The sequence below is a fragment of the Nostoc sp. genome, from assembly GCF_036917815.1.
Taxonomy (GTDB): domain Bacteria; phylum Cyanobacteriota; class Cyanobacteriia; order Cyanobacteriales; family Nostocaceae; genus Nostoc.
In genome coordinates this window covers 57,475-115,145 of the sequence record NZ_JBALEK010000004.1, presented here as the reverse complement: position 1 = coordinate 115,145, position 57,671 = coordinate 57,475, and the positions used below count along the sequence as shown (strand labels likewise).

At 42.0% G+C, this 57,671-nt stretch carries 50 protein-coding genes (2 of these 50 only partly in view); 30 read left to right on the top strand and 20 right to left on the bottom strand.

The window, feature by feature from the left end:
* The 4 genes from V7K97_RS01375 to V7K97_RS01360 form a co-directional block, all read left to right on the top strand.
* Positions 1-1,192: the 3' portion of a site-2 protease family protein gene (locus V7K97_RS01375; RefSeq protein ID WP_334798909.1), read on the top strand. 203 nt of this gene lie to the left of the window's left edge; the window shows 1,192 of its 1,395 coding nt (coding positions 204-1,395); its start codon lies off the left edge, out of view; its stop codon occupies positions 1,190-1,192.
* A gap of 40 nt (positions 1,193-1,232) precedes the next feature.
* Positions 1,233-1,652, top strand: a complete 420-nt coding sequence (locus tag V7K97_RS01370; RefSeq protein WP_334798908.1) for a hypothetical protein — start codon at positions 1,233-1,235, stop codon at positions 1,650-1,652.
* A gap of 99 nt (positions 1,653-1,751) precedes the next feature.
* On the top strand, positions 1,752-5,492 hold the full coding sequence (locus V7K97_RS01365) for a S8 family serine peptidase (RefSeq protein WP_334798907.1): 3,741 nt from the start codon (positions 1,752-1,754) through the stop codon (positions 5,490-5,492).
* 118 nt (positions 5,493-5,610) lie between these two features.
* On the top strand, positions 5,611-5,805 hold the full coding sequence (locus V7K97_RS01360; RefSeq protein ID WP_334798906.1) for a hypothetical protein: 195 nt from the start codon (positions 5,611-5,613) through the stop codon (positions 5,803-5,805).
* 77 nt (positions 5,806-5,882) lie between these two features.
* Here V7K97_RS01360 and V7K97_RS01355 read toward each other — a convergent pair whose 3' ends face one another.
* The 6 genes from V7K97_RS01355 to queA form a co-directional block, all read right to left on the bottom strand.
* Positions 5,883-7,391 (bottom strand): UbiD family decarboxylase, encoded by a 1,509-nt coding sequence (locus V7K97_RS01355; protein WP_334798905.1) that lies wholly within the window; start codon positions 7,389-7,391, stop codon positions 5,883-5,885.
* An 824-nt stretch (positions 7,392-8,215) separates the two neighbouring features.
* Positions 8,216-8,935 carry a carbonic anhydrase gene (locus tag V7K97_RS01350; protein ID WP_334798904.1) on the bottom strand — a complete coding sequence of 240 codons (720 nt, stop codon included), beginning with the start codon at positions 8,933-8,935 and terminating at the stop codon, positions 8,216-8,218.
* 1,149 nt (positions 8,936-10,084) lie between these two features.
* Positions 10,085-10,927 carry a methyltransferase domain-containing protein gene (locus tag V7K97_RS01345; protein WP_334798903.1) on the bottom strand — a complete coding sequence of 281 codons (843 nt, stop codon included), beginning with the start codon at positions 10,925-10,927 and terminating at the stop codon, positions 10,085-10,087.
* A 112-nt stretch (positions 10,928-11,039) separates the two neighbouring features.
* Complete coding sequence (locus tag V7K97_RS01340) at positions 11,040-12,170, bottom strand: tetratricopeptide repeat protein (protein WP_334798902.1); 1,131 nt, start codon at positions 12,168-12,170, stop codon at positions 11,040-11,042.
* Between the two features lie 200 nt (positions 12,171-12,370).
* Positions 12,371-12,994 carry a serine O-acetyltransferase gene (locus tag V7K97_RS01335; protein ID WP_334798901.1) on the bottom strand — a complete coding sequence of 208 codons (624 nt, stop codon included), beginning with the start codon at positions 12,992-12,994 and terminating at the stop codon, positions 12,371-12,373.
* 397 nt (positions 12,995-13,391) lie between these two features.
* Complete coding sequence (queA, locus tag V7K97_RS01330) at positions 13,392-14,576, bottom strand: tRNA preQ1(34) S-adenosylmethionine ribosyltransferase-isomerase QueA (RefSeq protein ID WP_442938891.1); 1,185 nt, start codon at positions 14,574-14,576, stop codon at positions 13,392-13,394.
* 272 nt (positions 14,577-14,848) lie between these two features.
* On the opposite strand from queA, the gene V7K97_RS01325 reads away from it, so the two are divergent.
* Positions 14,849-15,238: a hypothetical protein gene (locus tag V7K97_RS01325; RefSeq protein WP_334798900.1), complete on the top strand. Its 390-nt coding sequence runs from the start codon at positions 14,849-14,851 to the stop codon at positions 15,236-15,238.
* A gap of 70 nt (positions 15,239-15,308) precedes the next feature.
* Here the strand turns inward: V7K97_RS01325 and V7K97_RS01320 are convergent, their stop codons facing one another.
* Entirely contained in the window at positions 15,309-15,788 is a 480-nt protein-coding gene (locus tag V7K97_RS01320) for a YraN family protein (protein WP_334798927.1), read from the bottom strand.
* Between the two features lie 147 nt (positions 15,789-15,935).
* Here V7K97_RS01320 and V7K97_RS01315 point away from each other — a divergent pair, with 147 nt between their 5' ends.
* Together V7K97_RS01315 and V7K97_RS01310 are read left to right on the top strand one after the other, a co-directional pair.
* Complete coding sequence (locus tag V7K97_RS01315) at positions 15,936-16,445, top strand: pentapeptide repeat-containing protein (protein WP_334798899.1); 510 nt, start codon at positions 15,936-15,938, stop codon at positions 16,443-16,445.
* Between the two features lie 632 nt (positions 16,446-17,077).
* Positions 17,078-18,952: an iron uptake porin gene (locus tag V7K97_RS01310; protein WP_334798898.1), complete on the top strand. Its 1,875-nt coding sequence runs from the start codon at positions 17,078-17,080 to the stop codon at positions 18,950-18,952.
* A gap of 41 nt (positions 18,953-18,993) precedes the next feature.
* Here the strand turns inward: V7K97_RS01310 and V7K97_RS01305 are convergent, their stop codons facing one another.
* Positions 18,994-20,508, bottom strand: coding sequence for a site-2 protease family protein (locus V7K97_RS01305; RefSeq protein ID WP_334798926.1), 1,515 nt, complete (start codon positions 20,506-20,508; stop codon positions 18,994-18,996).
* Positions 20,509-20,818: 310 nt separating this feature from the next.
* On the opposite strand from V7K97_RS01305, the gene V7K97_RS01300 reads away from it, so the two are divergent.
* Positions 20,819-21,550, top strand: a complete 732-nt coding sequence (locus V7K97_RS01300) for an MBL fold metallo-hydrolase (protein ID WP_334798897.1) — start codon at positions 20,819-20,821, stop codon at positions 21,548-21,550.
* A 229-nt stretch (positions 21,551-21,779) separates the two neighbouring features.
* Here the strand turns inward: V7K97_RS01300 and aroQ are convergent, their stop codons facing one another.
* Both aroQ and ctpA read right to left on the bottom strand, forming a co-directional pair.
* Entirely contained in the window at positions 21,780-22,445 is a 666-nt protein-coding gene (gene aroQ, locus V7K97_RS01295; RefSeq protein ID WP_334798896.1) for a gamma subclass chorismate mutase AroQ, read from the bottom strand.
* Positions 22,446-22,641: 196 nt separating this feature from the next.
* Entirely contained in the window at positions 22,642-23,886 is a 1,245-nt protein-coding gene (gene ctpA, locus V7K97_RS01290; RefSeq protein WP_334798895.1) for a carboxyl-terminal processing protease CtpA, read from the bottom strand.
* A gap of 404 nt (positions 23,887-24,290) precedes the next feature.
* Between ctpA and petB the strand changes: the two genes are divergently transcribed.
* The 6 genes from petB (at position 24,291) to V7K97_RS01260 (ending at position 29,714) form a co-directional block, all read left to right on the top strand.
* Positions 24,291-24,938 carry a cytochrome b6 gene (petB, locus tag V7K97_RS01285; protein ID WP_334798894.1) on the top strand — a complete coding sequence of 216 codons (648 nt, stop codon included), beginning with the start codon at positions 24,291-24,293 and terminating at the stop codon, positions 24,936-24,938.
* Positions 24,939-25,293: 355 nt separating this feature from the next.
* Positions 25,294-25,776 carry a cytochrome b6-f complex subunit IV gene (gene petD / locus V7K97_RS01280; RefSeq protein WP_069068452.1) on the top strand — a complete coding sequence of 161 codons (483 nt, stop codon included), beginning with the start codon at positions 25,294-25,296 and terminating at the stop codon, positions 25,774-25,776.
* Positions 25,777-26,088: 312 nt separating this feature from the next.
* Positions 26,089-26,532, top strand: a complete 444-nt coding sequence (locus V7K97_RS01275; protein WP_334798893.1) for an ATP-binding protein — start codon at positions 26,089-26,091, stop codon at positions 26,530-26,532.
* Positions 26,533-27,105: 573 nt separating this feature from the next.
* Complete coding sequence (locus V7K97_RS01270) at positions 27,106-28,095, top strand: GDP-mannose 4,6-dehydratase (RefSeq protein ID WP_334798892.1); 990 nt, start codon at positions 27,106-27,108, stop codon at positions 28,093-28,095.
* 7 nt (positions 28,096-28,102) lie between these two features.
* Positions 28,103-29,284, top strand: a complete 1,182-nt coding sequence (locus tag V7K97_RS01265; protein WP_334798891.1) for a glycosyltransferase family 4 protein — start codon at positions 28,103-28,105, stop codon at positions 29,282-29,284.
* A gap of 58 nt (positions 29,285-29,342) precedes the next feature.
* Positions 29,343-29,714, top strand: a complete 372-nt coding sequence (locus V7K97_RS01260) for a hypothetical protein (protein WP_334798890.1) — start codon at positions 29,343-29,345, stop codon at positions 29,712-29,714.
* Positions 29,715-30,093: 379 nt separating this feature from the next.
* On the opposite strand, the gene V7K97_RS01255 is transcribed toward V7K97_RS01260, so the two are convergent.
* Positions 30,094-30,525, bottom strand: a complete 432-nt coding sequence (locus V7K97_RS01255; protein WP_334798889.1) for a hypothetical protein — start codon at positions 30,523-30,525, stop codon at positions 30,094-30,096.
* Positions 30,526-30,863: 338 nt separating this feature from the next.
* Here V7K97_RS01255 and V7K97_RS01250 point away from each other — a divergent pair, with 338 nt between their 5' ends.
* The 11 genes from V7K97_RS01250 (at position 30,864) to V7K97_RS01200 (ending at position 41,041) form a co-directional block, all read left to right on the top strand.
* Positions 30,864-31,202, top strand: a complete 339-nt coding sequence (locus V7K97_RS01250; RefSeq protein WP_334798888.1) for a hypothetical protein — start codon at positions 30,864-30,866, stop codon at positions 31,200-31,202.
* Between the two features lie 182 nt (positions 31,203-31,384).
* Positions 31,385-33,526, top strand: a complete 2,142-nt coding sequence (locus V7K97_RS01245; RefSeq protein ID WP_334798887.1) for a pentapeptide repeat-containing protein — start codon at positions 31,385-31,387, stop codon at positions 33,524-33,526.
* A gap of 375 nt (positions 33,527-33,901) precedes the next feature.
* Complete coding sequence (locus V7K97_RS01240; RefSeq protein WP_334798925.1) at positions 33,902-34,393, top strand: hypothetical protein; 492 nt, start codon at positions 33,902-33,904, stop codon at positions 34,391-34,393.
* A gap of 238 nt (positions 34,394-34,631) precedes the next feature.
* The gene (locus V7K97_RS01235) at positions 34,632-34,838 is read left to right on the top strand and encodes a hypothetical protein (RefSeq protein ID WP_334798886.1); all 207 of its coding nucleotides are present in this window, start codon (positions 34,632-34,634) and stop codon (positions 34,836-34,838) included.
* A 213-nt stretch (positions 34,839-35,051) separates the two neighbouring features.
* Positions 35,052-36,308, top strand: a complete 1,257-nt coding sequence (locus tag V7K97_RS01230) for a GNAT family N-acetyltransferase (protein WP_334798885.1) — start codon at positions 35,052-35,054, stop codon at positions 36,306-36,308.
* The gene (ruvX, locus tag V7K97_RS01225) at positions 36,289-36,786 is read left to right on the top strand and encodes a Holliday junction resolvase RuvX (protein WP_335151591.1); all 498 of its coding nucleotides are present in this window, start codon (positions 36,289-36,291) and stop codon (positions 36,784-36,786) included. Before V7K97_RS01230 ends, ruvX begins: the two co-directional genes overlap by 20 nt.
* Before the next feature lie 142 nt (positions 36,787-36,928).
* Entirely contained in the window at positions 36,929-37,501 is a 573-nt protein-coding gene (locus V7K97_RS01220; protein ID WP_334798883.1) for a DUF3727 domain-containing protein, read from the top strand.
* Positions 37,502-37,709: 208 nt separating this feature from the next.
* A complete protein-coding gene (locus V7K97_RS01215; RefSeq protein WP_334798882.1) occupies positions 37,710-38,336 on the top strand; it encodes a hypothetical protein in 627 nt (208 codons plus the stop codon).
* 54 nt (positions 38,337-38,390) lie between these two features.
* Positions 38,391-38,930: a YqeG family HAD IIIA-type phosphatase gene (locus tag V7K97_RS01210; RefSeq protein WP_334798881.1), complete on the top strand. Its 540-nt coding sequence runs from the start codon at positions 38,391-38,393 to the stop codon at positions 38,928-38,930.
* Between the two features lie 361 nt (positions 38,931-39,291).
* On the top strand, positions 39,292-40,401 hold the full coding sequence (proB, locus tag V7K97_RS01205) for a glutamate 5-kinase (protein ID WP_334798880.1): 1,110 nt from the start codon (positions 39,292-39,294) through the stop codon (positions 40,399-40,401).
* A gap of 52 nt (positions 40,402-40,453) precedes the next feature.
* Positions 40,454-41,041, top strand: a complete 588-nt coding sequence (locus V7K97_RS01200) for a Uma2 family endonuclease (protein WP_334798879.1) — start codon at positions 40,454-40,456, stop codon at positions 41,039-41,041.
* Between the two features lie 72 nt (positions 41,042-41,113).
* On the opposite strand, the gene V7K97_RS01195 is transcribed toward V7K97_RS01200, so the two are convergent.
* From V7K97_RS01195 to V7K97_RS01175, 5 genes are all read right to left on the bottom strand, one after another.
* A complete protein-coding gene (locus V7K97_RS01195; protein WP_334798878.1) occupies positions 41,114-41,908 on the bottom strand; it encodes a hypothetical protein in 795 nt (264 codons plus the stop codon).
* A 168-nt stretch (positions 41,909-42,076) separates the two neighbouring features.
* On the bottom strand, positions 42,077-43,348 hold the full coding sequence (locus V7K97_RS01190; protein WP_334798877.1) for an MFS transporter: 1,272 nt from the start codon (positions 43,346-43,348) through the stop codon (positions 42,077-42,079).
* A gap of 159 nt (positions 43,349-43,507) precedes the next feature.
* Entirely contained in the window at positions 43,508-44,566 is a 1,059-nt protein-coding gene (locus tag V7K97_RS01185; RefSeq protein WP_334798876.1) for an aliphatic sulfonate ABC transporter substrate-binding protein, read from the bottom strand.
* A gap of 195 nt (positions 44,567-44,761) precedes the next feature.
* Positions 44,762-44,977 (bottom strand): hypothetical protein, encoded by a 216-nt coding sequence (locus V7K97_RS01180; protein WP_334798875.1) that lies wholly within the window; start codon positions 44,975-44,977, stop codon positions 44,762-44,764.
* A gap of 26 nt (positions 44,978-45,003) precedes the next feature.
* Positions 45,004-45,966 carry a TauD/TfdA dioxygenase family protein gene (locus tag V7K97_RS01175; protein WP_334798874.1) on the bottom strand — a complete coding sequence of 321 codons (963 nt, stop codon included), beginning with the start codon at positions 45,964-45,966 and terminating at the stop codon, positions 45,004-45,006.
* Between the two features lie 375 nt (positions 45,967-46,341).
* Between V7K97_RS01175 and V7K97_RS01170 the strand changes: the two genes are divergently transcribed.
* Entirely contained in the window at positions 46,342-46,506 is a 165-nt protein-coding gene (locus V7K97_RS01170) for a hypothetical protein (RefSeq protein ID WP_334798873.1), read from the top strand.
* Here the strand turns inward: V7K97_RS01170 and V7K97_RS01165 are convergent.
* From V7K97_RS01165 to V7K97_RS01155, 3 genes are all read right to left on the bottom strand, one after another.
* Positions 46,503-47,144 (bottom strand): HAD family hydrolase, encoded by a 642-nt coding sequence (locus V7K97_RS01165; RefSeq protein ID WP_334798872.1) that lies wholly within the window; start codon positions 47,142-47,144, stop codon positions 46,503-46,505. The two genes, V7K97_RS01170 and V7K97_RS01165, sit on opposite strands and share 4 nt — an antisense overlap.
* 16 nt (positions 47,145-47,160) lie before the next feature.
* Positions 47,161-48,132 carry an ROK family protein gene (locus V7K97_RS01160; RefSeq protein WP_334798871.1) on the bottom strand — a complete coding sequence of 324 codons (972 nt, stop codon included), beginning with the start codon at positions 48,130-48,132 and terminating at the stop codon, positions 47,161-47,163.
* Positions 48,133-48,397: 265 nt separating this feature from the next.
* A complete protein-coding gene (locus V7K97_RS01155) occupies positions 48,398-49,012 on the bottom strand; it encodes a Uma2 family endonuclease (protein WP_334798870.1) in 615 nt (204 codons plus the stop codon).
* Between the two features lie 1,279 nt (positions 49,013-50,291).
* On the opposite strand from V7K97_RS01155, the gene V7K97_RS01150 reads away from it, so the two are divergent.
* Positions 50,292-51,275, top strand: coding sequence for a sucrase ferredoxin (locus V7K97_RS01150; RefSeq protein ID WP_334798869.1), 984 nt, complete (start codon positions 50,292-50,294; stop codon positions 51,273-51,275).
* Positions 51,276-51,516: 241 nt separating this feature from the next.
* Here V7K97_RS01150 and V7K97_RS01145 read toward each other — a convergent pair whose 3' ends face one another.
* Positions 51,517-53,112, bottom strand: a complete 1,596-nt coding sequence (locus tag V7K97_RS01145) for a helix-turn-helix domain-containing protein (RefSeq protein ID WP_334798868.1) — start codon at positions 53,110-53,112, stop codon at positions 51,517-51,519.
* A gap of 1,018 nt (positions 53,113-54,130) precedes the next feature.
* Here V7K97_RS01145 and fdxB point away from each other — a divergent pair.
* The 3 genes from fdxB to ctaD all read left to right on the top strand — a co-directional run.
* The gene (gene fdxB / locus V7K97_RS01140; protein ID WP_190730863.1) at positions 54,131-54,424 is read left to right on the top strand and encodes a ferredoxin III, nif-specific; all 294 of its coding nucleotides are present in this window, start codon (positions 54,131-54,133) and stop codon (positions 54,422-54,424) included.
* Positions 54,425-54,895: 471 nt separating this feature from the next.
* Positions 54,896-55,873, top strand: a complete 978-nt coding sequence (locus V7K97_RS01135; protein ID WP_334798867.1) for a cytochrome c oxidase subunit II — start codon at positions 54,896-54,898, stop codon at positions 55,871-55,873.
* A gap of 230 nt (positions 55,874-56,103) precedes the next feature.
* On the top strand, positions 56,104-57,671 hold the 5' portion of the coding sequence (ctaD, locus tag V7K97_RS01130) for a cytochrome c oxidase subunit I (RefSeq protein ID WP_334798866.1). The gene runs 118 nt beyond the window's last position; the window shows 1,568 of its 1,686 coding nt (coding positions 1-1,568); the start codon lies at positions 56,104-56,106; the stop codon falls past the right edge of the window.

Sequence of the window (57,671 nt, the reverse complement as noted above, 5' to 3'; positions counted from 1 at the left end):
ACACGTTCAGGAAAAGTGTCAGCAGCAGTTTGGGGACGTTATTTCTCCTAACTTTATGGTGCAGCTATTAGAAAAATTGATTAAATTGGGAATATTTGCAAATCCTAGCCTTGCAAAAACCCAAGGAGAAAACAGCCGTTCACGCCTACTTAAATCTGCTGTGCAGTGGATATGGCATACAGATGGATATTGGTTGTTACGGCTGCAAAACACAGATAATATCGCCTATCTGCAAGTCAGTAACTACGATAAAACTCTGATTTTGCAGTTAAGTCAACTGCCAGTAGAAACTATTGTGACTAAATATAAAATTAGCCCTCAATATCTGCAAGAACTGTTACAGAATCTAGCAATTAAGGGAATGTTGGAAGGAATTGAGCCGCCAAAAACTCCGAGAAAATTTAGTATATCACAACTACTTTTTTTTAAGTTTCGCCTATTTAATCCCGATAGTTGGCTAAACCGTAATATTAATAAATTTAGATTCATTTTTACCACAGAGTTTTGTTTCTTACTCTGTATATTTCTAGGTTTTACGACTGTCATTGCTTTTTCAAAGCAAGAGAGAATTTATCACCTTGGGCAGGAGTTATGGAGTAGTCAAGGTTATAGTTTAATCCTTCCTTTCGCACTCCTGATGATGTTGGTGGTATCTATTCACGAACTAGGTCATGCTTTCACATTAAAACATTACAAAGGTGTTGTTTTAGAAATAGGTATGATGTTTATTTGCTTATTACCAGGAGCATACACTAATACCACTGATGCTTATGGCTTAGTCAAACGTAGACAACGCACTTTAGTAATGGCAGCAGGGGTAATTTGTCAAGTAGTTATTTGGGGAATTGCATTGTGTTTATGGAGCATATCAACACCAGGAAATTGGTTTTATACAGGTACTTATTTATTAATGTTAGCAGCCCAATTTACCTTAGCTCTTAATCTCAACCCACTGAATAAATTTGATGGTTATTATTTGGTAGAAGCTATGACAGGAATTAACCATTTACGTAAAAGATCCTTTGCATATTATGGTCAATTATGGCGAAAAGAACCTAGTCAAGAGCGCAATGAGGATATAGGAATTCTAGCGGTTTATGCTCCTGCTTGTTTACTTTATATCATCTGGCTTTTGGTTAACTTATTTTTCTGGATTTGGCATTTATATACGCCATTTTTTCCAGCAAAATAGTTTAATTTTGAACACCATTATTTAGAGGAAACTGAAAATCATGAGAAAATCTCACATAAAAATTGCTCATAATGTCTTGTTGCCAATTGCATTGGGAGTAATATCACTAATTTTGGTAATAGATGTCAAGCCTTCACAAGGAGCTAGTTCTCTCGATAAATCTTCTACTCCTTGTAATAAATTTGCATCTGTACCAGAGCCTTATCCTTTTGTAGGTATATTAGCTTTTGGGATTTTAGGTGGAGGATATTTATTCAAGCAGCGACTAAGAAAAAAAAGTGATTGTTTGAATAATAATGGTTTACTACCAATTAATGATTTTTCTACATCAAATCATCAACAATATCGACAGCTACAATTTATCAATTCAGAGGAACCAAGCGAAGATAATTTCTATCATTTTTGTCCATCTTTTGAATTACAACTAATTGAACCGATGGAAAATATACCCAGCGATTAGAAATATCACTTGCTTGGCTACATAAATAAAGTCCACCTCCGTGGACTACTAAAAAATCAACTACTTCAATTAATTGGTTATTTTTTTAAGGGTGCATTTATGAATCTGTTTGGATTTGGTGGTAAAAAGGGTCAAAAAGCTAAAAATTCCAAGAAATCAAAGCCGAGAGAAGTATGGAAAGGTAAAAGTTTTCCTCTAGATGATATTATTACCCCTAGCGTTCTTGTCGGTGGTGGCGAAAATTCACCTGAGCCATTTTTAATTGATTTACATACGGTTCCAGGATTAGAAATTGACCCCAGTCAAACTGACTTATTATATGAGCTAAATACAAAAACCTTAGAGTTGCTAAATCAACCACACACTTCATTATTAGATCATCAAATAATGAGTGATTGGCTTGTTGATCCTAGTTCTCAGTCTTTATCATTCTTTGATAATCCAGGAGTATCTACAAATTCATTTACTGAAAATCCATCAATATTGTACAATCCAGATGTTTGTTCAGTAGATTCTCCACCACCAGGATTGGATTCTCATCCTGATTCTTCTGATGGTACATCTGCTTTGCCTACTTTCACCCTTCCAGATGTAGATTCTCCTGGTTATGTATTACCTTTCGATCCACCAGCTACAGATAAACCTCCTAAATTTAATTTTAAAAAATCAGATCAGCCTTTAATTGGAGTGATTGATACAGGATTTAATGCCAATAATCCAGATATTGATTACAGTCGGGTGAAGTTGGGAAGAGATTTAGTTGATAATGACAATAATCCTTTACTGGCAGATGGTGAAGGTAGCGAACATGGTACTCATGTTTTAGGGATTATTGGCGCTACAGAAGGTAACGGCATTGGCATTGATGGTATTAATGACCAAGCACCAATTTGGGTAGGTCGTGCCATTGGTTCGGGTAAATGGGCTGAATCCTTGAAAGAATTTGTTGATGAATTTAAGACATCTGGGCAACCAAATGGCGTAGTTAATCTAAGCTTTGACCTGACTCAAACTAACCCCGATGGTAGCGTAACAACACGCTATGAATTAACCCCACAAGAACGAGCGGTGTTGGAATATGCGCGGCAAAATCATGTTTTGATTGTGGCTGCTGCTGGGAACGATGGTGGTGTAATGTCGGGTTTAGGACAAGCTTCTCAGGAGTTTGACAATATTATTACGGTGGGGGCTGCTGACGGTAAGAGTCGGGCGGCTTATTCGAGTTATGGGCAGAGTTTGGATATTTTGGCATCGGGAGGGACGGCAGAAAAACCAAAATTATCGACGCTAGGTGATGGTGTGGGAACGATGGCAGGAACTTCGGTGGCGACGGCAAATGTGACGGGGGCGGCATCGTTGGTGTGGGCGGCGAATCCTGGGTTGAGTTATCGTCAGGTGATTGAGATTTTGAAATCTACCGCCACGGATTTGGGTGAGCCTGGGTGGGATGAAGAAACGGGCGCGGGGTTACTGAATATTGCTGATGCTGTAGATTTGGCTAAGGTTACACAACCAGAAGTACGTTACGATTTAGCATTTAATAATCTCTCAAATGATGAAATGTCACTCAATCTTGATACCGCTTTTGAAGCTGCTTTACCTGGTTTTGGAAGTATATCAGAACTTGATGACGAGGATCTCAGCAGCTTTACAGCAGAAGAGCGTACAGCTTATGAAGAAGCAGCTCGGGAGATCAGCTCTGAATTAAATGAGTATTTAGCTAGGGCTAGTCAAAAGATTGCCCTTGAGTACACGGCGAATAACTTCGGTATGCAAGTAGAAGCTATGGAGAAGCTTCTAGATGTTTTTGATGAAGAAACTTTAGAAAGCTTGGCACAAGCTCAAGATATTTTACGAAACAGTGGTTTTAGTGCTGATCTTAAACTTGAAACTTTAGCTATTGCATCCAATTACAATAATGAGGAGATAGGAAACGCCAGCTTTATCCCAAGTGAACGCCCAGTTGCTGTTTCCGTCCCAGCATTTAATGCACAAATTCTAAATGCTGGTTATGTTTCACAAGTTGGCTTTTTGCGGATTCGCTCTGCTCCTAGTACAAATTCCGCTGAGGTGGGGCGCAAGTATCCTGGTCAGACTGTAACTTTTGATGCATTTGAAAACAATGGCACTTGGGTTCCTGATCCATATATGCCAGGAGGCGGTAGTAGTCGTTGGTACAAAATTGCTGGCACAAATCAATGGATGTCAGCCTTATACTTTAACAACACACCAGAACAAGCTGCTCAGGAACGTGTACGTCAAGAAGCTATCCGGCGTGCAGAAGAAGAAGCTCGACTTGCAGCAGAAGCAGCTCAACGTGCAGCAGAAGCAGCTCAACGTGCGGCAGAAGCAGCCCAACGTGCGTTAGAAGAAGCTTTACGTCGCGCTCAAGAAGAAGCTTTGCGTCGCGCTCAAGAAGAAGCTTTGCGTCGCATCGCAGAGGTGAAGGCGAACACTGATTATTGGGTAGCACAGACCAGTCTTCTTCCTACTCCACAAAAGCACATTGAGTATGAACTCATTGCTAAGGATTTAGTCTATAACGACTATAAAGAAGGAGAGGATGTTAAAGGCTATAAAGTGGAAAAAGTCTTTAAGCAGGGTGAAGGACTTTATGCTCTCGGACTTACTAAAGATGGTTATCCACCAGTTTTAGTTTTCCGTGGTAGCAAGGAAGAGATTGACTGGGTAGATAATGCTCATCCCGGAGGTGTTGGAGTAGGACAGTATAATGCTGCTTTACAGCAAGGCATTGATAAATGGCTCGAAGAAAAAGCCAACAACGAACCAAAACCAGATGTGATTGGGCATAGCCTTGGTGGTGCACTTGCACAACTCACGGCTGCTGATTTTTCTAAGTGGATAGGTGAAATTGTAACCTTTAATGCTCCAGGGATTAGCCCTGATCGTTTATCTAGGTTTAAAGGAGGGGTACAAGTAACACACTATATTAGTCCAACAGACATTGTTTCGAGGGCTGGTTGGGCTTTTCTACCTGGTACTATTTACGAAATGCGTTTCAAGGGTGATCCTCTCCAACAACACACCAATATCTTCCTCCATGACCCTAATACAATTTGTATTCCAGTTACAAAACAGGAAATTTCTGACCGGAGCTTCGATTGGATGCTTTCTCGCCTTGAATCAGAACTGCTACGGCAAGGCATAGGAAAGCAATTCTCACCCTATTACTTAGCAACTGACGCATTTAACCTAACTGCCTACTATGGCAGCAAAGTTTTAGATGGAATCAGTCAAGGAATTAAAGATGGTGCAGATGCTGTTGGCTCTTTTATTAATGAAGGTATTTTAGCTCTACAAAGGAAAGCCCAAGAAGCTCAAGGAATAGCCAATACTGCTTTTGAAAAGGTCAAGGAAGTCCGTCAACTGGCCCAAGAAAAAGTTCAACAAGCACAAGCTGCATATCAGGATTTCAAACAAGAAACGCAGAAGCGAATTAGCGAAGTTGTTCAATATTCTCAACAAAAAATTCAGCAAGCAGCTCAAAAGGTGGCACAGACAATTAAGAATGTCACTCCCAAAGTTGCTGATGCTATCACAAAGTTTGCAAAAGGAGCTGTAAATGCCACCAAAGCAGTAATCAATACTGGCAAGCAAATTGTCAACAATATAATCAATACTGCCAAGCAAGTTGTCAATAATGTAATAAATATTGCCCAAGAAGTTGCTAGTACAGTAAAAACCGTCATTCATAATACTTATAATGCAGGTGTGAAACTTGTAGCTGAGACTGCAAAAACTGTCCAGAATGCAGTAAGTAATACAGTAAATACTGTGTCCAAAGGCTTTAACATGTTAAAATCAGCCTTTGGTTTCTAGTAACCCAAGTTGCGGGTTATGAAATTTCAGTGCATCAACTTTCTGTTTGTTACCACTACTTAATAAAAACGGCAAAATCTCCATTAGGAAGTTATTGATGATTGGGTATGACAAAATAATGTCACTGCACCAGAACCTAGTAATTAAAGTGCGATCGCTTCTTTCTCACCTTGTCAACAAAAGAGCGATCGCACTTGCTCCCAATTACTCCTGTCCAAGCAAGTTTGATGACCATCATGAGATCGCTTGCTTCTCACCTTGTCAACAAAAGAGCGATCGCTACTGCGCGATCTATTTACCTGAAATTCTGTAATTTTGGATAAGTTTGACTGATAAAAATCAGTTAAGCTGATAGCCAGCAGAGATTTTTACCAGTTTCTATCTAACACGTTACCTCATATCATAGCCAAACAAATTTGGATCTACTTCTCCTAACTGCAACTCTGCTAAACCATACTCCGCCCATCGTCTCTCTACCATCGCCGCCACATCTGGGTCAGATTCCAAAGGCGAACCCCATTCATGGTCTGTTTCCGGCGGAATCTTTGTAGTTGCATCAATTCCCATCCGTCCACCTAAGCCAATTTTCTCACTGGCAAAATCCAAGGTATCAAAAGGTGTATTCGGTAAAATAAAAACATCCCGCACTGGGTCAACTTTAGAACTAATCGCCCACACAACTTGACGCGGATCGCGAATATTTATGTCTTTATCCACAACAATTACAAATTTTGTGTATGTAAATTGTGGCAAAGCACTCCAAAACGCTAAAGCTGCCCGTCGTGCTTGCCCCGGATATGCTTTATCAATGGAAATAATCGCCGCTTTGTAACTCAAAGCTTCCATTGGTAGGAAGAAATCGACAATTTCTGATACTTGTTGCCGCAGTATGGGAGTATATATGCGATTTAGTGCGATCGCCATCATCGCTTCTTCTTTAGGTGGACGACCGCTAAATGTTGTTAAGTAAATTGGATTTTTCCGGTGCGTCATACACTCAAAGCGTACCAACGGCGAATCTTCCACGCCGCCGTAATAACCCATGTGGTCGCCAAAGGGACCATCTGGTAACACTTCCCCTGGTGTAATCGTTCCTTCCAAGACAAATTCCGAATCTGCGGGAACTTCCAAATCGACGGTTTTACACTTTGCTAACTGCACACCCGAACCGCCGTAGAGTCCAGCAAATAGCCATTCTGATAAATCTACAGGGATGGGTGTGGCAGCTGCCATAATAATTAGAGGATCTACACCAAGTGCGATCGCAACTTCTAATTTTTTCCCACGTTCGGCTGCTTTTCGCAAATGCCTTGCTCCACCCCGCACTGATAACCAGTGAACTGTCATCGTATTCTGAGATTGTAGTTGCAAGCGATACACACCTACATTTGGAGTACCCGTTTCACAATCTTTGGTAATTACTAGTCCTAGGGTGATAATCTTGCCAGCATCACCAATATAAGGACGTATCAAAGGTAACTTGTTTAAATCTAAATCATTACCTTGAAGCACAACTTGCTGACAAGCAGGGAAAAAGTCACGTCCTGGTTTCGCCTTCACCACATCAAACAGCACTTTTCCAAAATCTATCGCTTGGGAAATCTTCTTCGGCGGTTTTGGCTGTTGCAGCATACTTAGTTTTTTCCCCAGAGTTTCCAACTCCTCTGGATGCTGCATATTCATCGCCCAGCAAATCCTTTCCACAGTTCCCATCAAATTCACCGCCACCGGAAAGGAAGCGCCTTTGACGTTTTCAAACAACAATCCTGGACCACCTTTTTGCAGCATCCGGTTGGAAATCTCAGCAATTTCTAAATCTGGGTCAACTAAAGCTGAAATTCGCCGTAATTGTCCTCTTTCTTCCAAAATTTTAATGAATCCCCGCAAGTCTCTCGCCATTGTTCTGATAAAGCTGATTATTTAAGAAGTGTGAAGGGCTTTCTTATATTATGGGGCATTGGGCATTGGGAAATACTTTTCCGTGTGTGTCCCCATCTCCTCATTTGGCGAATTGTTGGTTTTAATTAGAAATTAACCTATTTAGTAACTTTTCTTAACTGTGTTTTTCAAAGGATTTAGTTATTGTATCTAGGGATACGCAATTATTTTTTACAAATAAGCGCTAACCTAATCAAACATGGCCAGAATATACTATAGTTTCCTGGCAGGCGGCCTTGTTATATCGCCCCTGCTAGGTTTATTTTTTACAAGCTTGGACTAGGATTGCTATAGGAATCATATTTGATTTCTGAAAAAATCTCGGTAGTCTTGTAGTGGACTCTCTAGGAAAATGTTGCAAAAAAATTGCTTTGTTGGGGAGCCACTGCGTTGCGGTGGTTTCCCGCGTTGGAGGCTTTGCCAAAGCCAACATCCTGATACCCAACATCCTGATATATGTTGGGTTGCGCTCCGCTCCACCCAACCTACGTCTACGTCTAATGCAGTATTTTAGCCTAGAGGGTCAACTACGTGCATTTCAAAAATCAAATACTAGTCCTATATATAGCGTTTCCTAATCACATGAGGTACATCTTAGCCCCCTCTCGAAGAGCGGGGAGGGGGTTGGGGGTGGGGTTCTTGTACCTCACTAAACCGAGAACCGCTATAAGTTGAGCAATGAATTTAATTAATCTTCAAGACTATTAATAAAAAATATTTTATAAGTAAGAATTTTTTATAACATTATTAAACTAAAAATCCTCCGCCTAAAAGGTATGAGATATTCAAGTAATAATGTTGACTTTACCAGTATCAATATCGTAACAAGCACCAACAATTTTTAGTTTACCTTCACGGAGCAATTTAGCTAAAATTGTTGAGTTTTCTTGCAATTTTTCAGTTTGATACTGAATGTTGGCTATAACTGCATCCTGCATATTATCACCCGTTCTGAACTTTATCCTTTCTAGAGATGGTTTGATACCCTCAATAATTAAACCAATTCTGCCAGGAAGTAGTTCGTTTTTGATTGCTTCTGCTACTGCACCGCATCTTCTATGACCCAAAACCACAATCAACTGCGAACCTAATACTGCTGTAGAATATTCGAGACTACCTATAACCGTGTCACTGACGACATTGCCAGCAACTCGCACGACAAATAAATCTCCAAGTCCTTGATCGAAGATGATTTCCGCAGGTACTCTGGAATCTGCACAGCCGAATATGGCGGCAAAGGGATACTGAGCTTTAGCAACTAATCGCAGATGTTCTAATGATTGATCGGGATATTGACGTTTTTGATGGATAAATCTTTGATTACCATCCAGCAACCTTCTGATGGCTTCATTTGGACTGATTGAATTAGGGTTTGGATGAATATCAGCAACAGCAGTTTGCTCTGGATTCCAAAAGCTATCACCAAAAACAGTAGCCGCAATACCTACAATACTGGCGAATTTTAAGAAATCACGTCGCCCGACAAATCCATTAATTCGACTCATTAATCTACCTGACAACAACAAAGCTGTTCCCAAGAAGATATCAGACTCAAGCAAAATGCAAGAGTACCTGATTACACGGTTTAAGAGTCATTTAATCTTCACGTAATTTAGAGTTGTTAGAATCCACTCTGCCTTAGGCTTATCGCTCTATTACCAATGGTGTTTGCTTCCTAATTCCGGGTGGCACAAACCTCTGTTATTACGTTCATTTTCAAAAGTAAGATTTGTGGCTGACTGAAATTGGCTCTCTAACTAATGATGTGCTTTTTCTAGTGAAATTTAAACTACTTCTGTTAATTTCTGAACTCAGGTTAGGCATCTCTTGCCAGCAGTGGCGGCAGAACCAGTAGGTTTCTTGTAAACGAATGTGACGAAGCATTTGGTTGGAACAGCAAGGGCAGTTTGTCATAGAATTGTTGTTTTATTAAAAAAGTTAAACACAAACAAGTAGTTCGCTCTTGGCTTAACTACCAACAGCTTTAATTTATAAACAGAAAATAAAGAACTAATAAAGAAATGAAAGTAGTTAACAAGTTTTAAAAAATCTCAACAAGCACTTAATTAGCCTAGGGTAGCCTGCACTTCGACTCTTCTCTACCAGAGTCTGCGTCAACGGCACTGACAATTCAGCAGCATCTGGAAAACCTCACTTCTATTTCTCTCTTCCTTTAAGGAGAGAGACTTTGAATTTTCCCCCTTCCCTAGGAGGGAAGGGGGTTAGGGGGTTAGGTTTTTGGTGGACTTTTCCACATAACGTGAAAAGTCAGGTCAACGGCTGTGGGGTGGGCGTCTCGCCCACCCCACAAGAAGTAGTTGAGTATTTTTTATAGGACTTACGCAAGAAACCTCTTAAACTCCTATTCCTCCCTGTACTCTGCGTCCTCTGTGGTTCGATTTTCCGTTACCAGTGCGTAAGTCCTGTTTTATTTGGAAGTCTCTAAGTAAAACCTTCCCTCTCCGAGTCGGAGAGGAACAGACTTGAACTAAAATTCAAGGCAGGGATAAGTTCGTTGAATTCAACGCACTAGTACGACACGGCGTAAATAAAGCAGCCATTTTAAATAGCCAGAAAGCCTACAAAATAAGCATTCTTTCTTTTTACTTTTGCCTTTTTACTTTTGCCTTCTTGTACTAGTTCCCCTAGAGTAATTACTTAACACCAGATAATAAGCCAAACCGAACTAACCCGCGCTCATAACCGCGACGCATCAACCCCAACGATAACGCCCCTTGAATGGTAGTCCAACCGGCATTGAGTAAGCCCCAAAGCGCTTGGGGAGTGAACGCCGAATCAATGACTACATTCCAAAAGGGGGCGACGGCGGTTGACCAATCGGCGGTGCGGATATTATGTAATGGTAGTTGAAGTGCGATCGCTTCATACTCTGGCAAAGAAATCACATAAGGCAAACAATACACCCGATAAATATCCTGCAAATGCTTCTCTTCATCCGCCGTCAGTGGTAACTTATCAGTCGGTCGATGACACCAAGTGACCATAATTAACTTGCCACCAGGTTTCAACACCCGATAACACTCCTGGAGAAACTTAGTTTTATCTGGCATGTGTTCACCACTTTCCAGCGACCAAACCAAATCAAAAGAATCGTCAGCAAAGGGCATCTCTTGAGCATTGGCTACCTGGAACTGAGTTTTAACACTCAAATTAGCTTCCATTGCGCGTTCCGTTGCTCTGGCAGCTTGTACAGGACTCAATGTAATCCCTGTAGCTTTAGCATTAAACTTTTCTGCCAGGTATAAAGAACTGCCACCAATGCCACAACCCACATCAAGAATATTTTCTGCTGCTTGTACCCCTGCCCAATTGAGCAGTTGTTCGATTAAATCAATTTGAGCTTGACGACGGTCTTTTTTCTGGCTACCATCAGCGCCGTAATAGCCGTGGTGCATGTGTTCGCCCCAAATCTGTTCCCACAGACCAGAGGAAGCATCGTAAAACTGCTGAATTTGCTGGTAAAGTGTTGCACTCATGAAAAAAGTAGTATTGAGAGATGTGACATTCAAAAAAAACATACTGGTGGTAGGCTACCATGTATGTTTTTAAATGAGGTCAGAATATTAATTTTGAATTTTGAATTATTTGTTATTGTCCACGACTCGTTGCAGTCGGCTGTGGTTCAACTGAGACAGGCACATTGCCAGGGTTTGCGGGCATTTCTGGTTGATTTGACATCTGTGGCTCAGGTGTTTGTACTACATTACTTGGAGTAGGTGTTTGACTGGTTTGAGGTTGCTGTTGTCCACTTTTCTGGGCAATTTGCTGCATTAGCTGCTCAATTTTTTGGGCTTGTTCAATGTTGCCTTGCTCACTATACTCGTTATGGGCACGTTTTAAGACTCCATTGGCTTTCTTGAACTCGCCCTGATTATATAAAGTGACTCCCAAGTTATAGTAAGCTGAAGCGTTTTTAGGATTTTGGCGAATAGCTTGCCGATAAGCAGAAATAGCCTCAGAAGTTTGCCCATGAATTGCCAGCAAACTTGCCATGTTGTTGTAGGCTGTGCCGTTTTTAGGATCTAGCTGCAAAGCTTGGCGATAAGTAGCGATCGCTGACTCTATTTTTCCTTGTTGTTGCAAGGCGATCGCTAGGTTAAAATAAGCATTGGCATTGCTGCTATCGAGATTAATCACTTTTTGGTATGCTGCGATCGCATCCTCAAGGTGTCCTTGTTCATACAGCAGCAAACCCAGATTATACAGCGCTCCTACCCTTGTGGAATCTATCACCAGGCTTTGGCGATAAGCCGTAATCGCGGCATCTTTTTCTCCTTGTCGGTGCAACACTAGCCCTAAGTTGTAATAAGCTTCGCTAAAATTAGGATTAACTCTAATGGCCTCTGTATATTCTTGCAAAGCTACATCCAGGCGGTTTTGCTCCATGAATATATTACCCAAATAATTTCGCGCCGCCCCAAGGTTAGGATCTCGTTCCAATGCTTGTCTAAAGGCATATTCCGCACCCTGTAAGTCTTTGCGGTTATAGCGCGTTACTCCTTCCTGGAAAAAGATCGCTGCTTGAAGATCCTGAGAAATTGCCGTTTCTGCCAGCAACTTGCTGACTGGGAAATTAGTAATTGTCGGTGCAACCAAGACCAAAAATGTAGAGAAAGCAAACAGAAATCTGAGAGGCGGCTTTTGCTGAACAGGGTTTCGGTGAGATGTAACCTTAAATAATCGATGAAACCACTGATGAGGTTGAGATTTTTTAGACATGAGTGACATAGCTGTACTTCTGCTTAAATGTTTATAAGTCAGAGTACCCACCACAGCATAAAAAATTACAAATCAAAAAATTAAGAATTCTTCATTTCGGGAGCATCCCACTTTTGTACACTCTTGTCATTGTTCAGTTGACTTGCCTACCGTAATTAGTGCGGTATTCTACAGGTTTTGTCATCTGGTAATAAACAAATTTAAACCAACTGCTCTTTTACTTTCACGCCATCTCTCTTGATTATATAAGCTGGAACACCGACAACAACACAATTACTGGGAATATCTTTGACTACAACTGCATTTGCTCCTACTATGACATGATCATTTATAGTGACGTTACCAATGACTTTTGCTCCTGAACTTATAGTTACATTGTTGCCAATTGTCGGAGGAAAATTATCTTTACTGTTATATCCTATTGTTACCTGTTGATTAATCCAGCAATTATCACCAATGCTTCTTGCATTTACTATAGTACTAAATCCATGTTGAATAAATAGCCCAGAACCAATACAATCGCAATATAAAAATAGGCTGGGACATTCTTTATAAAAGAATTTTATAAAATGCATGAGTACCAATCCCAGAAAGTTACCTTTTTTAATTCTGTAATAGTAAAGACTTCTAAATTCGGGATATTTATAAAGCAAATATAGCAAGTTAACCCAGTCAGAAGTATCACTTAACTCAACTATCTTTGCCCATCGTCTTACATCCACAAGAATCACCTCTTTCTTTGTAGTGACGATAAACAATATGAGCATCGGAGCATTCATGATCTGGATGATAATTTTGACCAATTTAATTGTGAAGTCACGCATAAAATTACTCCTGTGGGATATTAAAATTCTGTAAAAAAAGTAAAAGTTGCTGCTGTTCAGCAACGGGAGCATCCCAATGAGAGCTTAAATCTTTTCCCTCACCCCCAGCCCCTCTCCCATCTTTGGGAGAGGGGAGACATAATTCTAGTTCCCCGAATCCCATCTTTGGGAGAAGGGGTTAGGGGATGAGGGCTATCAAGGTTTTTGCACATTTGGGATGCTCCCTTCAGCAGCTCTAAACTAACATCAAGTCGAATATACCGAAATTGGTAATCTCATTTTCCTTGTTGACCAAAGTTTATAGCTTTTGATGACAGTTCAACCCCCATGAGCATTTCTAGAAAACTCACAAATAATGGCAGTAGACAGATTAAAACTTCAGCAAACCCTATTGCCCTCATGCCTGACTCAAAGCTCTTATAGCTTCGGGCAAAATTAGCATAGCATCACCGAATGAATAAAAGCGATACCTTGAAGCGATCGCTTCGTTGTATATATTCAATAATCGTTGTCTGCCAATTAGCGCACTTACCAACATCAGCAAACTGGAACGTGGCAGGTGAAAATTGGTAATTAAACCATCCACCACCCGCCATTGGTAGCCGGGATAAATAAACAAGTCTGTTTTACCGCATAATGGTTGTAAATTCCCAGATTGAGCCGCCCCTTCTAAAGCCCTTACTGCCGTTGTTCCCACCGCAATAATTCGACCGCCAGCTGCTTTTGTGGCGCGGATTTGCTCTACTGTGGCGGCGGGGACTTCAATCCATTCTTCATGCATCTGATGGGTAGTTACATCCTCCACTTCCACAGGGCGAAATGTGCCCACACCAACGTGTAGTGTGACAAAAGCTTGATTGATTTGGCGATCGCGCAACTTTTGTAATAATTCTGGGGTAAAGTGTAATCCTGCCGTCGGCGCTGCGATCGCACCTGGCTCTTTAGCATAAACTGTCTGATACTGCTCATCAGCAGCTTCTGAGGTAGTAATGTAGGGCGGTAGCGGAACTTCACCAAATACCTCTAACAGTTGCACCAAAGTCTTTCCCTCTGGCACATCAAATTGCAACAAACGCCCCCCGGTTGCTGCATCTGTTTCTAAAACCGTAGCCGTGAGTTGAGGATGGGGGACTGGGAACTGGGGACTAGGGACTAGGGAAGAATCTTCCCAATCCCCAATCCCTAATCCCCTTGCATCAAAAATAATCTTCGTTCCCTGTTTGAAGCTTTTTCCTGGCTTAACTAAAGCTAACCAGCAGTTATGCTGCCGTTCTTCCAACAGCAACACCTGAATTTTAGCACCAGTGGATTTATGACCATAAAGCCGCGCTGGAATGACTCTTGTATTGTTCATAACCAACAAATCACCAGAACGTAGCAGTGCAGGCAAATCATGGAAAATGTGGTGTAAGGGTGCTGTTTCGGTGCCTGTAGTGGGAGAATTAACTACCAGTAACCGCGAACTATCTCTAGGAACTGCTGGATTTTGGGCAATGAGTTCTGGAGGTAGTTTGTAGTCATAGCCAGCTACCGAGCAATCTAATTCCAAATCTTTTGCTTGTGGGGCAGAGGTGTCTTTCAAATTGGCTTCTACTAGTTTTTGCTTTATCTAGTATTTATACTCTCTCAAAAAAGCTGGTTTGAGTTTTCCCTTATAAAGGAACTTTAAGGCATCTTCGCTCAGTTTTGCTTCTAGGCTATAAGATTGTTACTATTAAGTAACACGGAAAACTTAATATAAAAATTGGGTAAACCTCCCCATCTAAAAACGGGGGCTTTTACCCTACCGGGAACAGGCACTGATTGACGAATATAGATATGTAGGATTGGCTTTGATCCCAAGCACCAACAAACATGGAATACTTGTACTATCTGGCAAATGCCAGTCTAACCCTGAGGGTCGTTCAACACCTCCACGCTAGACCCCAGACACCAGTTTCGTTCGTCACCGTAATTCATCAAATTGATGGCTGGGTGGTTAGGATCAAACTCAAAGGTCAAATCTCGCCCCAAGAAGATGGCGACTTTCGGGCTTTTCTAAATGAATTAGGAATCAGTTACGAACCGCCAATGAGGGTGCAAATGGCACTTTGGAGTTTGGAATCAGGACAGTGCCCTGTGGACGTGATGCGTCGTTATCAAGTAGCGATCGTTTCTCATGGTAGCCCAGAGAGAGACGAAATTGAAGCCTTCCGGCAACAGTTTGTCCGGGGCTTAGGCTACTGTCCAGAAACTTTGGCGTGATCCTATTTGGTTGTAACGCCACTAGAAAATTATTGGTCATTGGTAATGAAGATGTTTGATCCATTACCGATTAACCATTATCAATTAAAGAGTCGAAAGCTGCCAGAATGTATTCTTGCAGCTTCAACTTATATCCGGGTACTGATGAAGTAGCTAGACCTTCCTGGTTGGCTGTAACCCCAGTCAGATTTCGGGATATTTTTTGGCAGTAGACAATAGCAACATCAAATCTACAAGAATAATCTGCCTTTTCAGGGTACTGGGCTAAGAATATTCCAGCTGTGCGGCAGATTTTTGCTTGCTTTTGTGGGGTGATTGCGCTTCTTCCCCCTGCATCCCAACTACCTGAACTGCGGGTTTTGACTTCAACAAATGCTAATAATGAGTGCTGAGTAAGGTGTTTTTCCCCAGTTCGTCCATCATATTCAGCAATAATATCGATTTCTCCCCAGCGACTAGAAAAGCGACGATGGAGAATTATCCAACCTGTAGATTGCAACCATTGGGCTACTAGGTCTTCTCCTAATTCACCAATATCTTGATAATGCATATAAACTTTAGTATTATAGGCAACATTCACATCGTCGGATGAGCTTGAATTAGTATTCATCAAAATATTTTTAACTGATTTTTGCGCTAACATCTCCGACTCAAGGATAATGAGATGGAGGAGGGTTCGCCATTGGCTAAAAATAGCATGAATTCTAAGTTAAGCGCCCGAATTTGGGCAACGATACTCAGCTTATTGCTGTGGGGAATAGTTGGCATCACCGCAACCGTCGGTTTTGCTCCGACAGCTTTGGCACTGGAATATAATAAAGAAATTTTGGTTGAGGCTGATTTCTCAGGACGTGATTTAACAGACTCCAGCTTTACCAAAGCTAATCTTCGCCAGAGCAACTTCAGCCATGCTAATTTGAACGGTGTCAGCTTCTTTGCCGCAAATTTGGAGTCTGCAAATTTGGAGGGTTCTGACTTGAGAAATGCCACTTTAGACTCAGCCCGTTTAGTCAGAGCAAATTTGACAAATGCACTGTTGGAGGGTGCCTTTGCTGCTAATGCCAGATTTGATGGTGCAATCATTGATGGGGCAGATTTTACCGATACGCTGCTGCGTCCCGATGAGCAAAAAAAATTGTGCAAACTTGCCAAAGGGACTAATCCTATTACAGGACGAGATACCCGTGACACGTTGTTTTGTCCTTAGTATATTCTACCTGGGTATTGGGCATGGGGCATGGTTATTCTCCTTGTCTCCTATAGGACTCATATTTGATTATTGAAATATACGTAGGGGAGCCAGTCGTGTGGGCGGGTTTCCCGACTTGAGCGAACTGGCGTTGCGTTACGCCAAAGGCTAACGCACCACCTTCAACTTTTGGGTGCGTTAGGCTACGCCATAACACACCCTACATACTACTTAGATTTTTTCAGAAATCAAATCATATTCCTATAGTCCTTACTTAATAATATATCTTTGTGCATCTTGGGCGATCGCACCTTTCAATAACTTGATTTTCTACTTATCCTAACTGTTTATCTTATATTCGATACCATAAAAGCACACTAATCTAATTATTCTTTTGTCAATAGTAATTATTAGAATTATCAATAGTACTAATTGTTAATTCTTTGCAGAAATAGTATTTACTATAATTTAATACTTGCGATATCAACTTCTGCTTTGGTAAGTCAAATCAGGAAGAAATTTTCTGATATACAAATTTTAAAGTTAACAAGACTATCTTGCTGAAGATACTTTAAATTTACTTATCAATACCATTGAAATATCGCAATCAAGTTTGTCACCATTTCATATATAGATTGGGAGTTATTGTCATGGCAAAATATCTACTAGCTTCTGCTGGGGGAGTGGGCTTTTTATGGTTAATTGCTGGCTTATCACCAGTACAAGCTTTGCCTAATTTAGAGATTGAAAATAAAAATGTAGCAATTTCTCAAGATGTTGATAGCCATCAAAAAGTTGATTTTCATAAAGGCGATTTAGCCAATGCTATTTCTGATGAATTACCGATAGCTAATAAAAGCCAAAAAGATTTAGGGGTGGATTCTGCTAATAATTCTTTACAGACAATCACACCCCAATCTGCAAACTCATCTCAACCATCAGACAAACTTGCACAAGTAACATCCGTATCCCAATTGTCTGATGTACAGCCGACAGATTGGGCTTTTCAAGCACTACAATCTTTGGTTGAGCGCTATGGTTGTATCGCAGGTTATCCCAATGAAACTTATCGCGGTAATCGGGCGATGACTCGCTATGAATTTGCAGCTGGCTTAAATGCTTGTTTATCTCGAATCAATGAACTAATTGCGACTGCAACTGTTGATTTGGTCAAAAAAGAGGATTTAGCCACGTTGCAGAAACTGCAAGAACAATTTGCTGCGGAATTGGTAACATTACGGGGTCGAGTAGATGCTGTAGAAGAGCGCACAGCAAAACTAGAAGCAAATCAGTTTTCTACTACTACCAAACTCAATGGTGAAGTAATTATGGCTGGTATTGGTGCTACCGGTGGCGCTCCTAATAAGAGCGACCCGAACATCATGCTAGTAAATAGAGTGCGGTTAAATCTCACCACTAGCTTTACTGGTAAAGATTTATTAATTACTGGATTGCAAGCTTATAACTTTTTGGGTGGAGCCAATGGACAAGGTAGCCTGCAAGAAAGTTTAGGATTAGCTGCGCCGCTTTTAAGTGCGAGTAGCGCACGTACCAGTTTTGAGCCGCAATTTCCGGGGTTAAATGTCAATACTTTGTCGAGTGTTGGTGCAAACAGTGTTCAGCTTTACAAATTACTGTATATCTTTCCCGTCGCTAATAAATTAACCTTGTTTGCGGGAACTGCGGCGGAAACATCAGATGCTTTCCCAGCCATTACACCTTTTTATGGTGAAGGACAAGAGTCAATTTCTCGTTTTGGCGACTTGAATCCTGTGCTACGGGTTTCTGGTGGAACTTCGGGTACTGGTTTAGCATCGGCGGGGGGATTTATTTTTAACATTTCGCCAAGTTTGGATTTAAGAGCTTTATACGGCAGTGTAAATGCTAATTTACCCCAAAAATCTGCGACTGAGGCATTACCAGGAGTTTCTACTACACCTTTGGGTGCAGGTTTGTTTAGTGGTAGTAGTGTTGTAGCTGCACAGTTAACCTTGAAGCCAAATCGCGATCTTGATATTGGTCTCAATTATGCCCACAGTTATCACGAAATCAATATTTTGGGTACAGGATTAGTTAGTGATGATATCGGTGCTTTACCAGGGGTTGCGGCTGGGACACCAGTGGTGCTCAACTCCGTTGGGAGTACGGTAACATGGCGATTGTCTCCCAAGATAGCCTTGTCTGGTTATGGTGCCGCCTTGTTTGTTGATGCTTCTTCTAGTAGCGTCAATGCTTCCACCACCTTTACAAGTTGGATGGTGGGAGTTCACTTCCGAGATTTACTTAAGTCAGGGAACAATGCGGGGATTATTTTTGGCCAACCGCTTTACCGTACTGATGCTAGTGGTTCAGCTCAACTTGGTGACAATCGAGCGACTCCTTACCATTTAGAAGGGTATTATCGCGTTAAAGTCAGCGACAATATCAGCATCACTCCTGGTGCCTTTATTCTGTTTAACCCAGAAGGTGACAGCAGAAACGAAACCACAACTGTAGGTGTACTTCGTACTACTTTTACGTTTTAACAAAAAGGGGAAGTGGGCAATAGAAAGTAGGGGTTATTTTGTTAAATTTGCAAAAAGTTAGCGATCGCCACAGGTAATGGCAAAACAATTATAATCAACAAAGCCATTGCCATTAACCCCCAAATATCACGTCCGTTATCCAAGTCAGTCACATCATTCAGCGCCGGTTCGTCAACCAATGGCATAAATAACAAGATAATCGCCCACACCAAAAATTCTTCCCGAACTAAAGCCAGTAATAACAACAGTAGGCGGGCAATTTGACCAATGATCATTGCAGTTCGTTGTCCAAACATTGCATGAACAATATGACCTCCATCTAGTTGTCCCACAGGCATTAAATTTAAAGCTGTGACAATTAATCCCAGAAAACCTGCGACTGCAACTGGATGCAGGTCAATGGCTGATTTTGTGGTTAACAGACTTCCTAAAGCTAACTTCGAGAGTAGCGCCACTAAGATGGAATACTTGGGATTAAGGGCATCAGGATTCAAAACTCGGGTTTTTTCAGTTAGGGCAACCACATCAGAATGAGCCAAGCCCCATATTATTAAGGGTAAGGTAACAACAAAACCTGCAATTGGCCCAGCGATACTAATATCAAATAAAGCTTTGCGGTTGGGAATCGGACTACGCATCTGAATAAATGCGCCAAAAGTTCCCAAGAAAAAAGGCACGGGAATAAAGTAAGGCAAAGTCGAGCGAATATTGTAGAATTTAGCCGTCAAATAATGCCCAAGTTCATGAATGCCCAAAATAGTCATCAGTCCTAAGGCATAAGGTAATCCCTTGAATAGGACATCTGGGTTAGATAGAACTTTGAACAAAGAGTCAATTTTCCAGATCGGCGGTAGAGAAACACCAGCAATTTCCATACCTACCAAGGTAGTAGTTACCAAAGTAGCTGCAAGCAGTAGAAGCGCTAATCCTGGTCGAGTTAACTTTTCCTGGTCGCGTCGTGGTGTATTTTTGTCTTTAGCAGCTTGAGCGTTGGGAACCAACACAAAGAAAGGTTTGTCATCTAAACCTTCTTGAAAAATCAGCAAGAAGCGATCGCCAAATTGTGCTTCAATATTAGTCTTAATTTGCTGATAAGCATTGCTGGCTGTAGTTCGCAACTGACCACGACAAATCACAGATTGGGGTCGATACTCAATATTTTGAACATAATATACAGACCAAGGAAAACAATTTCGCAGTAGGGTTTCTTCCGTTGGTTCAATGGGACGCACTATTGGTTCTGGGGTAGGCTGGATAGTCGGTTGTGATTCTGAGGCTTGGGCTTGGGTCTGTGTATCTCTTGGTACTTCACGCCCCCATTGAAATAACAGCCAGTACAACACTGTACAAACAAATATCGACCAGATGATCGGTGCTGGCGGCGGCGGTTGTTTCGCCCCGGACATCAGCGTCCATCCACTCAACAGAAATGCTGGTGTCATTAAAACCAGCCACAACAACCAGACTGGTGTTCGGGTGATGTGAGCGACGCTGCGCTGCACCATTAGATAAGTAGCTAGCCCCAGCAGGAGAATAAACAGAAACCAAAATGCCATGTTATCTTCAGTAATTTTGACAAAACGCCCCGCCAGTAGCTTCAGCACCATAGCATTAGCTATAAGGCAGTCCTCAAATCCCAATTTTTTTCACAACGGTTAACAGGGTGCTGGGTATTGGGGACTGGGTACTGGGTACTGGGTAAAAAATTCTTTTAAGATTTGGTTGGCGTACCAATCTCCATTCAAATCTTCCCCAGTCCCTAGTCCCTAGTCCCTAGTCCCCAATCCCTATTCCCCATTTCAATTCTTGAGAATTTCCACACTGTAACCAGATTGTCCACAACTCTTGAGTTTCGGTTCTTTGCTCATGTGCCCTTTACCTCAACAACCAAGTCATATAACTAAACCGCCACGGGCTGTGTTCCCTAACGAAGTTCTTAGCGGAGGTTCTCTGCAATCGGACTTCGCACAAGAGAGCATTTTTGCTTTTCCACCCAATCGGGACACATTAGGGGGAACCTCTTATTTTATTGTAAGAAATGAAGGCAATATCCTCATAGATTGCCCAGATATAGACCAAACAAATCAAGATTTTTTGCGATCGCATGGAGGCGTGCGTTGGTTATTTATCACCCATAGAGGCGCGATTGGCAAGACTGCTGAAATTCAGCAAATCTTTGGCTGCGAGGTGCTGATTCAAGAGCAAGAAGCTTATTTATTACCAGGCTTAACCGTAACTACCTTTAGGCAGGAATTTACTCTTGATGCAGTAACACAAGTGATTTGGACACCAGGACATTCTCCTGGCTCATCTTGTCTGTACTACAGTGAACTTGGAGGTATATTGTTTTCTGGTCGCCATTTACTCTCTAACCCGCAGGGGGAATTAGTGCCATTACGGACAGCAAAAACCTTTCACTGGCCAAGGCAAATTCAGAGTCTTCAATTATTGTTAGAACGTTTTACACCAGAAAATCTTCGGTATATTTGTCCTGGAGCTAATACAGGTTTTCTCAGAGGTAAGCGATTTGTAGATCAAGCTTATCAACACCTCGCCTCTCTGGATTTACCAACTTTGCTACGGATACAGATCCTTTAGGGGAGAAGAATTAATAACCAATTCCCAATTCCCTAACGATCGCGGAAAATTGAGTTTTAATTCAGTTCTGGGTGTGGGTACAGAATTTATAATTGAAATTCCGGTATAATTTAATTATCGTAAATAAAAGGGTTTAAGACCCCTACCTCTACAGGTAGCGCGGATGGGAGAGGGATTTAGGGTAAGGGCGAAAACTACGGTTCTCAACTTAGATGAGGTTTAAGTGTGGTCATTTGCAAGAAGCACTTTGAAATTTCAGCAGGGGTGAAATTGCTAGTCTCTGCACTTGCTGATCAATACCATCTCCCTGAATAATCACCTGAAAACGTGACTGAATTGATTTCTGTATCTGCGGACAACCTAGAATAGGAGTCAGTTTTGTTAAAGAAAAGACAAATTCTGTGTTTAATTTATCTAAGGATGGTCGCAATGTTTGATTTAAGTCTGGCACGTTAGGAAAAGATTTAATACCTTGCTTTTGCCAGTTTTGAAAATCAACTTTTTGGATGAGCTTTCCTGCTTCTATTTGTGCTTCAAAAAATGCTGCAACTGTATCGGGTTCTAGACTATGGATTTTTGCTTGTTGTCTAACCCTTAATAGTAACTCTTGTTCGCGCTTTAGATCCTCAATAGGACGTTTATGATTCCATTTCCACCGAGCGACATCATGTGCAATTAGCAATCGCTGCTGGATCAATTTTAGTAATTTATCTACAACTAGTTGTTTATCTGCGATTGCAATAGCTTGAGGATTTGCTGATTTTACTGACCCAGAGTTCTGAACTGCAAAATATAATTTTAAGTTGGCAGCAATTACTGTACTACTGAAAAAAAGCCCAAAGAAAATTATGATGACAAACAACAGTGGATGCTTTCTGAAAAAACTTAAATTCATGTCAAAAAGTTTATATACCCTGCTACCTATCAATAAGTTCCACTAATTTGCTCGGAATACAGTATTTTAAATCTCAGATAAAATATCTCATAATTACTGACAAAAAGCAAGTTCAGCACAAAAAGCTGTTGCATGAATTATTCGGTCATTCCCAGTCTCTGACTGGGAACAAAGCAAACTCTTAACTCCTAACTTTTTAAGCCTTCCCCGCCACCACTGAGTTTTTAACCAAAAGTTCCACTGCTGCTTGATATTGCAGATCCGCTTCGGTACCAATCTGTTCACGGTTAATAGCTGGTTGGGAAATCACTTTATCCGGCTTAATACCTAGTTTGTTAATATCCCGATGTTGAGGAGTTTCATACTTAGCAATTGTCACCGCTAAACCTGAACCATCTGATAATTCAAATAAGGATTGAATTAAGCCCTTGCCAAAGGTGGTTTCGCCTACCAACTGGGCGCGAGCGTTATCTTGGAGTGCGCCGGCGAGAATCTCACTGGCACTGGCAGTTCCTTGATTCACCAAAATCACCAGAGGATCTTTGGTTAGGGCTGGTCCAAGGGCTGTAAAACTACCCTGAATGCCTTGTCGGTTAACAGTGTAGACAATAGTCCCGGAGTCTAACCACAGACGGGCAATTTCAATTCCTGATTGCAATAACCCCCCAGGATTATTTCGTAAATCCAGAATGTAGGCATCAGCGCCTTTTTTTTCTAAACTAGAAATAGCGTGTGCCAATTCTGTTGAAGCGTTGGCATTAAATTGTGTGAGGCGAAGGTAGCCAATAGGTGTACCCTCAGGGGAAACACGCAATTCTGAGACCACAGGGTTAAGAGCAATGCGATCGCGCGTTAGTCTAATTTCCATTTCTGCCTCTCCGTCGCGTTCAATCAGGAGAGTCACCAGGCTGCCACTCGGACCGCGCATTCTAGTTGCAGCTTCATCAAGGGTGAGATTTTTTGTGAAAACGCCCTCAATTTTGAGAATGCGATCGCGTGGTCTAATTCCCGCTTTATCTGCTGGTGAACCAGCAATAGGAGCCACTACTTCCAACTTCCCATTCTCAGGATTCAAGGCAATTTGTAATCCTACCCCAGTGAGTTCCCCAGAAGTATTGACCTGTAGGCTGCGGTACTGCTCTGGATCTAAAAAGCGGGTAAAAGGATCGTCAAGGCTCTTGAGCATCTTCCCAATTGCCGTATAAGCAGCATTTGAGTCTGTGATCTGCTTCTGGAGTGCCTTTTGCCTTACTGCTGCCCAGTTTTGATGATTAAACGTCTCATCTAGATAAGTGCGATTAACAATTCGCCAAACTTCCGAAACCAGCTTTTGTTCCGTCGTCAAAGCCAGCGCCGGCTGTGTCAGCGTACCCAACGCCAACCAAAACGCCATTAACAATGAAAATCCAACCCGAAAGACTTGTTTGTTCATGAACCCCATTATCAATTCCACCTCAACCCAAATTGCCTAGATAATGCCCAATTGCCCTGTTGTTGATGAAATCTATCTCTCGATTATGTTACTTTTTTTATAGAAGTGGTGCATTTTTCTCATCAAGTTGTTCAGTCAACTGATGCATCGTATCCACTCACCAAAGGATAAAATCTACTTTGTGTCCACCATTTTGTGTGTAGGGGCGTAAAGAGATCGCAATATATTCCATCTTTACAGAGTGTAAAGTTTCTGAAGTCTCTTAGCACGCCAAAAGCTAACAAGCAAACAAAACTCCCCTTTACTAAAATCCCAAACTTGCTAATTGGGAGAGAAGTCTGAGCGAAGGCTTTTGCCGATTCAGAACTTCGGGATTTATCAACCGCAACTGACTTTTAGGAACTTGAGATTGTATGGCCAACGTTTCCGACTGGTTTGAGGAACGCCTAGAAATTCAGGCGATCGCTGAAGATGTCACTAGTAAGTACGTCCCTCCCCACGTCAATATCTTTTACTGCCTGGGTGGAATTACCCTGGTTTGCTTTCTGATCCAGTTTGCCACTGGATTTGCGATGACGTTCTACTACAGGCCAACTGTGACTGAAGCTTTCTCCTCAGTGGAGTACATCATGAATGAAGTAAGTTTCGGTTGGCTAATTCGCTCCATTCATCGTTGGTCTGCCAGCATGATGGTGTTGATGATGATTTTGCACACCTTCCGGGTTTACCTGACTGGTGGTTTCAAAAAGCCCCGCGAATTAACCTGGATAAGTGGTGTCATCCTCGCTGTAATTACAGTTTCCTTTGGAGTCACCGGCTATTCTCTACCTTGGGATCAAATTGGCTACTGGGCTGTGAAAATCGTTAGTGGTGTACCAGAAGCAATCCCCGTGGTTGGTGTTCTGATTTCTGACCTACTGCGCGGCGGTTCGAGTGTTGGTCAAGCAACACTAACCCGTTACTACAGCGCACACACCTTTGTACTGCCTTGGTTGATTGCAGTCTTTATGCTGTTTCACTTCTTGATGATCCGCAAGCAAGGCATTTCCGGTCCCTTGTAATCTCAGCTATTAGCGAAAGGCAATATATGGCAGGAGGCAGGAGGCAGGAGGCAGGAAGTAGAAACTCTTTATATATGATTTTGAGTCCTGCATTTTGTACCTACCTCATTTACTTCCAAACTGCTGTATGTCAGTTTTCAGATGAGGTTGTTTGTTTTAAACTGATGAAACACCAGAAATTGATTGCACATAAGTTCCAAAAAACAAACACTTGTATCTGAAGCCTAAAGCTGTAGATAGCCTCCAGGCGGCTGACTGTAGAGAGACAAACGCTTTTACCGCCTGCTGGTTGCCTAGTAGCTGATAGCTTTCATAAATGCTTTAATTTAACTTAAGCAGGAGAGCACATTTCAAAATGTCAACACAAAAAAAACCTGACCTGAGCGATCCTCAGTTAAGAGCCAAACTCGCTAAAGGCATGGGTCACAACTACTATGGTGAACCCGCTTGGCCTAATGACCTACTTTACGTTTTTCCAATTGTGATCATGGGTTCCTTCGCTGCAATTGTGGCTCTAGCCGTGCTAGATCCCGCAATGACCGGCGAACCAGCAAATCCTTTCGCCACACCATTGGAAATTTTGCCGGAGTGGTATTTGTATCCAGTCTTCCAAATTTTGCGATCGCTTCCTAATAAACTTTTAGGAGTGTTAGCAATGGGTTCCGTACCAGTTGGGCTAATCCTCGTTCCCTTTATTGAGAACGTGAATAAGTTCCAAAATCCCTTCCGTCGCCCAGTTGCGACCACAGTATTCCTTTTTGGTACCCTTGTCACTCTGTGGCTGGGTATTGGCGCTGCTTTACCATTGGATAAATCTTTGACCTTGGGACTATTCTAAATTAGTCACCACAAAGCGCTTTGACGCCTGTAAGTTTCAAGAGCAGATGCAGATGTGCTTTTGAAAACAATCAACAGGCGTCAATTTTAATAATTCAGATTGCATCTTGGCATGGTCAACAAATACAACCATTTTTCACTTACTTAACGTAAGTTGCTAGTTACAACCCTCGAAATGCCAAAATCCCTCATGTTTTGTATTTTGGTACACAAAATATGTAAATTTAGATTTTTCTATGTCAGAGAAATTTTGCGAAGAGCGCAAAATTTCATAACTAGCAACTTGGGTTTACTTATATTCAAGTCACAGTTAATGTTTAGCATAGTGCAGCAAGAGCATCTGATGGTTAAGAGCGAACTCAGACTCTTAAACCAGGTGCAAGAATGGTTTGAGCAATTTTGTCTGCGACATTTATCTCAACTTGGCTGGTCAAAAACCCAACTTGATCGCCTCAATTTAGCATTAGCAGAAGGCTTTACCAACGCTGTACGTCACGCTCATCATGCTTTACCGCCGGAAACAACCATTGAGATTAACATTTATCTGTGGATTGACCGACTAGAGATTAGAATTTGGGATTATGGAAAACCTTTTAATCCTGATGCGATCGCAGAACCAGTCCCAGGTACTCTGCAAGTAGGCGGGTATGGATGGTTTCTCCTGAGGCGGTTGGCTGATCGTGTTGTATACGAACGTGGTGCAGATGGTAGAAATTGCCTGCTCATCGTCAAATACTCTGTAGAAGCACAAAAGTAAAAGTGAATTACCTACACTGTAGTGTTCCACAGGAAAAGTCAAGTCGCTTCTCTACGAGACGCTGCGCGAACGCTCCAATTAAAAATTATTAATTAAAAACTGCAATCATTGTTGGCTCTGAACCCACCACTGATAGCGTAGCGTTAGCGAGTCCGCAAGCGTCTTGTAGACCACTTAATCTTTGATTCATTGTTGGTTCTGTACCCCAAATTAATGAATTAAAAATTAATATTATTCTTAATTTTTAACTTTTAATTAAAAAAAGGTCAGTTTAGGCTTCCAATCTCTGCTTAAATATATGGTGATTTGATTAATAAAAGTATACTCCTTTTTCAAAATTATTTGAATAGGAGTAATATATTTTTTACGTAAAATTGCTTAGTTATTATGATTTCTTGTAAAATCTCAAAGAATATTTTTGTATAAAAAGAATTAGTGAATATAGTAGAGATAGCATTCGAGTTACACTAGCTCCCTTGTTAAGATTTGTCAGCAGTGTTGAGAGTCTTAATTTTTGTTCTCCAACAAGTGCCATTTAGTGGTTAAAGAGATAGAAGGAATGGGGAGAAAATTATGACTAAGACAGCCCTAATTACAGGAATTACTGGTCAAGATGGCTACTATCTCAGCCATTTGCTCCTCAACCGTGGTTATCGAGTTGTCGGACTAGTACCCCCCCATCGACAACCTAATTTAACAAAATTGGGAACACTAGCAAATCAGGTAGAAATTTTTACCGTTGACTTGAGGGATAATGCGGCCCTGTTGACCGCAGTTGAACAACTGCGTCCCCAAGAAATTTACAATTTAGCGGCTCCCAGTTTTGTACCCGACTCTTGGAACGATCCATTGGGAACCCTAGATTTGATCACTGGTACGGCTACCAGACTTTTGGAAGCAGTACGAAAAGTTGGTTTGTCTACTAGATTTTATCAAGCCAGCAGTTCAGAAATGTTTGGCGATGTATTTATTTCGCCTCAAGATGAAGAAACCCCTTTTCGTCCTAAAAATCCCTACGCTGCGGCTAAAATGCACGCCCACTGGACGATGGTGCATCACAGACAGCGCTATGGATTATTTGCCTGTAGCGGAATTTTATATAATCACGAGTCTCCTCTGCGCGCACCTCAGTTTGTCACCCGCAAAGTTTCTTTAGCAGCCGCCTCGATTAAATTGGGTTTAGCTGACACCTTAGAAATGGGTAATCTAGATGCCAAACGCGATTGGGGCTTTGCGGGAGATTACGCAGAAGCGATGTGGTTGATGTTGCAAGTTGATCAGCCAGAAGAATATGTAATTGGCACTGGGAAACTACATAGTGTTAGAGATTTAGTTGCTACAGCCTTTGAGTCTGTCGGATTGGATTGGACGCAGTATGTAGTCCTAAATACTAGCTTGTTGCGACAAGATGAGCATTTTCAACTAGTAGCTAACCCTAGTAAAGCGAAAAGAAACCTCGGCTGGGAACCCCAAGTGAGCTTTGAGCAACTTTTAGAAAAAATGGTAAAAACAGATTTAGAGCGGTTACAAACTGGTGCGATCGCGCCCTTACCGCGAGTGTAAATCTAATATGAGTATGATTACAGTGACAGAAAACCTCAAATTAGGTGATAAAGTTAACAAAAAAACTAACCATATCTTCGTGTTTTTAGAAATTTTTGCCCACGAAGGCGGTATTCAATCATATATAAAAGATATTTTTCGCGCCTATCTGGGATTGAGCCAAGACTATAAAGCAGAAGTCTTTTTGCTCCGAGATAGTCCTGATAGCTTAAATCCCTTTGAAGACGAGAACTTAAAATTTCATTACTTTAAAAATCAGTCTCCTGATTTGGGGAGACTGCAAATGGCAGCAGCCTTACTTAAGTGTCTATTGCAAAGCCGACCGCAGCAAGTTTTCTGCGGTCATATTAACTTAGCAGTATTAATCCAAACTCTTTGCCGTCCCTTGGGAATTCCTTACACCGTGCTAACTTACGGAAAAGAAGTCTGGGAACCACTGAAAAATCAAGAACTTCGCGCCCTGACATCAGCATCTGGAATTTGGACAATTAGCCGCTACAGCCGCGATCGCGCTTGTGTTGCCAATGGTCTAAACCCGAAAATGGTAGAGATGATGCCTTGTGCAATTGATGGGGATAAATTTACTCCTGGTTCCAAGCAGCCAAAATTAGTTGATAAGTATGGCTTAACTGGTGCTAAAGTATTAATGACAGTAGCGCGGTTATGGTCAGGGGATATTTACAAAGGTGTAGATGTGACGATTCGGGCATTACCACAAATCGCTCAAGTTTTCCCAGAAGTAAAATATTTGGTAATTGGTCGGGGTGATGATCAACCACGATTGGCACAGCTAGCTGCATATTTAGGTGTGAGCGATCGCGTTGTCTTTGCTGGTTTCGTGGCCACAGAAGAATTAATGTTCCATTACCGCCTTGCTGATGCCTATATTATGCCTTCGCAAGAAGGCTTTGGCATTGTTTATCTCGAAGCAATGGCTTGTGGAGTACCTGTATTATCTGGTGAGGACGATGGCTCTGCTGACCCTTTGCAAGATGGTAAACTGGGATGGCGAGTACCACACCGCAGTCCTGATGCTGTAGCCGCAGCTTGTATAGAAATGCTTCAAGGGGATGATCGGCGATGTGATGGACATTGGCTGCGAGAACAAGCGATCGCTCTGTTTGGCATAGATGCCTTTCAACAGCACTTGCAAAAAATGCTTCTATCCTCAGTAATCAAGTCCAAATAACTAATGATAAATGACTAAAATCGCTATCCTAGAAGGAGAGCAGGACGAAATTTAAAAAATGAGCTTTAAGTCATTTCAATTGAATCTTTTAAATCTCCGCCCTTGGCTTACCCTGCTGGCAGTTGTTTGGTTGCTAGCATCAGTGGGCTTGGGTTGGTTAGTTAATTCGTTGCTAATTATTTTCGGATTGGTGTTGTTGGCACCCATTGTGGCTTTTTTTGGCTTTCGTTGGTGGCTGCAACGCAACTTGATTGCTGATCAGTGTCCCGTCTGTGGATACCAATTTACAGGTTTAAATAACAGTCAATTGCAGTGTCCTAACTGTGGAGAGTCATTGTTAGTACAAAATAGTAATTTTCAGCGCTTGACACCAGAAGGCACAATTGATGTCACTGCTGTCGAAGTTCCAGCCCAATCACTGGAAGATTAGTCATTGGTCATTAGTCATTAGTCATTAAGCTGATGTGGAGCTAAATTGTATAACACGAAAACGTAAAATTATTGTAGTGCGGGCAACATGAGCGCATCACAGATACAAATTAAATACGTAACAGCTTAGTAACTGACTAATGACTAATTCTTGACATTTGAACATAAAGTTATTTTCTCAAATAGTCAAATATTTATGCTGGGAAAAACTTGAAATAAAGTATTAAAGTTCTATTAATTATTCACAAACAATATAGCAGTTTAACCTCTGAAGAATGCCCAACGCCCAATGCCCACTTGCCCTGAGCGGAGCCGTACCACTTCGTGGAAGCAAGCTACGCGTAGCGTCTCGTAGAGAAGGGATGCCCAATGCCCAATGACTACTTATTTTTTTGCGAGATTGAGAGGTTGTAGCGATACTGTCCTTGGGATAGTTCGCCCACATATAGCGAGTATTTTCCTGGCTGCCAGTAACCAGAAAGTTCTGCCTTATCTCCAGAGTAGCTATCTGCCATTACACAAAAGCGCCCTCCAGGACCGTTAATCAACAGCGTTGGCTTCCCTTGACTCTCTACTGTTAATCGCAAATAAGGCAGTGACTCTGTAACCTGGATAACTTGATTAGGTTCAGTGGTGATATTGCCACAATTACTTTTGACAGTTCCCCCAGACTTTCCCTTCAAAACCACTGGATCTGGTTGGAAATTCCGATTAATTTGGGTTGTTGGTGTCTGTGCCAAATTAGCCTCAGTGAAAACCAAACTCATCGCCAAAGCAGTGGGAACAATTGCAAGTAGCCTAAGCGTCTTCATTTTAATTAATGCTCCAGATTTTTTTAGAGCAATATTGTTATACAGTCTGATTTATATAGACGACAGCAATCCGTCTTGGTTCCAAAATGTGCCGTATAAAGCAATACCATTTGTTTAAGGATTGTTTGTGAGGGTTTGATGGGTGTATGTAAAGACATTGCATTGCAACGTCTCTACAATTGATGTCTGGAAAGCAGCAAGAAAAAAACATAATTTTTCCCTGTGCAGAAAGTTCTTGCACTCACAGACATTAGCTAAAATCACTAAGACAACCACCAAAAATAGAATTTGGTTGGTCTATTGTTGAATAAGTATGCTACCTCATGTAGAAAAGATTAATGAATTCTCAACCAGAAGAAGACTTACAGCGTCGCCTCGATCGGCTAGAGGCAGAGATTAATTCCCCACCTGGGGTGGTTCCACAACCACAAAAACAAACACCTCAGTCTGTTTTTGCCAACTTGAACTTGCAACTGGAGCGATTTCAGATTTGGTTCAACAGCTTATCTGGGGTAAAAAAGCTGGTAGTTTCGGGTGTGACGGTGCTAGTAGGCTTGGTGATGCTGCAAACAGTGTTTAAACTGGTTGCATCTGTAATCACTCTGGCACTTTTGGCAGTGTTAGTGTATGTTGGATACAAATTTTTTGTGTCTGGTAGCTTTCAACGTAAGCAATAAGTTGATATGCATTTACTTGGCACTCTGCCCGGAGTTATGAGAGTCAGGAGCCAGAATATAAAAGGCTCCTGACTTCTGACTCCTAAATCCTATTTCAATATGCTTTTGTTTTTGCTGATTAGCTGAGTTTATTTTAATTGTGCCGATCGCGGCGTAGAAATAATATCAAAGGGAATTATCCGATGACGTCACCAATTGTCAAAAGAACTAGTAATCAATCTGGTCAATCAAAAAAACCGGAAAAAGCTAAGTCACTGTTGCTAGCAAGTAGGCGTTTTGCTGCTTGGGCGGCTGAAATCACACTAGTAGTTGCCAGTGGGTTGATTCCCTTTGGCGTTGGTGTTTATGCCAATTCTAGAAGCGATGTGAACCGAGTGCCCCTTAACCCCGTGCTAGTAGTAACAGAAAGAGCGATCGCTAGACCCCTCGCTCTACCTGTGAGCTATGGCATCGTTAACGTCGCATGGCCAACTAATATTTTGTGGACAATTGCCCTGTTAGCGCCTGTAACTCTCTCGTGGTGGCAATTGTATTTACTAGCTAAGACTGGTAGCACAATTCCGAAACGTTGGTTAAAAGTGCGGGTTGTCAACGAGCAAGGGAAGCCGCCCGGATTGGGAGCAGTTGTGATTAGAGAAGGCGTTGGGCGTTGGACTGTACCCATTTCCATCGCTTATCTACTGTGGCGCTACAGCTTTGCTTTTCCCAATTTAGGATTATTCACATTTTTGTCTTTGTTAATGATTGTGGGTGAAGGGATCGGCTTACCATCGCGCCGAGGGCGTCGCGCATTCCACGATCAACTTGCAGGCACTTATACAATAGATGCACTATTAACTAGCAGCAGACAAGCTCAGTCTGCTGGCGGTAATTATGAACCAGAAGAATGGCAAGAGGGAAATGAAGAATTAGCGGCAGATCAAAGCAACCATTCACCTAATCTGTGGCGGCGAATACAGCAAAATCCTAATCTGACTTTGTTTGGGGTAGGGCTGACGAGTATGACTGCTGTGTTGGCAACTTTAATTGGCACTCAAGTTTATATCCAAGTTCAACAATCTCAGCGAGCAACTAACCAAATCAACAGCCAACAGTTCCTCGAACTTGTCAAACAATTGAGTCCCAACTCTGGGGCGACTAATGAGCAACGTCAAAGTGCAATTTTGGCTATAGGTGGTCTTAATGATCCACAGTCCATTAAATTTCTGGCGGATTTATTGGTTAGCGAAACCAACCCCAGCCTTCTGGATACGATTCAACAAGCCTTGACAACTGTCGGACCCCAAGCCATCCCGGAACTAAAAAATAAGAATCAGTTTTTGGTGGGTGAACTGGAATCTGTGGGTAGCACTGCAAGCCAAGAGCGAGAATTACGGCAAGGGCAGTTACAAAGAAACCAGAGGACGATCAACAAGATTCTCTCTGTTTACAGTGGTAAAGTCAACGGCGTTGACCTTAGTAGCACCCAATTAGGACAAAGCGGTACTCCCGGAAGTTCATTCTTCAACTTGGTACTAGACAACGTTGATTTATCAGGAGTTAAGTTAAAATCTGCAAATCTTAACCAAGCTAGTTTGAAAGGTAGCCGCTTCCGAAGTCCAGGTGAAGATGGACGCTGGGATACTTACGACGATGTAATGGCTGATTTAAGCCAAGCTCAGTTGCAGCAAGCCAATCTGACTGATGCTAACCTCAGTCGCGTCTTGATGAACCGTACCGATTTGAGCCGCGCTACTCTCAACAGAGCCAACTTATCCAACGCACGTCTATATGACGCTAAACTCAATAGCACCCAACTAGTAGGAGCCGATCTGCGAAACGCAGTTTTGGAAAGAGCCAGTTTGACTGGAGCCGATTTAGGCGATGCTAAATTGAACGAAGCCAATTTGTACGCGGCGCGTCTAGGACGCGTCAGTGCGATCGGAACGCAATTATCCTTTGCGAACTTAACTAATACTGATTGGCAAGGGGCAGATTTATCAGGAGCCTATTTGGATCATGCTAATCTCAGCAATGCTAACCTCAGTGCTACTCGTCTAGCTGGTGCTGTTTTGCGTTCCGCCCAAATGGAAAACGTTAACTTGCAAAATGCCGACCTGAGTCAGGCAGATTTACGAGGGGCAAATGTGGCTGGAGCAGATTTTAAGGGGACAATTCTCGCTCCTGGCAAACAAGATCCAGCAGATCAATTTGTCAAAACCCCAGATTTAGGCTCAGTATCTGCCGTAGTCCAAGGCGTTGATTTTTCTCAAGCCAAAAATCTAGATGCCAAGCAATTAGCATACATTTGTACTCAAGGAGGTATTCATTCCCGTTGCCCGTAGAATGGGGAGGGGCAGGGAGATGAGGGAGAAATCAATTCAAAATTCAAAATTCAAAATTAAAGAATTTTAGGACTTATGCAAAATATCTCTCAAACTCTGATTTCTCTGTGTCGCGCCAGTTGCTTCTCCCAGGGGGAGACGCTACGCGAACAAGTCTCTTAACCGCAAGGGCGCACTGGCAACTCTATTGCCTCTGCGGTAGCCTGCGGCAAGCCGTTCGCGTAGCGTCTCGTAGAGAAGCGTCTACGTTATTCCATAAATAACTCTTGCGTAAGTCCGAAATTTATTTCTGCCTCCTGCCTCCTCTTTCCCAATGACTAATGACTAATGACTAATGACTAATGACTAATGACTAAATGGTGTGAGGAGTCGATTATGAAGTATATTCCATATTTGGTTTCAGTGTTGGGGGCTGGGTTGGTCTTGAGTCTAGTGACTACGAAACCAGCACAAGCTCAAGTAGCTTATGGCAGTTATATCGGTATAGGTCCGGCTGTTGGGATTACCGATGGTATCCAGTTGGGGGGGGTGATAGCGGGACGCTACAAGCTTCTGGAAGCGCCAATTTCACTCCGCGCTCAAGTGCTAATTGGTAGGAATACGGCAGTTGTGCCAACGGTTTCTTACGATTTACCTCTTAACTGGCAAGCTGATGCCTACCTGGGTGCTGGATTGGTGCTGGCTGGTGGTGGTGATTCTTCTCCTGTAGGGGACAAAATTAGTTTTGCTTTACAACCGGGCATTGATTATATGATCCCAAATAGCAATACTGTCCTTTTTGGCAACGCCATCATCGCTTTTGATGCCTACCGAGATAGCGGTGGTACAGCTATCTCTGTACAAGGTGGTGTTGGTTTGAGATTTTAATGGACTGGCAATGGACTGGCGACGCCGTAAGCGTTGCGTTAGCGAGTCCGCGTACCCTTACAGGGAAGCAAGCTACGCTTTTAGCGTCTCGTAGAGAGCGTCATAGCCCATCGTAGACATTGCTATCCCTAAGAAGCGTTAAACTTCATTGCAAATTAAGAAGTTAGTCCAAACAACGTGATAGTTTTTGGTCATAAAGAGAAACAGCACAGGATTAACACAGGAGAACACAGTGGCAATGGAATCAAATTTATTAACGGATGCGAGTGCAGATGAAGTGAATCAAGATTTCAGTGAATATGTTGCCAATCTGCAACTTCACATGACTCTGCAAGCTCGCAATCTTGTTCCAACCCTGAAACAAACACTGGTAGATAGTCGCCAGCAATTACTCCATCAAACCCAAGCCCACTTTGAAAAGCTAGTTTCTCGACAAGGGCTATAAATACATACAAACACATACAAACTTTAATCAAAATTCAAATAGAATAAGGGCAGATGTTGTTGGGTCAATGCCAATGGTGTTCTCACAAGGTCTGCTTTTCTGCTTTTTTAAGTATTAAGTTACTAGAATCACCCTTTTGGCACAATAGTAGAGAGCAGAAACTAGTTAAGATTATTGCAGCAGTTCCTTTTAAGAGCAGTTAGTTAAGGCTAAATGTCGGCTCGAATAAAAATGACTTCATTACTTCCCAGAAACCTCAGCGTTGTTATCCGACCAGTCCAATACCGGGATCTGGACGGCATTGAGCGCATAACTCAAGAGTCATTCGCAGCCCTAACTCCCAAGGGAGCAGGTTTTGCCATCAGCCAGATGCTCATGCTGCGTCGCTGGTATGGATTGCTCAAATTTTTGAGTTGGTTTCCTAACCCGCTCCAGTATCGCCTCTGTGCTTATGTTGCAGAACAAGGGCGGATACTTCTAGGAATGATTCAAGTGTCACCCTTTAACCGGACACGCAGTACTTGGCGAATTGATCAAGTGTTACTAGAGCGTGGTGTCGATAAACAAGGAATTGGTTCGCAACTTTTGCGTCATTGCTTTGAATCGATGTTGGAAGCTCGCACTTGGTTACTGGAAGTTAACATCAATGACATTGAGGCGCTGGCATTATATCGACAAAATGGATTTCAGCGTCTGGCAGAAATGACATACTGGGAAATTGGGCCAGAATTACTGGCTGAATTGGCACAAGCAGAGCCAGATTTGCCCAACCTCTTGCCAGTGAGTAATGCTGATGCCCAATTGCTATATCAATTAGATACGGCATCGATGCCACCTTTGGTACGTCAGGTTTTTGACCGCAATACCCGCGACTTTAAAACCAGTTTGTTCGGCGCTTTAACTGATGCAGTGAAGCAATGGCTGACCAAAATGGAAGTAATCAGTGGTTACGTGTTTGAACCCCAACGCAAAGCGGCGATCGGCTATTTTCAGGTGCAACTTGATCGGAATGGTGAAGTTCCTCATGCTGCAACGCTGACGGTTCATCCTGCTTACACCTGGCTATATCCAGAATTGTTATCTCAGCTGGCTCGGATTGCCCAAGATTTTCCCCAACAAGGGTTACAACTAGCTTCCTCAGACTATCAGGCAGAACGAGAAGAGTATTTGGAGCGAATTGGGGCGAAACGTATAGAACATACATTAGTTATGTCTCGCTCTGTGTGGCACAAGCTACGGGAGTCTAAATTTGTTTCCTTAGAAGGAATCCAGTGGACTGATATGTTGCAAGGTTTACAACCGACACGTAAACCTATACCAGGTGGGATGTCATGGATACAACCAGGAAAGCTGCCATCGTCAGATAAACCACTGCCTAGCAAGTCAGAACCGATTAACTTTTCGGGAAAAAACCCTAGTATTGAAGCATCGCCGATTTCTGAATCAGCAGATGCACAGCAGGAGAATTAGTGTGATATCCCAGGGGCAACCAAAACCGTTTATTTCAGCGTTGGGACTAGATTTTGGTCGCAAGCGCATTGGCGTGGCCGGGTGCGATCGCACGGGTTTAATTGCCACGGGAATCACCACAATTGAGCGCACATCTTTTGAGCAGGATGTCGAGCAAATCCGCCAAATAGTCAATGAACGTGAGGTGCAACTTCTAGTTATGGGTTTACCTTATTCAATGGATGGCTCACTAGGATTTCAGGCACGTCAAGTTCAGAAATTTACTAAAAGACTTTCTAGGGCGCTAAATCTGCCTGTGGAATATATGGATGAGCGATTAACTTCATTTCAAGCAGAGCAACTGCTGATAGCTGAGAACCGCTCCCCGTCACGCCATAAAGGTTTGATTGATCGCAAGGCAGCCGCTTTGATTTTGCAACAATGGCTGGATGTGAAGCGTGCCAGTTCCCGCAGTTCAGTTGCGGCTATTGAATATTGATACCTTTCAACATGATATTCTAAAAACGATTAGCCAGCAGTTGCATCTACGTGTAAAGCTATTTGGTTGACATAATATGTCATTAATCTAGTTAAGCGATTTTCCCAGTTGCTGGTATTTATTAAATTTCTACATTTCGGCTATGTTTTCCTCTCCATTTCCTGAAGAAAATGATAACGCTCATGCGGGTTCCATCACTTTAACCGATGACAAAGGGCGATCGCTCGACTGTTACGTAGAGCATCGCCTTGAGGTTGATGAGCAAGAATACGTTTTACTTCTTCCTGTAGACTCACCTGTAGAAATTTTTTCTTGGGAAGGTGACGGTGAGGAAGAAGAAGCAGTTCTGGTAGAAGATGACGCCATCATTGAGCAAATTTTTGCTAATGCCCAAGCTGTACTATCTGAGCAGAACCTAATATTGAAGAACACAGCTTATGCTTTGACTGTTGAAGGTGATTTACCGCCAGTTGATGAATCAGAACTCTTCACCTTAGAAATCGAAGATGAAGAGGCAGATTTAGAGCCTGAGCAATTACAGTTACTCGCTAGCTTCTATGATGAAGATCAGGAGTATGCAATTTATACACCCCTCGATCCCCTGTTGTTTTTTGCCCGAATAGCGAAAACAGGTGAAGCGGAATTACTTTCTCCAGAGGAGTTTCGTGAAGTGCAACCTCTGTTAGAAGAACATCTTTTTAATGAAGTTGAATAAAATTCAAAATTCAAAATGTTATATTTTCATTTTGAATTTTTTAATGTAATCGCAATCTACTTAAACCTTCTTCCATGTCCCATTAAATGTGGAAATAATCAAACATTGACACTAAATTGGGACTATTAGTATTGTTTAAGATTCTGGAAAAAAGACTTTGGTAAGGATTTTCAATCTAAAATTCCAAAATCGGTATAAGGTGCTGAAAATGGCTTATAGCGACTTTACATTAAGTAAATTTAAAAAGTCATTCAGCATCCGCATTGATGAAGAAACTGATTTATGCGCCGACATAGAACCTTTACAGGCAAGTGAGAAACTCAAAAATTCTTTAGAAGAAACTACAGAACTGGCTTTAGCAATTAATACTGAAAAAGCTCGTTCCGAAATGATTATCACTCCGATATTGTTGGAAGTAAGACGCAGGGCTAATTATCCAATTAGTTTATTTTCGGGAACAGATTTTAATGTAGATCCAGAAAATGGTCTGAATGGATACTGTGACTTTATCATCAGTCGTTCTAAAGAGCAACTAACAATTAATGTGCCTGTGGTGGTTATTATTGAAGCCAAGAATGAAAATATTAAAGGTGGATTAGGTCAATGTGCGGCCGCAATGTTGGCAGCACAATTGTTTAATAAACAAGAAGGAAATGAAATCAGAAAAATTTACGGCGCGGTAACAACGGGTGATATTTGGAAGTTTTTGAAGTTAGAAGAAAACGATGTATTTATTGATTTGAGTAATTATTACATCAAAGATATAGATAATATTTTAGGGATTTTATCTCAAAGTGTTCAGGGAGATATGCCAGGATGGAGTTCGACTAACTAAACTATATTGGGTTATGCTCATTTGTCTAGAGCTACTTAAATTTGACTGTTGACTATGACCTGGAACAATCTTTTACAGCCTGACTTGATTTTAGAGGGTTCAGTATTGAAGCTAACACCAGATATTATCCAACAATACGGGCTGAAGGGGCTGGTATTGGATGTAGATGAAACTTTGGTACCCTTTACAGTGGGGATGGCTTCCCCAGAACTACGAGAGTGGGTGGAGCAAATTCGCACCTGTACTGCACTGTGCTTGGTGAGTAACAACCTGAGTGAAGCACGAATTGGTGGAATTGCGCGATCGCTCAATCTACCTTACTATTTGGGTGCAGCCAAGCCTTCCCGCCGCAAAATTAGGGCAGCAGTGAGGACAATGGACCTACCAGTGCATCAAGTGGGGATGGTAGGCGATCGCTTGTTTACCGATGTCATCGCAGGTAATCGCCTGGGAATGTTTACCATTTTAGTCGAACCGATTGTTCATGGCGATGCAGCTCTGCGCTCTCATCCCGTCCGCAACTTTGAAGTTTGGATATCTGAAATTCTGGGAGCCTCTATTACCCCTAAGAAAAGGAAGATTCACAAAAGTTGAGAAATCGTCAGGAAAGTAAATCTAAAGAAATAATTAAGGAATCTGAATGTGATTCAAAAATCGGGGATCATAAGTATTAATAACATGGGGTCAGCCAAAAAAGACCCTAACTCATACTAAGTAAATATACCCCGTAAAGCGTCAACCTTCACTATAGAGGGATTGGCGCTTTATAATTTTGGATTTTAGATTTTGGATTTTGGATTGAATCTAATGTGGGTAGATTTAAAGCCTAAAAGCTTGTTTCCATTGGCTTTAGTCTGTTTATCTGGCGCGTGCTTTAGGGTAGGGGTCTAAAAAACTTATGCAAGATGTCTAATCTGAAATCTAAAATCTAAAATCTAAAATCTAAAATTGAAAGATGTCATTAACAATTGTTGTCAAAATCGGCACTTCTAGCCTAACTCAACCAGAAACGGGACAATTAGCACTTTCTACCATCGCTACTTTAGCGGAGACACTCTGCCATTTAAGACACCAAGGACATCGGGTAATTTTGGTTTCCTCTGGTGCTGTGGGGGTAGGTTGTGCGCGGTTGGGTTTAACTGAACGTCCTAAAGCGATCGCACTGAAACAGGCTGTAGCAGCAGTTGGACAAGGCAGGTTAATTCGGATATATGATGATTTATTTACTACTCTGCAACAGGCGATCGCTCAAGTATTACTGACACGCAGTGACTTAGTACAGCGCAGCCGCTATCTCAACGCCTACAACACCTTTCAAGAACTACTGGGACTGGGAGTGATCCCCATAGTCAATGAAAATGATACCGTAGCAATAGACGAACTAAAATTTGGTGATAATGACACCCTTTCGGCATTGGTTGCCAGCTTAGTAGAAGCAGATTGGCTATTTTTGCTCACCGATGTTGATAGGTTGTACTCAGCCGATCCGCGTTCTGTACCAGATGCGCGACCGATCGCTTTAGTTAGTAGCATTAAAGAATTGGCAGAATTACAGATACAAACAAGTTCCCAAGGTTCCCAGTGGGGTACTGGTGGTATGGCAACAAAAATTTCGGCTGCAAGGATTGCGATCGCGGCGGGAGTGCGTACCGTAATTACCCAAGGGCGATTTCCCCGGAATATCGAGAAAATTATCCAAGGTGAACTGATTGGGACGCATTTTGAACCCCAACCGGAACCAACTTCGGCGCGGAAACGTTGGATAGCTTACGGACTTTTACCTGCGGGAAAATTGTATTTAGATGAAGGTGCGATCGCGGCAATTTCTCTAGCGGGAAAATCCTTATTAGCTGCTGGAATTAAAGTAGTAGAAGGAGAATTTGATACACAAGAAGCAGTGCAATTGTGTGACAGCAACGGTAACGAAATTGCTAGAGGACTTGTCAATTACAACAGCAATGAACTGCAAAAGATTCGTGGGTGTCATTCACGAGAAATTTCTACAATTTTAGGTTATGTCGGTGCAGAAACCGTGATTCACCGGGATAATTTGGTTTTGACTTAAAATGGAAATTAGATAATTTTTTTGAGTACTAACTAAGAGAGTAAAAAATATTATGACTCAAACGTTAGAAAATGCTGTTAACTTACCAGAAGAACAACGCTTCTTTCGACATGGGTTAAGTTGGGAACAGTTTAAAGCGATTCAAGCTAGCTTTGAAAATGTACCAGGAGTGCGGCTGTTTTATTGTGATGGAGTCTTAGAAATAGTGACTATTGGTAAGCCTCATGAGGCGATTAAGTGTTTAATCGCTGCACTTCTGATTACTTATTTTGAAGTCAAGGGTATTGAATTTTTCCCCAGTGGGAGTTTTAGCCAGATTGTTCCCAAGATAGTAGAATATCAAGCTGACTTATCTTATTGCTTTGGAACCGACAAACCTATACCAGACCTCTGTATTGAAGTAGTGATTACTAGCGGTAGTCCCATCAAGCTACAGAAGTACAAATTGATGCAAGTCCCGGAAGTTTGGTTTTGGGAAGATGGCACAATTGAAGTCTACTGCTTACGAGAACAAGAATATGAGAAAGTTGTTAAAAGTGAGCTATTAGCAGAATTAGATTTATCTCTACTCAATCGTTGTGTTTTGTTATCATCTCCGTTGCAAGCAATTAGGGAGTTTCGTAAAAATATTCAACAGTAATAGTAGGTTTAAACGCAATAATATGGGATATTAGTGTTGTAATTTGTGGGGCAAAAAATGGGAAAAAATTTGTTAACGTTCATATATTTTGCTCCTGCCAATAGCAATCGGCAATTGATGAAATTTTACCCTAGTGTTGAACTGAAACGCCACAGGAGCGCCGTTAGTATCGACCCGAAACACAATCGTACCGCAACCTATTCCAGTACTATCCGGTGAGCGCGTGTCATCATTATGGCGAATAGCACTTGAATCATAAACCGTTACGCTAACCGTGCCATTGGAGTTCATCACAGGTTTTGCCGCCACAAACATGACGTGTCCTGTATCCGCGTGTTCAGTAATCGGTTCCATTGCCCAGGCGATAATGTCACCAGGCATTGCATCCATGAGTTGGTTGATTGCCTTCCATTCCCGTACCGAAGTAGAGTGTTGTTGCAATTGATGAAAGTATTCGTAGTATTTAAAGGCACGCGGCCTAGGCTGTTTCGGTTCCTTGGGAATCAGCGCCAGATATTCAGGTGCAATCTGATTCAACACATAACCTACAAATCCAGAACAATCTAGATCGTAAACTCCATTGATTTTATCAACGAAGGTTTTGTGGGTATAGTGGGTCTCCCGCATCGTGTTCAAGATGTGTTTTGCTGCGATCGCTAATGGACTAACATAAATCTTCTCATTATGGTTAGGGCGTTTTTCTACAGAAGATGATATAGCATCACTACTGGTAAATTTGATATTGCCTTCAACAAAACTTTTTAATGGCTGTTGAACCGCTCGGCTTAAGACACCAGATATGCTTAAAACGAGTACGCTGAGTGTAACTACTCTCAATGTCAGGAGCGTAAATTGGTTAAATGTCATAATTCACCAGATGATGAACTGTAAAAAATACTATTATTCCTGTCTAATTTAGGCGTAGGTTGGGTTGAGGAAGGAAACCCAACACCCAAAAACCTCGGTATTGTTGGGTTTCACTCCGTTCCACCCAACCTACATTTATTTTTCTTTCCCCAAAGTGATAGAAGAGGGTTAACGATTAATCCAACGGCTCACTGCTGGCAATTGTGGAGAGAACCATAGCGCACCTAAGATATTTAGACTGCCACAGACAATCAAGGCATTAGTCGCACCAAAATTATCTGCCAAAGTTCCAGCTAACAGATTTCCAAAGGGCATCATACCCACCATTGCTAGGGCATAAAAACTCATCACCCGTCCGCGCTTATCTTCGGCAACTAGGGTTTGGATAATCATATTACTACTGGTAATCAGCAGGATGGAAAAGCAGCCTGTAAACACCAGTATGATTATGGATAATCCAACTTGACGCGATAGTGAGAAGGAAATCAGACTTATCCCAATCAAGACTTGAGCGACTACAATCAAACGCTCTAAGCCCGCAATCCCTCGCCTAATACTAAGATACAAACAAGCAAACAACGAGCCAATCGGCGCTGAGGTACTCAGGTGAGCCATCGTAGTTGCATCCCCATTTAAAATCTTAGCCGCGAAGATGGGCATGAGCGCGACATGAGACATCCCGACTAAACCTTGTAAGGCCAGTACTAATAAAATTGCTCTAATGGGCTGGAATTTGGAGACATATTCAAAGCCCTCTCGCAATTTCTGCAAAGTATCGCTAAGGCTCGTAAGGGTTTGCATGGATCTGACTTTCAGCCGCATCGCTAGCAGGGTAAAGATGGCAGGGATATAGCTGAGAGTATCGTAAAGAAAACAATATTTCACCCCTAGCGTCGCAATCAAAATCCCGCCCATAGCGGGCCCCAATACCAGCGAGGAACTTAACATCACTGAATTCAAGGCAATCGCATTGCCCCAATCAGTGCGATCGTCTACGGTTTCGGTGACGATTGTATGACGCACGGGCATATCTAATCCCTTGAGCAAACCATTGAGAACACTCAGTACCAATAGGATGGGAAACGTCATCCAATTCCTAAAGGTAAGAATCGTTAATGCCAGGGAAACGCTAATTCCCAATATCTGCACTAGCATTAACAAATCACGACGACTCCAGCGATCGGACAATACGCCCGAAAAGGGAATCACTAATAAGGTAGGTAAAAATTGTACAAAGCCTGCAACTCCCAACAACCAAGCCGATTTAGTTAAATCGTATACCAGCCAAGGAATAGTTAATTGCTGGGTCATAAATGTCCCAGACATTGATAGTAACTGTCCACCAAAAAACAGGCGAAAATTACGCCAGCGAAAGGCGGGTAAATGCTGGTAAATGATATTACTTACGCGATCGCCTAGTTGTCTGTTCCAAATTTTCATCAGGGCAGTTCTATTATGTTCTACTGAATCTTAGATTAACTAATATTTAGTTTTACTAATAATTATCGGATAATTGCGTAGTTTACCGCCCCAGGTCTTACCCTGAGCCTGTCGAAGGGCATCGCGTCTGGTTTTGTAGCAAGGTTGCTGATTCCAAGATTAAGCCTTATTTCTAAGGGCATCTGGTGTAATCGCTGCATACTGCTGGGCAGTTAAGGTTGCTCCTTTAACATCGACTTGTTTTGGCACAACTTTTAGTTCATACAGAAGATCCGCAACCTTTTGTTGAGCGCTAATTACTTCCTCAGTAATTGATTTCATGTCATATTTTCTTCTCGTCAGCGTCAACTCCATAGTATCGACATCAGTCTTGACCTTCGGTGCGAGGATTTCGGCAGCAGCCCGCCTGTTTTTGTTTGCCCACTGCCCAACTTCGTAGTACTCTGACAAAATTGCTTTCAAGAGTTCAGCATTATTAATTGCAAAATCTCGTGAGGCTAGGTAATAACCTCCTGGGGTCTTAATTCCTTGCGCGTCTCGTAAGACTCGGATAGTGCCTTCCCGTTGCAGCTTGATCAGACTAGGATCACCTTCTACAAAGGCATCAACCGTCTTGTTCAAAAACGCTGCTCTTCCATCTGCAATGGTTAAATTCACTGATTCAATATCACTGATTTTTAGCCCGATCTCTTCAAACGCTTTCACCACAAAAAAGGTCTGAGCCGTCCCTCTAGAATAAGCAACTTTTTTACCTTTAAGACCTGCCAATGTTTGGATTGGAGAATCCTTTAGGACAACAATTGCTGAACCTTCTCCAGTACCTGGCGGGGTATTAACTACATAAATCAGATTAGTACCAGCTGCCTGAGCAAAAATGGGTGGCGTTTCGCCAGCAGGCCCAAGGTCAATGCTACCCACATTTAAGGCTTCCAAAAGCGGAGGTCCAGACACAAATTGAGACCAAGTAACACCTATTCCTTGAGGAGCCAACCGTTTTTCGATCGTGCCTTTTTCGTGGGTTAGATCCCCAGCAACTTGGTAGCCAAGTCGAACGAGCTTGGTACTGGCTTTATTATTACTAGTGGCATTAGTACTGAAGTTTGTACTGCCGTTGTTTGTTCCACAACTGACTAAGGCAGTAAAAGACGCTAACCCATAAAAAGTGTAAAGTAAATCACGCCTGGATATTGAGTACTTTCCAATTTGCCTTCTGACCATAGCTTTCTACCTCATTTTGACGCTGATACGATGGGAGCAAAATCTCTGTAAGCTGACCGAGTTTACTAAAAAAGAAGATGAGGAAAGATGAGTGAAAATGAGTATTGGTTAGCTTATTGGGTGCTGTTAATTAACCCCCTATGCTCTCTAAAGTTGAGAAGAAAAGGGGGAGTAAAGTTTTGTATTGGAAAGAATTCACAACCGAATGGCACTAAGAAAAGCCCAAAGGCTTGTCTCACCGTCAGTCAATTGTTGATTTTTGAAGATCAGGATGTGGCGATCGCGCCATGCCTGCTTGAGTTGTAGAATTACTTCTGGTTGTGCTGCAAGACTGGCGTCAACACCAGTAACAACTGCTCCTAAAGCTGCTCCAGTAGGCGTAATCTCAATCCGTGTTGCAGTAAATGTCATAAAAATTTCTCCTTGCACTTTGTAGCTTACGAAAGCACTGGTTGTGCTTCTTTAGACTCAGCTTTCTGCTTAAAGATGGTTGGTACTTCTGAACTGAACGCCTCACCTTGAACCACTTCTGAGCGGAAACCATCAAGTCCAACTGGAACATCGCCAGTAATGGTGGTGCGATACAGCAGACGCTCAACATCCAAATGATCTAAATCTTGAGGAGCTAAATGCACAGTGGCGCGGTTATCCCAGAAGGCGATATCGCCGTTGTTCCAACGGAAACGGGTGGTATAAGCGGGCTTGGTGATTTGGTTGAAGAACAACTCAAGCAGCAGCTTGCTTTCTTGTGGTGACACGTCAACAATGTGCGAGACAAAGCCAGGGTTAACGAACAACGCCCGCTCACCAGTCTCAGGATGAACCCTGACTACTGGGTGAATTGAGACTAGTGGATTAACGGCGATGCGCTCGGCAAACTTATTGTTGCGGGGTTGATACCCACCGCCATTGAAGCGATGTTCAGCCTTCAATGTGTCTGCTAGCGATCGCAGAGGTGCTGATAGACCCTCATAAGCTGCAACTAAATTACTCCACTGAGTGTCACCACCAAAGCTAGGGACATTAACTGCACGTAAAATTGACGCTGCTGGCGGGTTGATCGCTGCTGTTACGTCTGTGTGCCAGGGGCCTCCAGTGCGAAAACCGTACTGCTTCTCATAGAGGCTACGATCTACGGGTTTGATCTGTGGAAATCCCGGAACTGGTTCTGGCTCTCCCAGTGGATGCGCGAAAGTCACTTCGCCAAAACGAGATGTGAATTCAACCTGGGCAGCATGATCGATGTTCTGTCCACGAAAGAACACGACTTTCCACTTCAATAGTGCTTTCCGAATTTCTTTGACTTGATCATCATTCAGAGGACGGGAAAGGTCTACGTTACCGATTTCGGCACCGATGAAACCAGCTACTTGTTTGACTTCAATATGTTTGTAGCCCATGTAGATTCTCCAGAGTTTGATTTAGATGGTGGTGTTCGCACTCGTCCGTTTCTTTAAGAATTTTGCTATTAAGTGCGAGCAAAATTCTCAAGGAAGCGATCATCGCTGCCAGTATCATACACTAATCCGATCAACTTGCAGTAGTATAAACTTACCATATTTTTAGATTGCTGGAATAACGAGAAGTTTATAGCGCCTCATCTGTGAAAGTGCGATCGCCATATCCTTCTTTTGCTTATTGATGCAGTGCGTGCCGTCAACATATATACATAGCGGTCTAAGTCTAGTCCTGCCAATCGATTTTTGTCATGGTGGAATGGCACTAAAAAAAGCCCAAAGGCTTGTGTCACCTCGTTCCCAGCCTGGAGGATGGGAATGTATTCTGAATGGGCTGCTGCCTCTCGTCAAGCTACTGGAGGCGGCAGCCCCCCAGAATGGGTTCCCAGCCTCCAGGCTGGAAACCAGTCAGAGCAAGGGCTGTATCTTTTCTTAGCGCCATTCGGTCATGGTGATATAATGACATTCCACCCTACTGGCTAATGGTGTGACAACAAAGAAGGCAGTTGGTACATAGAGTAAAAGACACGCGCCCCAGATGCCTCAAGTAGAGCAGCCTCACTTTGCTCGGTGTAACCTAAAACTCTCATCCCAGCAGCAACACCTGCACTTACACCCAAAACGCTATCTTCTACAACCGTACAGGATGCAGCTTGAATTCCCATATTTTTAGCGGCATATAAGAATAAGTCAGGTGCTGGCTTCCAACTTCCAATTTGATATGAGCTAAAGATACGTCCTTCAAATCGAGGCAGTAGGTTAGTTACACGTAAAGCTAACTTAATTTTTTCCGGTGGACCACTGGAAGCAACGCAAATAGGTAGATTAATCTTGTCTAAAGCTGCTTCTATTCCTTCTACAGGACGTAGTTCACGCTCGAATGCTTCAGCAGTGCGGGTACGAAGCTGAGTTACAAAATCTGGCGACATCTTTTTCCCAAGTTTTTGCTCAATGACAGCAACACAATCAGCCATTTTGCAACCTTTAAATAACAAAATGGCTTCTTCAAGTTTCATTGCCAGCCCAAACTCAGCGACAAATTCCACAAGAACGCGATTGCCTAATCCTTCGCTATCTACTAATACTCCATCACAATCAAAAATAACTAATTCTGTTTGCACTTATATGCTCCACACCTCACTCATTTATTGTCATAGAAGCGATCGCCACACCGCCCCACAATGGCGCATCATCCCCCAGCACCGCCGGCACAATTGCAAAATCAACCTCCGGTAAAGCCGTTTCCCGCGCCACCTGACGCACCACCCGCCAAAAATCCTCCCCTGCTTTGGTTACACCGCCTCCCAACACAAAGCGCTGCGGATTCATCAAATTCGCCACATTGCCAATACCCACACCCAGCGCCCAAGCAGCCTTATGCAAAACTTCCTTAGCCAAATCATCACCACCAGCCGCCGCCTCACTTACCAACTGCCCCGTCAGCAAAGTTAAATCATCCCCCACCAAACCCCTCAAAACCTCTCCATCTCTGAGTCCTCCGCGCCTCTGCGGTTCGTTCTCCAAAATTTCTCTAACATTTTGCACCATATAAGGCCCAGAAGCCAAACGTTCCACACATCCCCGCTTACCACACAAACAAACTGGCCCAGCAGGATCTACAACAATATGTCCAATTTCGCCAGCCATTCCACCAGCACCCCGCCAAGGCTGGCCGTTGAGTATCCAACCACCACCCACGCCAGTGCTGACAGTAATATAAAACAGGCTATCGTATCCTTGTCCCGCACCAAAACGGTGTTCACCCAAAGCAGCAACATTGGCATCATTGTCTACACCAACAGGAACGCCAAACTCCTCCTCCAACAAGGCTTTGAGAGGAATATTTTCCCATCCAGCGACATGATGAGATAGTCGCACCGTCCCCGTGTCAGCGTCAACTGGGCCGCCAAAGCTGACACCGATCGCAGCAGGTTTTGTACCTTCCAGCAGAGAGTAAATTAGCGATCGCATTATTTCCAAGTCAGTACTAGCATCTGCATTTACTGGCGAGAGACGACGTTCATAACGCAACCACTTTCTCGAACCAACATTTACCAATGCTGCTGCTAGCTTAGTTCCGCCAAAATCGAGAGCTAAAATTAATGTCATGGTTTTTAACCTTTCCAATAAATGCGATCGCACATTTTCTGGCACTCGAGCAATAATAGATTGCTATAGCGTTTCTCAATCTAGTGAGGTACATCTTAAGCCCCCTCTCGAAGAGCGGGGAGGGGGTTGGGGGTGGGGTTCTTGTACCTCACTCAACCGAGAACCGCTATATACGAAAGTGCTTTTGTCAGATTAAATAAAGCTCTTAATGGGCGGTCAGAACAGATTTAGTACAGATTAATAATAAATTATGGCAGGATATGCGTTAGTTAGCTGCATCAAAAATCTGTTGCGCGGTTAAATTTAATTGAGGAAAGGTAGGTGATGAAATTGCAGTGTTGCCTTGAAACGGCGTCATTTGATATTCACCATCAACTAATTCGCAGACAAAAATAGTAGGTTGCTTAGGATTGCCAATCAACTTTCTTGCGCCCAATGCAGCATAATCAGCAATCCAATATTCAGGAATGCCCATTTCTTCATAATCCCTAAATTTATTGTAATAATCATCTCGCCAGTTAGTTGAAACAACTTCAATAACTATTGGAACTGATGCAGCTTGGCTTACTGTTGACTGTTTTTGAAAAAGCGGTTCATTGTCGAGATTATTAAGATTTAGCAGCAAAACATCAGGCGAATAAGCGGATTCGGCAGTAGGAGTTTTGACTAATGCGGTTTTGGGAATTCCGTACGGTAAATTAAGACGATCAAACTCCACGGTTAATTTTCGCGACAAAAACGCAACAACTTTTTCATGCGATCCTGTTGGGGGCGGCATTTCAATAATTACTCCCTTGTGCAATTCATAGCGTTTACCATCGTTAGGATACCATTCGCTAAATTCATTGAAGGTGAGTAATTTGGGCAAGGCTTGGGTCATAATCTTACCTCCACATCTGTTTCACTTTATCAAAATATTCACAATTTCCGTTGAAATAATTCAGTTTTGCATGGAAGTAGAAATATGCGATCGCCACAGCTAGATATTTAGTAAGTGCGCCTTTACTAGCAACAATTTGTCACAATTGCCAAGTTTTATCTATTAAATTGAAACTATCAATGCTTGTTCTAGTAAGCTATCTCCACGATGAAATCCCTGTTCACCGTGATTTAAGGGACTTCCAAGAAATAAATTATCCCAATTAACGTAGACGCAAAGCGGCTTGCCGCAGGCTACCGCAGAGGCGCAGAGGACACAGAGGAATAAGGATTTGAGAGATTTTTACGTTAGGTGGTTGAGTGTTTTTTATTTGGAAGTCCCTAAGCAACATCCTAGAGACAACAAACTTTAAAGAAGTCATAAAGATTCTTAAATACTTGCATTTCTTATTGACTTCAGTTAGAGTCAAAGCAGATGCCTATCATCAAACCCTGACATGAGCTTCAGGAAGTTAGATTAGGTAAAACGCTAAATACCAAATTTGTTAATGTTGATTTTAGTGACGCTGATAACAATTAGTCACTAGTTTTCATTATTAACTTATCGCACATCAAGTACGGGGCTGTAAAGCATTTGCCCCCAATTTAATTGTTTTTATTTTCTCATCTAATTGAGAATTATTTGCAATATGGATAGATCGATAGATATATTAAAAGCAGATAGTGTGGAAGAAATCTTAAAACAGTATGGCTTACCAGAGCGATCGCTGTTGATTAAATGTTTCCGCATCTACCTTTAGAAATACGTTTCTCACAAGAGCGGCACAGAATTATATCTTTATGTGTAAAAACAGGATCTAAAAGTAGCTATGTAGATAATTTCAGTAAAACTTTAAACAATTAGATTGTTGCTAGAAATATTTTTGATTGTAGTATCAGCTACATCAATATTGCAAGCAAGTTAATCGTCGGTAACGTTCAGAAAAGCCGAGTTTCCGCAAGTGAAAATTTATGGAATACCAGATAACAATAAAACTAGATACAAAATTAACGCCGCTCATACGGAAAAATATCTCTTGACACTATTTATCTCTATTGTGGAGAATTTATTAACCGGAAAGACCTCGATCAATAATGATGTTATAAAGTGGCTACCTAGTTTGATCTGAGAAATGAATATTGTTCTTTTTTATCTCCTTTAGCCAAGGATTTGTAGCTAAGAACACAATTGTATTTTGTAATACCTTTTGTCCATAAAATACGCTAATGAGTACAGCGAGATGAATACTTTTTTTTGTTCTGACGATTCACGGCAAGTAGGAGAAGATGTTATTGGTAGCGCCACCAATTATCAAACTTATATTTTAGTTGAGTGTCCTTTACCTTGGACATCAGAAGCCTTTAATTCCAAATGGGTACCTCAGAATTTGAGGATTTTGGTAGAGGAAGTGAAGCGTGCTAAACTACCGATTAGATTCCTCTTAATTGCTAATGATATATCACATAAGGTAAATCATACTACACTTTTGATTTATCAAAAAGAAGAGGGACTAAGTAATGGATACCATAAGCAAGAGTTTAAGCTAGCAAATATTGAACAAGTAGCAGCAGTTGTCCAAAAATCGATCTGGGGTATAAGTTCTAATGCTGAGGTAGAAACTAGTACAACTAGAGATATTTTAGTTTGTACCCACGGTAGCCATGATAAGTGTTGTGCGAGATATGGCGCTCCTTTTTACTTCCATGTTACAGCGAGTAATGCTGATTTGTGCTTAGATAATGTGCGAATTTGGAAATCATCGCACTTTGGGGGACATCGGTTTGCACCAACAGTCATAGACTTGCCAGAAGGAAGATACTACGGTCGTCTTGATCGAGATTCATTTAGAGCAATTTTAACTCGTACTGGCGATATTCAATGCTTACATCAAGTCTATCGAGGCTGGGGAATTCTGCCTGTTGCACTTCAGGTTTTGGAAAGAGAACTAATTCTCTGTAAAGGATGGGATTGGTTTAACTACAAAGTTGCAGGAAAAATTTTAGAGCAAAGTTTAGACAATAATACTATCCTGGCTGAACTAAGTTTTGAACAACCTTCTGGTTCTCTCTACACTTACCAGGCTAAACTTGTGAAAGATGAAACCAAGACTCAACAACTGAAGAGTTCATGTAATGCTACACGAGAGTTGGTAGTTACTAAATATGCTGTGGGTAGTCTTTGGATTACCTCTAGTAAGGTAATGAGTTATAGTACATCAAAGTAGAGAGTTTTTCAACGCAGAGGGACACAGAGTATAGCTGTTCCCATTCAGATGAGGTACAACATTATATCGCAAGGTGTAGGGGCACGGCAGTGCCGTGCCCCTACGGGTGTACCTTACTAGCTTGGGAAATGCTATATTACTAAATATAGTTCGCTCCGAATTAATTAAATACTGTATTTAGTACTAATACTGCACAAATTCGTAAAAAAATCTTTGCGTCCCTCTGTGTTTAAATTCTGGATCAAGATGAAGCCATATTTAAGACTTTTCGTAACAGAACTTGGTCTTCTAATTTGGCTTTTAAACGACCATTTTCGATATCTCTAATCCAGCTTTGGCTTTTACCTGTGAGTTTTGCCAATTCTCTTTGGGAAAGATTCAAATTTTTTCGCGCTTGCAAAATCTGTTCACCCAATAAATCGTTTGTAGCTTTGGGCTTCCTTTTGGCTTTGGCAGTTCTTGTTTTCTTTTTTTCTGATTCTGAAATTTGCTGTTCCCATTCTGGTGGGAGTTCAAAAGCCAAAATCCGCGCATTCATTAGCAGATTCCATTTACCACGGGGGCCTGTGTCTGTGAGGCGAGTTTCAGCACCACCGTCATTAGTCCAAAATTCTAATGCTTCATCTGGATCTTCGGGAAGATCAACTAATTTCGCCCACAAAGGTTGAATTTCTGGTGGGTAAGTAACTGGATCGAAAAGTGGCTTCATTCCATAGTGATTGAGAATTTCCAAATCGCTTTCAAAGGTTCGCAGTAGACGTTTGCGTTCTTCCCGTTGTCTGGATGCAAGGGCAACTTTTTCCTCGCCGTAAGCAATACGCAGCAAGGTAGGAATGGTAATGCGTTGTTCTTTGCCCATTTTGGTTTTAAACAGCAACCACAGCATTAATCGGACTGCGCCTTCATGTTGCTGCCAAATACTCATGACTGTAGTTAACAGCGTTTTGGGGAGACTGCCGTATTGATAGAATGCGGTTCGCTCTTTACAAGCTTGTTTGTTTAAGAAATATTCTGCCCAAATACCTGCTTTTACTTTAAAAGTTAGCCCAATCAGATATTTGCATCCGAGATTGTCTTCTTGAAAGTGGTGCTGAATATCTACTAAGTGCCATAAGCGGCTACCGACAATAGAAAATCCGTTAATTCGACCTTGTTGAGGCCAGTCAATGGAGATAATCAAGGAGCAAGCTTGCTGGACAATATTTTTCATTAAAGCTAGCTTGGCAGCTTTGCTTAAATCTTTGCGTTTCTCCATCCCCAAATATTTCTCGATTTGTCGCTCATCGATCGCAAATTCTTGTTCCCAAGGTTGATCTAAGGCTGTGGCATAAGCTGCAAAAATTAGATGCATACAAGATGCTCTGATGTCAAGCCCCTCAATTGCGGCGATATCTATGGCCTTGTCGTTCACTTTGAAGGGATCTTGGATGTGAAAAGCGATCGCACCTCGCCCTTGATTGACTTGTCGGCTGTAACTGATGTAGCCTTCTTCATCGGTTTCCCAATGTAGAGATGTGCGCTGGGCTAGGACATTACAAGCTTCCCAAATTGCGATCGCAGAAGCAAATGGGTTATTCTTGCCATTAGAAAACAAGTCTAAACTAGTAGCATCTCTCGGTTCAACTTTGCATCTCCCCTTTTTCGCCTGCCAAGGAATGGGAGAATTTATTGGACAAGCTATTACACATTGCGGTTCTGAATAATAGCCCTCACAATTATTACAAAGACCAGGATCAATCCAGTATTCATTGTTCTCTATTCTGATTGCACCCGTAGGACATTGAGGGCGGCAGTTGTCACATCCAACGCAACTGTTGTTAGGAATTGTATAAGGCATAAGGCTCTTTTCCCACTCTAATCGTTGAGATGTCTGTCTCAGGTCTCCCCTGGATGAGTCCTGTTTATTCATGACTCGCTACCACATTATCTTTATGGCGAGAATAATCTTTTCTCACCACACTCATTCCCCACATCCATACTTTGACTTTGCATCCAATAGGAAGCTATTTAAGACTTGAAAATTGAGTCTAAGAAAACTTCTTATTAACTATACATTTCATGAAAAAAATGATTACTTTGTTCGTATTGAGCTTAGGAAAAAAACTTAACATTTATTTAACTACGTACTTAATGAACATTTTAGCTTTGACTATAAAACCTAACTCAAAGTTTGTTGGCAAACTATTTAAACCTACTGCTATTGGACTTTATCGGATTTATTAATAATTTTTATATTTAATGCACGATCATATTCTGCCATAAACTTTACAGTTCCTTCATAAAATAATTATGTTTTTTAATTTAAAAAATAATATTTCTTTTGTCATCATTTCTCTAAATAGTTAAACAAAACTAAATTAGAAATTGTTGCTTTGTAAAACACATATTGCACATATCAAAATGTAATTAATGAACATTTAATTTTGTATATATGTATACTTCTTATCTGTATTTATTTGCCTAAATGTCAAAATATTTGAAAAATAATATCATTACTCTGATAAATATAGTTGCATTTACTAGAAGTAATAGTTAAATCGGCAGTTACACCCGTAGGGGCAAGGCATTGCCGTGCCCCTACACCTCGTTATGTAATGTGGTACCGCATCTGAATGGGAACCGCTATATGTACTTCATGCTCTGCATGGGAACCAGTAATGTTAAAGATTCATAAGAATAATTGGCAATTATTTTCATCTATAAAATGAAATGAAAAACAATTTAGCATTGTGTTCAAAGTCATCGAAATTTGATGAGATAAAAGTAAGTTTTGAATACAAAATAATAAAAGATTAGGATAATATGATGATTAATGCACAAACAGATTTACAGGCAAAATTGCCGAGGATTTATTCATGGCACAACTAACAGGTTTGACATTTGGCGGTAAGGCTTGGACACCAAAATTTGCTCAGGAAATCGACAAGGACAAATGTATCGGCTGTGGCAGATGCGTTAAAGTATGCGGGTACAATGTGCTTGGTTTGAAGGCGCTCAATGAAGAAGGTGAATTTGTAGAAGATGAAGATGATGAAGAAATTGAACGGAAAGTAATGGCAGTTACTTCTCCAGAAAACTGTATTGGTTGTGAAGCTTGTTCACGGATTTGTCCCAAGAACTGCTACACCCATGTTGCATTAAATAATTAAGGTTTTTAGAGTTAGTCAAAATTGTTGTTCATTCCAGGAGGCACTGTTTTTAATCAGCGCCAATGCGCTAGGCAAGGTAACTTGAGGGGAATACTAAATATTTACTGGAATTAATAAAAAGTTCGCAGTAAACAAATCCGTAAATCGTAAATTGTTCGCTATTAACAAATTTAAACTTGCTGCTAATATAGCCTAATCAATATTAGGTCTGACAGTGCCCCTTGGAACAACTAGCTTTTTTGAAAGCAGGGGGCTAACTTTGTGGTATGAGTTGGAATATAATTTGTAATTTTTTGGGGGAAAGATATGGAAAAAATCTGGAAGTTTCCCCCTTTTTTTATGGCTGCACGTTAGAAAGTTAATAAGTGAAAAGGGAATGGGGAATGGGGAATAAATAATATGCTCAGTGTCCAATTCCTAAAACTCAGAAAAGAACACCTCTAAAGACGGTTTACAAAGCAGGTAGCATATATGCAACAAATTCCTGTTTCACTATGGACTCTGGTTGCTGGGATAGTAGTTACAGTAATCAGTATTTGGATTGGTCAGAATCATACTCTGATGCCTGTGCAAGCATCGCTACAAGCGCCTTTGGTAGACGGTTTTTTTAACGTCATGTTTACCATTGCGATCGCACTCTTCTTGGTGGTAGAAGGAACTATTCTAATTTTTTTGGTGAAGTTTCGTCGCCGTCCCGGTGATGATACCGATGGTTTACCAATAGAAGGTAACGTTCCCTTAGAAATCTTCTGGACAGCAATTCCAACAGTGATTGTTCTCCTCTTGGGCATCTACAGTGTAGATGTTTTTAACCGAATGGGCGGTTTTGAGCCTGCCGGTCATCCTCATTCAGCAGCTCATGTTGCTCATCAGCCGGGAACTGCGATTGCCGCTACATTAAGCGATCGCTCTGAAACAACAATTGCCCCGACAATTGGGATCGGCGCATCTCCTGAAACCCTTAACAAACCAGCCGATTTAGTTGTTGATGTCAAAGGCATACAGTACGCCTGGATATTTAATTACCCCGATAGTGGCATTACCTCTGGGGAATTGCACATACCCGTCGGTGCTGATGTGCAACTCAACCTTTCAGCACAAGATGTAATTCATTCATTCTGGGTGCCAAACTTCCGCTTGAAACAAGATGCACTTCCTGGTATTCCCACCGAATTACGATTTGTTGCCACCAAACCAGGTACATATCCCGTAGTTTGTGCTGAATTGTGCGGTGGTTATCACGGTTCAATGCGGACACAGGTAATTGTCCACACACCAGAATCTTATGATAGCTGGCGGACAGAAAACCAGATTGCTCAACAACAAAACCTAAATCAAGTCGTTGCAATTAATCCAGCCGACTTATCAACATCAGAGTTTCTCGCGCCCCACACCCATGAGATGGGAATTAGTGCAGCAACTCTAGATTCATTGGTTATTGGTCATTAGTCATTGGTTATTGGTCATTGGTCATTGGTAATATTATGTCCGCTCAATTAACCATTATTAAGAGGAACCCCACCCCCAACCCCTCCCCGCAAGCGAGGAGGGGAGCAAAAGCTGGGGTGCTTTTACTATGGGGGCGACATTATATAACTGACAAATGATAAAGGACAAATGACAAATGACAAAGGACAAAGACGCCCGGAGGGCGGCTTCCCGTAGGGTAGGACAAAAATATGACGCAGGTAGAATTTCCACGGAATAATCCACCAGAAGAAAATAAACCGGAAACTCTGGTGGCTGGCCACACCTCCCATCCGAAGGCGTGGAAATGGCAAGACTATTTTACATTTAATGTTGACCACAAGGTTATTGGTATCCAATACCTAGTGACCGCTTTTGTGTTCTATCTCATCGGCGGACTGATGGCTGTTGCTCTTCGTATCGAATTAGCAACACCAGATGCAGACTTACTCGACCCCAATCTGTATAACGCTTTCATGACCAATCACGGGACGATTATGATCTTCCTGTGGATTGTCCCTAGCGCCATTGGGGGATTTGGTAACTATCTGGTGCCGTTAATGGTCGGTGCGAGGGATATGGCGTTTCCGAAGCTAAATGCGATCGCCTTTTGGTTAAATCCCCCAGCAGGTGCGCTGATTTTAGGTAGTTTCTTTTTTGGCGGTTCCCAATCTGGTTGGACAGCTTACCCACCTTTGAGTTTGGTGACAGCACCAATTGCTCAAACTATGTGGATACTTGCGATCGTTTTAGTGGGAACTTCTTCAATTTTGGGTTCACTGAACTTTGTGATCACCATTTTGATGATGAAAGTTCCTAGCATGAAATGGGATCAAGTACCCTTATTTTGCTGGGCAATCTTGGCAACTTCACTGCTGGCACTTCTCTCCACACCTGTATTAGCAGCCGGTTTAGTTCTGCTATTGTTTGACCTCAACTTTGGCACCTCCTTCTTTAAACCAGATGCAGGCGGTAACGTTGTAATTTATCAACACTTATTCTGGTTTTATTCTCACCCGGCAGTATATTTAATGATTCTGCCCATCTTCGGCATCATGTCGGAGGTAATTCCAGTTCACGCCCGTAAGCCAATCTTTGGTTATAAAGCGATCGCTTATTCTAGTGTAGCCATCTGCGTTGTGGGTTTGTTCGTCTGGGTACACCACATGTTTACCAGTGGCACACCCGGTTGGATGCGGATGTTCTTCACCATCTCCACCCTCATAGTTGCAGTTCCCACAGGCGTTAAGATTTTTGCCTGGGTTGCTACCCTCTGGGGTGGTAAAATCCGTTTCACCACAGCGATGCTTTTCGCCATTGGCTTGTTGTCGATGTTTGTCATGGGCGGCTTAAGCGGTGTGACGATGGGAACAGCCCCCTTTGATGTTCACGTCCACGATACATATTATGTAGTAGGACATTTCCATTACGTCCTGTTTGGCGGTTCCGTGTTTGGTATTTACGCCGGTATTTATCACTGGTTCCCCAAAATGACCGGACGAATGCTAAATGAAACTTGGGGACGCGTTCATTTCGCCCTCACCTTCATTGGTACTAATCTGACCTTTTTACCGATGCACGAGTTGGGTTTAAAAGGAATGCCGCGACGAGTGGCAATGTATGACCCCCAATTTATCGACCTCAATCAGATTTGTACCTTTGGTTCATTTGTTTTGGGGATATCGGTAATTCCTTTTGCCATCAACATGATCTACAGTTGGCTGAAGGGACCTTTGGCAGGTGATAATCCTTGGCAAGCTTTGACTTTAGAATGGACAAC

Coding starts and splice junctions, on each gene's coding strand:
- V7K97_RS01370 (WP_334798908.1), top strand. CDS start 1,233: ATGAGAAAATCTCACATAAAAATTGCTCATAATGTCTTGTTGCCAATT.
- V7K97_RS01365 (WP_334798907.1), top strand. CDS start 1,752: ATGAATCTGTTTGGATTTGGTGGTAAAAAGGGTCAAAAAGCTAAAAAT.
- V7K97_RS01360 (WP_334798906.1), top strand. CDS start 5,611: ATGTCACTGCACCAGAACCTAGTAATTAAAGTGCGATCGCTTCTTTCT.
- V7K97_RS01355 (WP_334798905.1), bottom strand. CDS start 7,391: ATGGCGAGAGACTTGCGGGGATTCATTAAAATTTTGGAAGAAAGAGGA.
- V7K97_RS01350 (WP_334798904.1), bottom strand. CDS start 8,935: ATGAGTCGAATTAATGGATTTGTCGGGCGACGTGATTTCTTAAAATTC.
- V7K97_RS01345 (WP_334798903.1), bottom strand. CDS start 10,927: ATGAGTGCAACACTTTACCAGCAAATTCAGCAGTTTTACGATGCTTCC.
- V7K97_RS01340 (WP_334798902.1), bottom strand. CDS start 12,170: ATGTCTAAAAAATCTCAACCTCATCAGTGGTTTCATCGATTATTTAAG.
- V7K97_RS01335 (WP_334798901.1), bottom strand. CDS start 12,994: ATGCGTGACTTCACAATTAAATTGGTCAAAATTATCATCCAGATCATG.
- V7K97_RS01325 (WP_334798900.1), top strand. CDS start 14,849: ATGGAATACTTGTACTATCTGGCAAATGCCAGTCTAACCCTGAGGGTC.
- V7K97_RS01320 (WP_334798927.1), bottom strand. CDS start 15,788: ATGCATTATCAAGATATTGGTGAATTAGGAGAAGACCTAGTAGCCCAA.
- V7K97_RS01315 (WP_334798899.1), top strand. CDS start 15,936: ATGAATTCTAAGTTAAGCGCCCGAATTTGGGCAACGATACTCAGCTTA.
- V7K97_RS01310 (WP_334798898.1), top strand. CDS start 17,078: ATGGCAAAATATCTACTAGCTTCTGCTGGGGGAGTGGGCTTTTTATGG.
- V7K97_RS01305 (WP_334798926.1), bottom strand. CDS start 20,508: ATGGCATTTTGGTTTCTGTTTATTCTCCTGCTGGGGCTAGCTACTTAT.
- V7K97_RS01300 (WP_334798897.1), top strand. CDS start 20,819: ATGTGCCCTTTACCTCAACAACCAAGTCATATAACTAAACCGCCACGG.
- aroQ (WP_334798896.1), bottom strand. CDS start 22,445: ATGAATTTAAGTTTTTTCAGAAAGCATCCACTGTTGTTTGTCATCATA.
- ctpA (WP_334798895.1), bottom strand. CDS start 23,886: ATGGGGTTCATGAACAAACAAGTCTTTCGGGTTGGATTTTCATTGTTA.
- petB (WP_334798894.1), top strand. CDS start 24,291: ATGGCCAACGTTTCCGACTGGTTTGAGGAACGCCTAGAAATTCAGGCG.
- petD (WP_069068452.1), top strand. CDS start 25,294: ATGTCAACACAAAAAAAACCTGACCTGAGCGATCCTCAGTTAAGAGCC.
- V7K97_RS01275 (WP_334798893.1), top strand. CDS start 26,089: ATGTTTAGCATAGTGCAGCAAGAGCATCTGATGGTTAAGAGCGAACTC.
- V7K97_RS01270 (WP_334798892.1), top strand. CDS start 27,106: ATGACTAAGACAGCCCTAATTACAGGAATTACTGGTCAAGATGGCTAC.
- V7K97_RS01265 (WP_334798891.1), top strand. CDS start 28,103: ATGAGTATGATTACAGTGACAGAAAACCTCAAATTAGGTGATAAAGTT.
- V7K97_RS01260 (WP_334798890.1), top strand. CDS start 29,343: ATGAGCTTTAAGTCATTTCAATTGAATCTTTTAAATCTCCGCCCTTGG.
- V7K97_RS01255 (WP_334798889.1), bottom strand. CDS start 30,525: ATGAAGACGCTTAGGCTACTTGCAATTGTTCCCACTGCTTTGGCGATG.
- V7K97_RS01250 (WP_334798888.1), top strand. CDS start 30,864: ATGAATTCTCAACCAGAAGAAGACTTACAGCGTCGCCTCGATCGGCTA.
- V7K97_RS01245 (WP_334798887.1), top strand. CDS start 31,385: ATGACGTCACCAATTGTCAAAAGAACTAGTAATCAATCTGGTCAATCA.
- V7K97_RS01240 (WP_334798925.1), top strand. CDS start 33,902: ATGAAGTATATTCCATATTTGGTTTCAGTGTTGGGGGCTGGGTTGGTC.
- V7K97_RS01235 (WP_334798886.1), top strand. CDS start 34,632: ATGGAATCAAATTTATTAACGGATGCGAGTGCAGATGAAGTGAATCAA.
- V7K97_RS01230 (WP_334798885.1), top strand. CDS start 35,052: ATGTCGGCTCGAATAAAAATGACTTCATTACTTCCCAGAAACCTCAGC.
- ruvX (WP_335151591.1), top strand. CDS start 36,289: ATGCACAGCAGGAGAATTAGTGTGATATCCCAGGGGCAACCAAAACCG.
- V7K97_RS01220 (WP_334798883.1), top strand. CDS start 36,929: ATGTTTTCCTCTCCATTTCCTGAAGAAAATGATAACGCTCATGCGGGT.
- V7K97_RS01215 (WP_334798882.1), top strand. CDS start 37,710: ATGGCTTATAGCGACTTTACATTAAGTAAATTTAAAAAGTCATTCAGC.
- V7K97_RS01210 (WP_334798881.1), top strand. CDS start 38,391: ATGACCTGGAACAATCTTTTACAGCCTGACTTGATTTTAGAGGGTTCA.
- proB (WP_334798880.1), top strand. CDS start 39,292: ATGTCATTAACAATTGTTGTCAAAATCGGCACTTCTAGCCTAACTCAA.
- V7K97_RS01200 (WP_334798879.1), top strand. CDS start 40,454: ATGACTCAAACGTTAGAAAATGCTGTTAACTTACCAGAAGAACAACGC.
- V7K97_RS01195 (WP_334798878.1), bottom strand. CDS start 41,908: ATGACATTTAACCAATTTACGCTCCTGACATTGAGAGTAGTTACACTC.
- V7K97_RS01190 (WP_334798877.1), bottom strand. CDS start 43,348: ATGAAAATTTGGAACAGACAACTAGGCGATCGCGTAAGTAATATCATT.
- V7K97_RS01185 (WP_334798876.1), bottom strand. CDS start 44,566: ATGGTCAGAAGGCAAATTGGAAAGTACTCAATATCCAGGCGTGATTTA.
- V7K97_RS01180 (WP_334798875.1), bottom strand. CDS start 44,977: ATGACATTTACTGCAACACGGATTGAGATTACGCCTACTGGAGCAGCT.
- V7K97_RS01175 (WP_334798874.1), bottom strand. CDS start 45,966: ATGGGCTACAAACATATTGAAGTCAAACAAGTAGCTGGTTTCATCGGT.
- V7K97_RS01170 (WP_334798873.1), top strand. CDS start 46,342: ATGTATTCTGAATGGGCTGCTGCCTCTCGTCAAGCTACTGGAGGCGGC.
- V7K97_RS01160 (WP_334798871.1), bottom strand. CDS start 48,132: ATGACATTAATTTTAGCTCTCGATTTTGGCGGAACTAAGCTAGCAGCA.
- V7K97_RS01155 (WP_334798870.1), bottom strand. CDS start 49,012: ATGACCCAAGCCTTGCCCAAATTACTCACCTTCAATGAATTTAGCGAA.
- V7K97_RS01150 (WP_334798869.1), top strand. CDS start 50,292: ATGAATACTTTTTTTTGTTCTGACGATTCACGGCAAGTAGGAGAAGAT.
- V7K97_RS01145 (WP_334798868.1), bottom strand. CDS start 53,112: ATGCCTTATACAATTCCTAACAACAGTTGCGTTGGATGTGACAACTGC.
- fdxB (WP_190730863.1), top strand. CDS start 54,131: ATGGCACAACTAACAGGTTTGACATTTGGCGGTAAGGCTTGGACACCA.
- V7K97_RS01135 (WP_334798867.1), top strand. CDS start 54,896: ATGCAACAAATTCCTGTTTCACTATGGACTCTGGTTGCTGGGATAGTA.